Below are 57,671 nucleotides of genomic sequence, written 5' to 3'. Positions count from 1 at the left end.
ACATCCGCACACTGCTGCAGATGGCTGTCGTCCTGACCTACGGTGCGTCGACCCCGGTCGTCAAGGTCGCGCGTATTGCCGGGCAGTACGCCAAGCCGCGCTCGTCCGACACCGACGCCCTCGGGTTGCCGTCGTACCGCGGCGACATGGTGAACTCCATCGTCGCCGACGCGGCTGTCCGCGGGCACGACCCATCCCGTTTGGTCCGGGCGTACGCCAACGCAAGCGCCGCGATGAACCTGGTGCGTGCAGTCACCTCCGGTGGCGAAGCAGACCTGCATCGCGTCCACGACTGGAATCGCGAATTCGTCGCGTCGTCGCCGGCCGGAGCCCGCTATGAGGCACTGGCCTCGGAGATCGATCGTGGCCTGCGATTCATGGACGCCTGCGGGGTCATCGACCCGAACCTGCGCGCCGCGACCATCTACGCGAGTCATGAAGCGCTCGTGCTCGACTACGAGCGCGCGATGCTGCGCCTCGACACCACCGGAGACGAGCCCCGCCTGTACGACCTGTCGGCCCACTTCCTGTGGATCGGCGACCGGACCAGGCAGCTCGACGGTGCCCACATCGCTTTTGCGGAGCTGCTTTCCAACCCGATCGGTCTGAAGGTCGGTCCCAGCACCACGCCCGAGATGGCCGTGGAGTACGTCGAACGCCTCGACCCCCACAACAAGCCCGGTCGGCTCACCCTGATCTCGCGGATGGGGCACTCGAAGGTCCGCGACCTGCTGCCCGGCATCATCGAGGCCGTCGAGGCCACCGGTCACAAGGTCATCTGGCAGTGCGACCCGATGCACGGCAACACCCACGAGTCGTCGACCGGGTACAAGACCCGCCATTTCGACCGGATCGTCGACGAGGTCCAAGGTTTCTTCGAAGTGCACCGTGCCCTCGGCAGTCACCCGGGCGGGATCCACATCGAGCTGACCGGCGAAGACGTCACCGAATGCCTGGGCGGAGCACAGGACATCTCCGACGTCGACCTGCACGGGCGGTACGAGACCGCGTGTGATCCGCGACTGAACACACAGCAGTCCATCGAGTTGGCGTTCCTCGTCGCCGAGATGCTGCGCGGTTGAGCCGACGGGCGAGCCCGGCCGGTCCATCCGGCCGGCCAACCGAGGACCGTGGAGCAGAACGGATCAGGGCACGGCGGTCAGCACGACCGTAGTGCCCGGTTCGGTTCTGCTCCCGGCAGCGGGACTCTGCCCGATCACCACGGATCGGTCCGAGTCGGCGAGCTGTCGCACTTCCACATCCAGTCCCAACCGCTCCAGTTCTTCTCGTGAAGACCCGACCGAACGCCCCATCATGGACGGCACCTTCACCGCGTTCGACACGAGCAGTGTCACTGTGCCGCCCGCTCCGACCCGGTCACCCTCGGATGGATCGGTTCCGGAGACCCGGCCCGCGTCGACATCGGGATCGAACACCTCTCGTTCGTCCTGGACTGTCAGGCCGGCCTTCTCGAGTGCCGCGCGCGCGGCGTCGACCGTTCGGCCCTCCAGATCGGGAAGTTCCACTGGTGCAGCACCCTTGCTGATGATCACCTCGACCTTCGCGCCGACCGGGAGCACGGTGCCCGGGGCGGGATCGAGCGCCGCCACCGACCCCTCCGGGACCGATGTGCTGAACGCCGTCCCGCCGTCGACCGGTTCGAACGTGCGCCGCCGCAGTTCGTCCTCGACCGTGTTCCGGTCGCCCCCGCCAGGGACCCCCGGCACCGTCGGTCGCCCCAACGATACGAGCAGCGCGACGGTGTCGCCGCGCGGAACCTGCGAGCCCGCCGCCGGATCGGTACCGAGCACCGTGTCGATCGGAACCGCGTCCGAATACTCACCGCGGGTCTCCACCACCGCACCGGCCGTCTCGACGGCTGCGGCAGCCGCGGCAGCATCCATGCCCTGTACCGCAGGAATGTCGATCATCCGCCCCGACCCGAGCCACCATCCGGCCAGGCCCATGAACAGTGCGAGTACGACGATCCCGACGATCCAGCCGGTGGTGGTGCGTCGGGAGGCACGTCGGTTCGCGCGGTAATCGACCTGCGTGCTGTCGCCGGCTCCGGGACCATCGTTGTGACGTCCCTGGATTTCGTCTCGGGCGTGCTCTCGCGTGACGACCTTGGTGTGCTGCGGTTGGGCGTGGCCCTGCGGGGTCGGCGAAGCCGCCGCCCGATGGACCACGGTCGGGGCCGCATCCGCGGTAGCCGCAGCCTGCGGCCTGATCGCGGTGGTCTCGGGAACTGCGCTCCCCGTGAGCGACGGCGGTGTGGGGGCCGAGGCAGTCTTCGCCGTGATCGCGGATTTCCGGGGCGCCGGGACCCGGTAGCGAGGAAGATCGAGTGCGTCGCTGAGGTCGGTGAGGGCATCGGCCATCGCACCCGCATCGGCGTATCGTTCGGCCGGCTCACGTTCTGTCGCACGACGTACCAGTGTGTCGAACTCTTCCGGAACACCGTCTATCCAGGTTCCGGGATCGGGTACGTCATTCTCGACGCGCTGATACGCAACCGACAGCGACGTATCGCCAGTGAAAGGGGTGCGTCCGGTCAGCATCTCGAAGATCAGTACGCCGGTCGAGTACACGTCGCTGCGCGCGTCGGCATTACCGGTTGTGACCTGCTCCGGCGAGAGGTAGGCGGCCGTACCCAAGATCACACTGCGCGAGGTCGTATTCGCGGCCGCCACTGCGCGGACAAGCCCGAAATCGGCGATCTTCACCTCGCCGTTCCGAGAGATGAGGATGTTCTCGGGTTTGACGTCGCGGTGCACGAGGCCGGCCCGATGGGCTACCGCGAGCGCACCGAGCACGGGCGCTGCCACAGCAGCGGCGGCGTGCGGAGGCATGGGTCCGCGCTCGCGAAGTAGCTCGCGAAGTGTGCCTCCTTCGACGAGTTCCATGACGAGGAATACGTCGTCACCATCTTGTCCTTGGTCGTATACCGCGACGAGACCCGGATGGTTGAGTCGCGCCACCGACCGGGCCTCGAACTCGAACCGCGCGAGGAACTGGGGGTCGGCAGCGAACTGGTGGTCCATGACCTTCACCGCGACCGGGCGATCGAGACGTTGGTCGGTAGCGCGGTACACGGTCGACATGCCACCGCGGGCAATCCGTGCTTCGATCAGATAGCGCCGGTCGAGGAGCTTGCCGACCACGTGGTCGCCTCCAGCGGTCACCCGGTGTACCCCCGTTGTCTCTGTGTCCCGATTTCGTCCCTGTCGATCGTAGTCATGGCGCCGACAGGTGGTCGCGTACGTGCCCTCCATTCATCGGCGATACGGTGGAACTGTGAGCACTATTCCGTACTGCGACGATGTCCTCGACCGGACCGTTCCCGTTTTGCAGCTCGTCGACGTGGCCAAGCAACTCGATCTCGCCATCACTCGCGTTCATCAGTTGTTGCGCGACCGCCAGCTGATCGCGTTCAAACGAGACCGCGTTCCCGTCGTTCCCGAGGTGTTCTTCGATGACACCGGAGCTATCGCCAAGGGCCTTCCGGGACTCATCGCGGTGCTCCACGACGGTGGATTCGCCGACACCGAGATTCTGGAATGGATGTTCCGGGAGGACGACAGTCTCCCCGGCGGAAATGCCATCAACGCGTTGCACACCGATTCGATGCGGGAAGTGGTCAGGCGGGCGCAGTCGTCGGCATTCTAGGACGCTCGGCCATCGCCGGGTGAGGTCTTGCGGGGTCGTCCCGCTATCGCGCCCGAGGCTGCCTGCATCGCCGCGACGGACATCCGTGTGCGGCGCGGGACCACCACACGTCGATCCAGGACCCGGTAACCGCTGTGCTCGACCTCGTCGAGGATTCGGCTGTACAGCACGAACGCGGTGCGGATTCCCGGCCGGACGCGGCCGGGAAGCAGGTCCAGTCCGGGTTCGGCTTCGCGGTAGCGGTTCCTGGTCAACGCAACGGCGTGTGCGAGGGCGCGTCGTACCCGAGGATCGGGGCGACGGTGGCTCCTGCTCGCGCGGAGCAGGTCGTCGTCGACACCGAATGCCGTCCACAGATCGTTCGGCAGGTACACGCGGTCACGTTCGAGGTCCTCACCGACATCACGTATGAAATTGGTGAGCTGGAACGCTTCGCCGAGGGCACTCGCATACGGCCCTGCCCTGTCGATGTCATCGACGCCGAACACCGTGAGCAGCTGCAGGCCGATCACAGCGGCCGATCCGTACATGTACTCGCGCAGCTCTGCCATGTCGCGATATCGGACACGGTGTTCGGTGGTGCCGGGGATGTCCATGCGCATCGACCGGAGGAAGGCCTCGAAATACTCCACAGGGATGTCGTAGCGAGCGATGGTCGCGGCGAGCGCCCGGACCACCAGGCCGGTCGGATCAGGTATCCCAGGATTGCCCTTCAGGGCTTGATGTAGACGTGCGTCCGCGTCATCGACCCCGCGCGCAGCCGCAGCCGGATCATCGACAGCGGTGACGTCGACTATGTCGTCGACGATGCGCGCGAAGCCGTAGAGGGCGTGCACCGCTCGCCGCCGCTCTTTCGGCAGCAACCGAGCGGCGAGATCGTAGGTGCGACCGTGTGTGGCGGTCAGCGACGCACAGTACGCGAACGCGTCGTCGAGGTGGCCGGGTGCCACCGGACCACGAGCGTTCTGCACGCGTGGTGCAGGCACAGTCGTGCTCACCGTGTGGTTGTGCGCAGGTGCAGTGGGTCGGGACTGCGCAACGACAGCGCGGCGACGACTGCAGCGAACACAGCGAGTGCAACATGTGCGATGTTGTACATCCCGATCGAGCCGTCCGGATTGAAGATCAGCATCAACCACGTCGACAACGCAACGAGGATCATCAGGGTGCGTGTCGACATCATGAACGCCGCCGCAACGACTAGCGGCCACGAGTAGTACCAGGGCAACGCAGCCGGCGACAGAAGCGTCACGGCCGTGAGTGCGATGACGATGCCGAGGACGGCGTCGCGTTCGGTGCGGCGGAAACGCCACCATGCGTAGACCAGGATGATGGCGAGAGCGATCATGCAGAGCATCCGGGTCACGTCGAGTACGGAACCCAGACGCCACGGTGTGAACCAGGTGATCGCATGGCCCATCATCGTCGGAAGCGAAAGCCAGTTGATGATCTTCGACGATCCGGACAGTGCTGTCAGCCACCCGATGCCGACTCCGGCGATCAACGAGGTACCACCGAACACGAAGACGAACACCGCGACCCCGATGCCGGCTGTCTTGACGAACGATTTGATGGGGGACAGGGGTTCGCGACCTTCGGCGAGTGCGCGGTCGCGTTCATGGATCATCCACACCCACACCAGGAAGGGCAGCGCGAGTCCGGCAGTGGCCTTGATCGCGGCACCCAGCGATACCAGCGCGAAGCCACTGAGATGGCGTCCTTCGAGCACGAGCACGATCCCGGCGAGCATCAGCCCGACCATCAGCAACTCGTTGTGCACACCCCCGACGAGGTGTACGAGGACGAGGGGGTTGAGGACCGCCAGCCACAACGCCACCGTGGGATTGCCGCCCATCCGGCGTGCGAGCCGGGGCACGCCCCAGGCCATGAGTACCAGACCGGGCAGCATGAGTAGACGCCACAGCCACGTGCCCGTCACGACGTTGTCGCCGGTGACCGATGTGATGCCGGCTCCGAGCAGTAGATGGACCGGACCGTAGGGGGTGGTCGTCGTTGTCCAGACGTTACTCACGTTGTCGAGCAACAGGCCCGGGTTGACGACGGGGCCTTCCGAGTACGGATCGAAACCCTCGCGCAACATGGCGCCCTGAGCAAGATACGAGTAGGCGTCCCGGCTGAACATCGGGGTGGCGACCAGCAGTGGAACGGTCCATGTGGGCAGGACCTTCCAGAGGTCGCGGACCGATGCTCGGTCGGCGAGCACCGCACGCCCCAGCCGGACCCATGCACCGATCATCAGCAGGACACCGATCCAGATGATGATCGTGGAGATCAGATGACCGTGTCCGAATCGCAGCCACGAGAGGTACATGTCTTCGAGCAGCGGGTCGACTCGGCGCACACTGCCTGCGCCGAAGCTGCCGAAGGTTACGAAGGCTGCTCCGCAGGCTCCGAGAATCGCCGCATTGCCGGCAGGGCCACGAAGGAAATCGGCCGCACTACGGCGACGTCCGGGCGGTTCCGGGGACGGAATTTCCGTTGCCGGTTCGATGGCCGACCGATCACCGGGATCGGCTTCGGAAGCGGCAGGGGACGACATGGGTACGATTCCTCCCCCGGAAGTCGCGTTGGTGCTGGGCGCAGCTGACAAGAACGATGACACAGTTTAGTGGAGCCGGAAAAGGCGGCGCGTCCGCCTCGGCGACGGCGTGGCGCGGACCTCAGTGCTACTGCCGGCCGACACCGAGGCGCTCGGCAGCGAGCCGACCCGACAACAGCACCGTAGGGACCCCCACACCCGGCACGGTTCCGGACCCCGCGAGAACGACATTGGGATGCCGCGGGTCCAAATTGCGACGACGGAACGGGCCGGTCTGCCGGAACACGTGGGCACTTCCGAAGGGACTCCCCGCCGACATACCCTGGGCTGCCCACGTCGCGGGTGTGTCGATGTGATCGACGTCGAATCCCGAGGTGATTCCCGCGTATCCGCGGGCGTCCAGAGTGGCGAGCAGTTCCTTGGAGTAAGGACCTGCGAGCGCATCCCACGCCAACGGCGCGCTGTCGAGGTTGGGGCAGGGCGCGAGTACGGACAGTGGTTCGTGCTCGGCCCCGTTGCGGCGGAGCAACAAGTCCGGATCCGATAGTGCAGGCCGCGTGACGAGCAGCGATGGATCGGTCATCAGCCGTCCCCGCCCACGGGGGGCGGTGATCTCGCGGAAGGTGCCGTCCCACCGCGCACCGAACTCGATGACGTGATGGTGCTTTGCCTGCCACGCACTGCTGACTGCGGTAGGTACGGTGCCGTGCAGGACGACCGCCGACGGGGACGCGAGTGTCCTCCGGAACCGTGGGGAAGGCATGAGCGCATCGACTACGGGCAGGTCGGGAGTCAGGACCGTGGCGTCACACGGGTAACAGGTTCCGTCCGCGGTATGAACGCTGCAGACGCGATCACCTGCGAACCGCAGTTCGGTGACCTCGGCTCCGAGCTGCAATCTGCCCCCCGCACGAACGAAGGCATCGGCCATCGCGCGGGCAACGGTGCGCATCCCCCCGTCCACGGCGTAGACACCGAGTGAGGTGTCCATGTGCGGGATCGCGCCGTACACCGCGAGGGCGCGTGCAGGGGTCACTCCCGCATACAGTGCCTGGAAGGTGAACACCTTCCGCAACCGAGGATCGTGTATCCGGCGGTTCACCTGTTTACCGAGCCTGCCGAACCCGCCGAGCCGGACGAGTTTCACCAGGTCGTGCAGGGCCGCCGGTGAGGAAACCAGGTCGAGCGGCGAATCGAAGTTCGCGTTCATGAACCGGTCGAACTCGGTGTCGAAGATGTCCGCGAGCCATCGCCGCAATGTCAGGTATCGGCGCGCCTCCTCAGCGCCGCACACCCGGGTGATCTCGGCGACCATCGAGTCCGGGTCCGAGTGCACGTCGAGCGTGCTGCCATCGGCGAACCGGGCGTGATAGGCGGGGGAGAGCCGAGTGGTGTGCAGCGGCGGGTGCAGGGTGCTGGCGTCGGCGCCGACGGCGGCGAGCGCGTCGTCGATCAGTTCGGGCATCGTCAGGACGGTCGCCCCGTTATCGATCTCGTAGCCGGGACCGGTGTGGACACCGACGCGGCCGCCCACCGCATCGCCACGTTCGAGCACGGTCACATCTCGTCCGGCGCCACGCAGGTGCAGGGCAGCGGACAGCCCCGCCAGGCCAGCGCCCACCACAACCACTCGCTGTGCGTCGGGAACGGTACGGACGGCCATCACGCCGCGCGCCGCGTCGCGGCCAAAGCCGCCTCACGCAGGAGTGCCGCGCCCTCCTCGGTTGCCCCCGAGGACCCAAGGGTGGCGAACGCCCGCTCGGTGAGCCCGGTGATCTGCTGCTCTACCTTGTCGACAGCGCCGACCTCGACGAGCACGTTGCGTATGTGCTCGACCTGCTCATCGCTCAGATCGGTGCCGATCGACTCCCTCAGGGTCGCTGCGGCAACCGGATCGTCGGCATCTGCTGCTTCCAGCGCCAGCGCGTACAGCACCGTCCGTTTGCCCGAGCGCAGATCGTCGCCGGACGGTTTACCGGTGACCGCCGGATCGCCGAAAACGCCGAGAAGGTCGTCGCGCAGTTGGAACGCAAGGCCGATATCGGTGCCGAAACGGCGGTACGCGTCGATCAACGACTCGTCGGCACCAGCCAGAACTGCGCCGAGATGCAGAGGGCGTTCGATCGTGTACGCGGCGGTCTTGAATCGGTTGACGCGGGCTGCGGCCTCGACCGACTCGTCTGCTGTGGCCTCTCCCGCGATATCGAGATACTGGCCGCCGAGGACCTCGGTGCGCATGGCCGACCAGACCGGGCCGAGCCGCGCTGCAGCCCCGCTGGGGAGTCCGGCCTCGCGGACCATGTCGTCCGCCCACACCAACGCGAGATCGCCGAGCAGGATCGCGACGGCCTGACCGAACTCTGCCGGCGCCCCGCGCCACCCGTTGTTGCGGTGCAGCCCGGCGAAGTCGACGTGCACGGTGGGAAAGCCGCGACGCGTGGTGGACGCATCGATGATGTCGTCGTGGACCAGCGCACCCGCCTGCACCAGCTCGAGTGCCGAGCACGCCCGTAGCACCGCGCCGGCGTGCGGCCCGGCCGGGTCTCCGCCGGCACCGAGCCAGCCGGACCACGCGAACGACGGACGGATCCGCTTACCCCCGCGGAGAACGAACGACTCCAGCGCGGCGACCGCCTCTGGGTAACCTCCACCGACGGTCTCCACGATGGGGGCCTTGGAAGCGAAGAACTCCCGCAGCGCGCCATCGACGAGTTCGGGGAGCGGGACGGGGGGCACGGGTGCGGGTCCGGTGGACAGGGGATTCCTCCTGGTCGAATGCGGCGAGCGTCGCGCGACGGGTCGCGCGGCACCTGCACCGAGCCTATCCGGCGCCTCTCGCCGTCGCCGGTGACCGGTGGCCGGTCGGCGCACCCTATGCTGGACGCGTGGTAGTCGATTTCAGGGGGACCAGTGGGGGCGCGGTGACCGGCGGCGCCGAGCGCGTCGAGCAAGACGGTGACTCGCGCACGCCATCGATCGTGCATCGCCTCGGTGATTCGCGTGGCGGGCGGATCCCGTTCTCTGTCGAATTCTCTCCGCCGCGCGACGCGGACGCCGAGGCACGCCTGTGGCGCGCCGTCCGGGTATTCGAGCGTCTCGGTCCCGCGTTCGTCTCGATGACGTACGGCGCGGGGGGGTCTACGCGCGACCGAACGGTCCGCGTGACCGGCGAACTCGCGGAAGCGACGACGCTGCTGCCGGTGGCGCACCTGACCGCTGTCGGACACAGTGTCGACGAACTTCGGGCGATGGTCGGTGCGTACGCGGATCGAGGTATCACGAATATTCTGGCGTTGCGCGGCGACCCGCCCGGCAACCCGCTCGGCGAGTGGGAGCAGCATCCCGAGGGGCTCGCACACGCCGACGAACTGGTGCGACTCGTACGAGACCTCGGTGACTTCCATGTCGGGGTGGCCTCGTTCCCCGAGGGGCATCATCGTTCACCCGACCTCGATCACGACACCCGGTTTCTGGTGCACAAGCTCCGCGCGGGTGCCGAATACTCCATTACCCAGATGTTCTTCGACGTGGAGCACTACCTGAGGTTGCGCGACCGCGTCGCTGCGTGCGACGCAGAGCAGGCCGCCAAGCCGATCATCCCCGAGATCATGCCGATCACGTCGCTGCGATCGGCGCGCCGCAGCTTGGAGTTGTCCGGATCGAAGCTCCCCGCGGCGCTGGAAGAACGTCTCGTGCGGGCAGCTGGTGACGGGCCGGACGAGAACCGGGCAGCTGTGCGCGAGGTCGGCATCGATGTGGCCACCGAGATGTGCGAACGCCTCATCTCCGAGGGCGCTCCCTGTCTGCACTTCATCACGCTGAACTTCGCGCGGGCCACCAGTGAGGTGCTCACGCGCCTCGGCATCGAAATGCCGGCAACTGCGGCGCAACCGGCCTGACCGCCGTATCGCCTGGCGGTTGCGCTGGTCAGGACCGGCTCCGACCGTTCGATGACGGTCGTGCGGCAGAGGGATTGCGAGTGAACCAGGCCAATGCGCCGATCAGGAGCGTGACGGCCGTGGCGCCGCCCGCCACGATCCCGGCCCATCCCGCAAATCCGCGGGTGTTGGGGTCGGAGTAACGCACTTCTGCGCGCAGCGTGCTCACTTCACCTGCGGGGAGTTTCCACGAGACGATCGAATCGGACTCGCGGTCGCCGTTGGTGGTGGCCACGCGCGCGGGGAAGGCGATGGTGAACTGGACGTCGGTGCCGCGTTCAGGAGCCGCTTCGAGATCGACGCGCCCGGTGAGCGACACGAGGTCGCCTGCACGCTGCAGGGAGAGCTGGAAGGATCCGGCGCTCTGATCGGACATGGTCGCGAGTTGCTGCACCTCGCCGAAGGTCAGGTCGCTGAAGAAGACCTGGCTGCCGACGTATCCGTCCTGTGCGTACTCCTGAATGCGTACTTTTCCGGCCAGGGCCGAGGGAACGGTGAGTTCGGGGCCCTTGTCGTTCTCGTCGATCGGGATCGTCGCCGCGACGACCTGGCCGGAGACCCGATCATCGGATGAGATCCCCATCGACGTCTGGACACGAAGACAACCGGTGAGAGCAGGAACCATCAGGATCAGAAGTCCGAGGGCGGCGATGACCCGGCGGGCGGCGGTCTGGCGAGGGGCGGCCTGGCGGGGGGTGGCTGCGGGGCGAACGGATGTGGAGGACGGCGGCACAGGGATATGGTGCCAGGCCGACGTCGTGCGGTCTGACCATCGGGTCGGATCCGGCGCGTCGTCGGGCTCTCGCGTGAACCTCCGGATCACCGTGAGAGCCGGCCGAGTGTTCTGCGCAGCAGGCCGCCACCACTGTCGGCGAGTGCGACGCGTGCGGCGCTGCGGCCGCTCGATCCCGACACGCCGCCTCCGGGATGCATCGATGCACCTGTGAGATACAACCCGGACGCACCCGGCACGCGGTAGCCCGACAGTTCGGGGACAGGACGCCAGAAGAACATCTGATCGAGTGTCATCTCCACGTGCATGACATTGCCGCCGATCAGTCCCATTTCACGTTCGATGTCTTCGGGCGTTTGCGTGTGTACGTGGCGGATACCCGCGGTGAAGCCGGGGGCCCGGTTCTCCATTTCGGCAATGATCCGGTCGGTCTCGGCGGCGGCTTCCGACTGCCAGCTACGTCCATTGCCGAGCCGGTAGGCGTACCACTGGGACCACAGAGTGATCTGGTGTTCTCCAGGCGGTGCGATCGACGGGTCGAGCGCGGAGAAGCTCATCGCCAGGACAGCGGGCGTCGGCGGCAACTCTCCCGCAAGCGCCGCGCCGTGCGCGAGACGAAGCTGAGCGCGGTCGTCGACGAGCAGTTGCAGACCGGTGGTGTCACCACCGTCGTCGGGTGCGCCGCGATAACGGGGAAGCGAATCGGTTCCGAGTCGGAGCACCATGCCTATGCCAGGACCGACGCGAATCCGTCGTCTCCACGCGCCGATTCGCGAGGCGTCGAATCCGCCCTGTTCGAGCATGTCGAGTGTGGTGAGAATGTGGCATCCGGCGATGACGGTTCGGGCCTCGATGATTCGCCCGGACTCTGTGCGGACCGTCCAGAGATCGCCGGACCGACGGATCTCTACTGCGGCGTCGCCGCACGTCACGGTGCCTCCGTCGGAGGCGAGCCTGGACGTCAGGGCGCGTGTGAGGGCACCACTGCCACCAACGGCTCGTCCGGGCGGCAATGTGTGCATCAGTGCGGCGAATCCGACCATCGGTGCGGTGCCCGGCTCGGACATCGGTGGCCCGGACTGTGCTCCGAACCAGGCAAGTGCGGCCTTGAGGGGTTCGTCGTCGAAATACTCGTCGAGGAGGGAATCACCGGAGGTGAGGAATCGCCGTGACAGGTCGAGCGCGCCCCCGCCGAGGTCGAGCCCACGGAACGACGGGACGAGATGACGGGCGGTTGGTGGCGCTGCGAACGATCGCATCACCGCAGCTGTGCGCGGACCCCACTCGCGCACGAAGCGGAGATATGCCTCGGCGTCGCGTCCTCCGCAGGCCGCCTCGATCGACGCGCAGGTGTGATCGAGGTCGCGGCGGAAGACGATGCCGGGTCGGCCGCTCCCTGTCGGAGGCGGGGCGAATGCCCACGGATCGCAATCGATGTAGCGCAGACCGTGCGAAGCAAGATCGAGTTCCTCGAGAATGCCGGAGTGCCGGATCATGATGTGAGCCGACGACCCGCGGTCGACGGCGTATCCGGGGAATCGTTCCACGGTCGAGACTGCGCCGCCGATCACGGTGTCGCGCTCGACGACCTCGATCGACCAGCCTTCGCGTGCCAGGTAGCAGGCCGAGACGAGTGCATTGTGCCCGGAACCGATGACGACGGCGTCGAGCACCGAACTACCTGCGGGGGTCATCCCGGTGCCTCCGAGGGGTCTGCCTCCATCGGGAGCGCGCGACCGAGAACAGCGAAGGGGCGGGCGTCCCCGGTGAATACGAATCGTCGGACCACATCGCGGAAGCCGAAACGCCGGTAGAGACGCCACGCGCGGTTGTCTTCTTCTGCGATCTCGGGTGTCGACAGCATGACGGCCTCCTCTGGGCGATCCCGGAGCAGTCGTCGCAGGAGTGCCTCGCCGATGCGATGGCCCTGAGCGTCGGGCCGAACGTGCAGTTCGGTCAGTTCGAAGTAATCGCGGAGCAGTGCGTCGATCGAGCCCGGGGACATTCCCGAGTGCCGCATTCCTGCGCGTACCTGCTGGTGCCACCACTGATGGGGGTGCCCGTGGTAGCCGTAGGCGATCCCGACGAAAGTGCTGGGGTTGCCCGGCATCATTGCGGCGACGGCGCGCCATCCGTCGCGATCGGCGTGCTCCGACCACATCGGCGCGCGGTGGTGCTCGGTGCCTCGGGGGTATCGCATGGCGGTGACGTAGACGGACAGGAGATCGGGCAGGTGGGTCCGGAACTCCGCGGGGGTGAGGTCGACGAGTACCGGCTTCGGGTCGTGCCGATTCGGGTCAGTGCTCATATGGGGACGGAGACCGCCTTCCCTTGACGACGTGTCGGTGGGTCCAGCTATATTGAATACGTCGAACCTATGTTCGATGCCGGTGATCCGGGGATGTTCGAGGGAAGCGAACATCCCCGGATCGTCCGGGCCGGAGCCGCACTGCGGCAGGGCAGGAAGGTGCACGAGCCATGGCAGCCCCGCACACCTCGAGATCAAGATCACATAGGTTCGCCGGGGAGGCTGTGCACGCGGGTTGTGTGGGGCCGTCCAAGTCGGCCCGTGCTGCGTCGCAGTTGCGCAAGGCAGACGAACTCCTGTCCGGGGCTGCAGGTGCAGACGCGCCCGGCGAACGGTTCCGCTTGTCCTATCTCGCCGCATTGCGCGGCGCAGGCGCGGTGATTGCAGCCGCCGAACTGAGGGCGCCGCAACGACCCAAACGGAGGCCTGCGACCCGAAATGCCTGGGTGATGATGATGCGCGCCGATGAATCGTTCGCCGGCTGGGCAGATTTCTTCGCTGACCGATCGGCTGCACGCGCCGCGGTCGAGGCCGGGGTGCAGCGGGTTGTCGATGCCGAAGACGCATCGGCCTTCTTCGACGAGGTCGGACGTTTCCTGCACGACGTCGAGAGCTACTTGTCCGCTGAGAGCGGAACTGCGTCTCGCATGTGACCTCGGCCCCTGGCCGAACAGTGCTTTTCGACCCGGGAGAGCGAACCAACTTTCGTAGTTGGTGGTCCCGGAGGAAATGTGCTCGTATCATTGACTCAGGCGGCCGTGATGTCGGCGCCCCGCCGGATTCGTCCCACCGGGTCCGGCGGCCACCGTTTAGTGCCGGGGGAGGTACCGTGCCACTCTCCGAGCACGAGCAGCGCATGCTCGATCAGATCGAGAGCGCGCTCTATGCTGAGGATCCCAAGTTCGCCTCGACCGTTCGCGGAAAGCGACTGGGTATGGCGTCCAACAGGCGACGGCTGCAGGCCGGCGCGCTGTTCGTTTTGGGTTTGACGTTGCTTATTGCGGGAGTTGCCCTACCGGTCAAACCGGGTGGGTTCCCGATCATCAGCCTGCTCGGATTTCTCGTGATGTTCGCTGCGGGAGTTCTCGTGCTGGTCGACGGACGGCATCGGTCCGCATCGGGTGCAGCATCCGGCGGAGCGGATTCCGGAAAGCGCGGTAAGACTTCTTCCACTCGTGGTCGGAAGAAGTCTTCGGAGGGCTTCACCCACCGGATGGAGGAGCGGTTCCGGCGTCGCTTCGAACAAGAGTGATCTGACGCGCACAACGCCGCACCTACAGCAAGGGCGCGACCCCCATGGGGGTCGCGCCCTTGCTGTAGGTGGGGGTGTTGCCGCACCGGTGGGCATACGGCCCGACCTGCCTCATCGCCCCACTGCGCCCCACAGCAACTCGTCCTGTGTGTTTCGATGCCGCCCTCCACCATGCGGACCTGCGATTTCCTGCGATTCGCTGTCCTCGGGTGCGCATCACAGGCGGGTGCGAGCGCGGTAACCGTCACAGGCGCGCACGGTGCCCCACCGCCACCACGTCCGCTGACCAGGAATTTCAAGAACAACACGCCCATCGGACGCCGGTTAATCGGATATTCGTGGGGTGAAGTGGGGTACTGTGGGGCGCGGCGGGGAGCGAGAGTGTCTCCGTCGCACGACGCAGAGTCCGTCCGGCAAGGCGGGAGGTACCGGGTGTTTCTCGGCACCTACACGCCGAAGTTGGATGACAAGGGCAGGCTCACCCTGCCTGCGAAGTATCGAGACGAACTGGCGGGAGGGTTGATGATCACCAAAGGGCAGGATCACAGCCTGACCGTGTATCCACGCGATGAGTTCACCTCGCTCGCGGAACGGGCGGCGGCGGCGTCTCGCAGCAACCCCAACATGCGTGCCTATCTGCGAAACCTCGCGGCAAGCACGGATGAACAGCGTCCCGATTCGCAAGGCCGCATCACTTTGTCCATGTCGCATCGGACATACGCGGGGCTCACCAAGGACTGCGTTGTGATCGGTTCTGTCAACTATCTCGAGATCTGGAACGCCGAGTCGTGGGAGGCATACCTGGCCGAGCACGAGGAGGGTTTCTCCGAAGCAAGGGACGAGGTACTTCGCGACATATTGTGACGGATCTTCGGCTCTGCGCGGCGAGTGCCGTGAGGCCTCTGCCCGGGACCGACCCTGACGCACTTCCCCGGCGCCAGGTACGGAACGGAAGCCCTGACACACTTCCCCAGTGTCAGGTCTCCGGGATCGGACAGAGACCTCCTGGCATTCGCCGCCGCCGTATCCAGACCATCCGACCGACCACCAAGATCGAATGGCCCGCGTGGCCCGCATCGAACGAGCAGGATTTCGGAGGACCACATGGTGGACGGCGAGGATGACGCCGAAACGACCGACACTGATGGCTTCGGCCATGTTCCGGTACTGCTCGATCGCGCCGTAGAGCTGCTGGGGCCGGCGATCGAGGCAGCAGGGCCCGGCGGGGCAGGGGCGGTATACGTCGATGCAACTCTCGGTCTGGGTGGTCACTCCGCGCATTTCTTGCGCACCTTTCCCGGGCTGAGGCTGGTAGGGCTCGACCGGGATCCCGACGCCCTGGCTATTGCGCGCGGACGCTTGGCCGAGTTCTCCGGTCGCACCGACTTCGTCCACACCCGCTACGACGGTATTGCCGACGCGCTCGAAAGGGTGGGGCTCGACCGTGTCGGGTCGGTGCACGCAATCCTGTTCGATCTCGGCGTGTCGTCGATGCAGCTCGATGAGGCCGACCGCGGATTTGCCTATTCGAAGGATGCGCCGCTGGACATGCGGATGGATCCCACCACCGGGATCACGGCCGCCGACGTGCTCAATACCTATGGCCACGGTGATCTCGCCCGCATCCTCAGTACCTACGGCGAGGAGCGATTCGCCGGGAAGATCGCGTCCGAGATCCTGCGAGCGCGCGAGAAGTCGCCCTTCCGGAACAGTGGCGAGCTCGTCGAGTTGCTGTACCGGACGATTCCGGCCGCATCGCGCCGCACCGGCGGGCACCCCGCCAAGCGCACCTTCCAGGCCCTTCGGGTGGAGGTCAACGGCGAGCTCGACTCGTTGCGCAGCGCGATTCCGGCGGCACTCGATTCCCTCGCGATCGGGGGGCGAGTGGTGTTCATGTCCTACCAGTCCCTCGAAGACCGTGTCGTCAAGCAGGAGCTCGCACCGCGCTCGAAATCCCGCAGTCCTGAGGGTCTTCCGGTGGAGCTGCCCGGAATGGGTCCGGAACTTCGCATCCTCACACGGGGCGCCGAACGCGCGTCCGACGACGAGATCGACAAGAATCCACGCTCGGCGCCCGTCCGGCTGCGTGCCGCGGAACGAATCGCCAGGAGGTAGAAGATGACCCTGCAGGTGCCATCCCCGCCCCGACCTCGGCAGGCTCGATCGACGGCAGCGCAGCGTGCCTACCAGCGCCGCAATCAGCGGTCTGCACAGCTGGTCTCGCCGGCCGAAACTCGCGGGCGCACCACAGGTGCGCGCCGTGTCGCGACACGCATTCCGTTCGTCGCGAGCATCATCGCGCTGCTCGCGGTCGGGATGATGGTGACCCTGTTTCTGACGACACGGGCTGCAGAGGACTCCTACGAGCTCGGTGCTGCCCGCGCACACAACGAGAGTCTCCTTCAACAGCGAGCAGTGCTGCAGCGTGACGTGGAAGCGGGTCTGACAGCTCCGGTGCTCGCGCAGCATGCCGCCGAACTCGGCATGATCCCCTCTGGACAGGCAGCGAGGCTCGTTGTGGGTGAGGACGGCTCGGTGCGAGTCGTCGGTGAACCGGTGGCCGCGCAGGGTGCACCGCCGGTGCCGTTGAATGCTCCGGAGTCGCGGGGCGATGTGCAACCTCCGCTTGCAGGCAGCGCCGGGCGTGAGAATCCCCGTCCGTTGTCGCCGTCGGGCGAGCAGCATGCACCTCGGGACGCTGTGGAATCGCCTGAAGCAGTGGACCCGGAAAGCCGCGCCGCGGCGGCAGCAGAGGCGCCGCGCGCCTCCGAGCCGGCAGCGCAAACCCCTGTCGGAGAGCCCGCACCGGGCGCTCCCGCCGGTCCTGAGCCCGAGGCCACCGCGGGCGCGGGAAGCCGGGAGGGTGGCGCCGCGCCGCAGCCCGCGAATGTCACGGTTCTTCCCGACGAAGCGGAACAATCGATGCCTGTGAGTGAACTGCCGCAACCCGAGGCTTCCCGGACGGGTGAGCCGTCAGTATCGGAGGCCGGACAACGGTGAGGAACGGCGCCACCCCTCGCCGTGCGGCTCGGCCGCGCGGTAGTGCTCCCCGGCCTCGGCCCGCATCGAGAGGGGCGGGATGGCGACCGAGTCGCCGTCGCACCGACACCACGGCGTTCCAGTTCCGAAACAAGCTCGGTCTCTGGGCGATTTTTGCAATCCTCGGTCTCGCGGGTGCCCAACTGTTGTCGATCCAACTGTTCCAGGCGCCGACATTGTCTGCAGAGGCGGCAAGTCAGCGCACGACCCGACTCGTCGAACCCGCAACTCGCGGAACGATCAGCGACCGCAACGGTAATCCGCTCGCCTACACGATGGAAGCCAAAGCGATCACGTTCCAGCCTGTACGCGTCCGAAAGGAACTTAGCGAGGCCCGGGCCAAGGATCAGACCCAACCAGAGGTCGCCGAGTATCTCGAGGGAGTGGCCGACGCATTGCATGATGCTCTCGGCGCCGCAGCACCCAAGAAAGAGGTGCTCGAGAAACTCGAGAGCGACGAGACGTTCGTCTATCTCGCTCGCGGGGTGGATCCCGGTGTAGCGGCAGCCATCGTCGACGAATACAGCATGGTGGGGCTGGAGCGGCAAGACATCCGGCTGTATCCCGGCGGGTCGCTCGCGGCGAACATCGTGGGTGCTACCGGGTGGGACGGGTACGGACTGATCGGCCTCGAGGCCTCCATGGACTCGGTCCTCGCCGGTACCGACGGATCGTCCACCTACGACCGTGGTTCGGATGGTGTGGTTATTCCGGGAAGTTGGCGCGACCAGCACCCCGCTGTGGACGGTTCGTCCGTCGAACTCACGATCGACAACGACATCCAGTACCACGTGCAGCAGCAGGTGCAACGAGCGAAGGATCTGTCCGGTGCCGACAACGCGTCAGCGGTGGTGCTCGATGCGCACACCGGCGAGGTGCTCGCGATGTCCAACGACAGCACGTTCGACCCCTCCATCGGTGTCGCCAACAATCCGCCTTCGGCAGAGCAAGGCAATCCGGCGGTTGCCTCACCTTTCGAACCCGGATCAGTGAACAAGATCATCACCGCTGCCGCCGCGATCGAGGACGGACTCACGACACCCGACGAGGTCCTGCAGGTCCCAGGCAGCATCGATATGTCGGGTGTCACGGTCAAGGACGCTTGGGACCACGGCGTCGTCCCGTACACCACCACGGGAATCTTCGGGAAGTCCTCCAATGTGGGCACACTCATGCTCGCAGAACGCATCGGTGAAGACAGGTTCGCCGAGATGCTCGACCTGTTCGGCCTCGGTCAGCGCACCGAGGTGGGCCTCCCCGGTGAGTCCGCCGGATTGGTGCCCAGTCGAGAACAGTGGTCGGGTGGTACGTTCGCGAACCTTCCGATCGGGCAGGGTCTGTCGATGACACTGCTGCAGATGACCGGGATCTATCAGGCGATCGCCAACGACGGTGAGCGCATCCCGCCCCGCATCGTCGACGCGACGATCGGGCCCGACGGCACCCGCACCGAAACGGAATCGCCCGATCCGATCCGGGTGGTGAGTCCACAGACAGCAGCTACGGTGCGCGATATGTTCCGGTCGGTCGTCCAATCCGATACGGGAAATCAGCAGGGTACGGGGGCGCAGGCAGCGATCGAGGGATACCAGATCGCAGGTAAGACCGGTACCGCCCAGCAGATCGACCCCAACTGTGGGTGCTACTCGAATTCGGACTACTGGATCACCTTCGCGGGTATCGCGCCGTCGGACGATCCGAAGTACGTGATCGGGATCATGCTCGATGCGCCCACGCGCAGCTCGGACGGTACCGGCGGTCAGTCTGCCGCTCCGCTGTTCCGAGACATCGCCTCGTGGCTGCTGCAGCGCGCCGCAGTGCCATTGTCGCCGGAACCGGGTGGCAAGCTGATTCTCCAGGTCGATTGAATCCTGATGTTCATATCGTCGCCGGGAGCTCGGACGGGTGTCGGTGCAGCTTTGCGGTCTGGGTAACCTGACACGTCGGTAACGTGACACTGCGGTGTAGTCAGGCACCGATCGAGAGCAGCAGCGGGATGCCGCAAGAGAGGAACTTGTACCTGTGCCATCGAGTCCGGATCCGTCTCCCCTCGCGGAGGGCCGCCGACCCGAGAATCCGCCGATGACGTCCCTTCGGGATCTGGCCGCCACCATCGGCGCCGACCTCCTCGCGGTTGGATCCGATGCCGCCTCCGACGGTGCCGCTCAGACAGGCGCGGTCGTGACCGGGATCGACCTGAATGCGCAACGGATCCGACCGGGCGACCTCTTTGCCGCTCTGCCGGGTGCTCGTGCGCACGGGGCGGCCTTCGTCGGCGCCGCACTCGATCGCGGTGCCGTAGCCGTACTCACCGACGCGGCAGGGGTAGAGGCGATCGCGACGGCAGCCCGAGAGGCCGGCCCGGTGCAGGTGCTCGTGCATCCCGAGCCTCGCTCCGTGCTCGGCCTCGCATCGGCCACGGTCTACGGACACCCGTCCGAGCGGATGCAGGTCATCGGGATCACCGGAACGTCGGGCAAGACCACGACGGCGTACCTCGTCGAAGCGGGCCTCGGTGCCGCGGGGCGGGTCACCGGTCTCGTCGGCACCGTCGAAACGCGCATTGCAGGCCAGCGAGTACCGAGCGCACTGACCACCCCCGAAGCCCCGCAGCTTCACGCGTTGTTCGCAACCATGCTCGAACACGGTGTCGACACGGTAGTGATGGAAGTATCGAGCCACGCGCTTGCACTCGGTCGCGTTGCCGCTACCGATTTCGCGGTCGGTGGGTTCACGAACCTGTCGCAGGATCACCTCGACTTCCACAAGGACCTCGACGATTACTTTGCTGCAAAGGCACGCCTGTTCGCGCCCGAGTCGCCTGTTCGAGCACACCGCGCCGTCGTATGCGTCGATGACGACTGGGGCATGCGCATGGCCGAGATCGCGCGCTCTGCAAACAACGGTGATCCCGTCGGCGTACGGACGGTGTCGACCAGCGAGACCCGGGGTGCGGTTGCGGACTGGTCGGTGACCGACGCCGAATCAGATCCTGCAGGCACCCAGGAATTCGGATTGACCGATCCCGAGGGGCGGACCCATCGAGTGAGCGTGCGGTTGCCCGGGCGGTACAACGTCGCCAACGCGGCGCTCGCAGTTGCCCTCTGCTCTGCGGTCGGAGTCGATCCCGACGTGGCCGCTCGTGGAATCGCAAGCGTCGACGTCCCGGGCCGCGTCGAGCGAGTGGATTGCGGACAGAATTTTCTCGCGGTCGTCGATTACGCGCACAAACCGGCGGCGCTCGAAGCTGTCATCTCCACACTGCGGCGCAGTACGACGGGACGTATCGCCGTCGTTGTCGGCGCGGGTGGTGATCGTGACCGAGGAAAACGTCCGCTGATGGGTGCGGTAGCGGCCTCGGCCGAGCTGCTCGTCGTCACTGACGACAACCCCCGCACCGAGGATCCCGCATCGATTCGGGCCGCGGTCCTCGAGGGCGCCCGAGCACTCGAGCACGGGTCTCGCGGTGAGATCCGGGAGATCGGCGACCGGGCCGCCGCGATCGACGCAGCGGTCGCGTGGGCGCGTCCCGGCGACGTCGTGCTCGTCGCAGGCAAGGGCCACGAGCGGGGCCAGGAAATCGACGGAGTCAAGCATCCGTTCGACGATCGCGAGGTACTCGCGGAAGCGATCGAACGGCATCAGCGCAGCGGAGGCACGGAATGATCCCGATGACACTGGCTCGGATCGCGGAGGCAGTCGGGGGCACCCTGCACGACGTCGACGACCCGGCTGTCGAAGTCACCGGCACAGTCGAGTTCGATTCGCGACGGATTGCCGAGGGCGGCCTGTTCCTTGCGCTGCCCGGTGCCAAGACCGACGGCCACGATCATGCAGCGGCCGCGATCGACGCGGGCGCGGTCGCCGTCCTCGCGGCGCGCCCGGTCGGTGTGCCCGCCATCGTCGTCCCATTCATGCCCGCGGCCGAGACCAACGCCCTGGCCCTCGAGCACGACCCGGACGGATCCGGTGCTGCTGTCCTCACCGGCCTTGCGAAACTCGCCAGGACAGTCGTCGACGAACTCGTCGACGACGGACTGACCGTGATCGGAGTGACCGGGTCGTCCGGGAAGACCTCCACGAAAGATCTCATCGCAGCGGTACTCGCACCGCTCGGGCCCGTCGTGGCACCACCGGGTTCCTTCAACAACGAACTCGGTCACCCCTGGACTGCGCTGCGCGCCACCCGCGACACCCGCTTTCTCGTACTCGAGATGTCGGCGCGTGGACCAGGACACATCGCAGCCCTCGCGCAGATCGCCCCGCCGAGAATCGGTGCAGTCCTCAACGTCGGCACAGCCCACCTCGGTGAGTTCGGTTCGCGGGAGGTGATCGCGCAGACCAAGGGGGAACTCGTCGAAGCGCTCCCGGACGAAGCCGACGGTGGCGTCGCCATCCTCAACGCCGACGACACCCTCGTAGCACGTATGGCCGCGCGGACCCACGCGCGGGTGGTCACTGTCGGAAGCTCCGGTAGCGCCCAGGTCGCGGCCACCGACATCACCCTCGACGGCGACGCTCGACCCACCTTCACCCTCGCGATCACCGACCGCGTGACCGGAACCGAGCAGCGCCTGCCCGTCACACTTGCGGTACACGGGGAGCACCAGGTAGGAAACGCACTTACCGCGATCGCAATCGCGCTCGAATGTGGTGCCACACCGGAACAGGCCGGCGCCGCCCTTGCCGGAGCGGCCCCGGTCTCTGCCCATCGGATGGCCGTCACCACCCGCGCCGACGGCGTCACCGTCATCGACGACGCATACAACGCGAACCCGGACTCGATGCGAGCCGCGCTGAAGGCACTCGCAACAGTGGCCCGCAGCGGACCTGCCAGACGACGCACCTTCGCCGTCCTCGGCGAAATGGGAGAACTGGGCGACGAATCCGTCGTCGAACACGACGCGATCGGCCGGTTCGCGGTGCGCCTCGATATCTCCCGCATCATCGCGGTCGGTGCGACGAGACCGGTCCGGGGTCTGTTCCAGGGTGCCGTGATGGAAGGATCCTGGGGCGAGGAAGCAAGCCACGTGCTCGATGCCGACGCAGCAATCGAGCTGCTACGCGACGAGATCGGCCCAGGCGACATCGTATTGGTGAAAGCGTCGCAGTCGGTCGGCCTGTGGTCGATAGCTGAGGCCCTGCTCGGAGATGACAACGCTGTTCTGGAGACGGAGGCTGCACGGTGAGACAGATCCTATTCGCCGCGGGTATCGCACTCGCGGTGTCGATTCTGCTCACGCCGGTGTTGATCAAGGCGTTCTCCCGGCAAGGCTTCGGTCAGGAGATCCGGGTCGAGGGGCCGCAGAGTCATCAGGCGAAGCGCGGCACTCCCACCATGGGTGGTGTGGCAATCCTCGCGGGTCTGTGGGCAGGGTACTGGGGCTCGCACCTGATCGGCCTGGCATACGACGCAGAAGGGCCGTCGGCCTCAGGACTACTGGTACTCGGACTGACCACCGCACTGGGCGGTGTCGGGTTCCTCGACGACTTCATCAAGATCCGCAAACAGCGCAATCTGGGCCTGAACAAGACAGCAAAACTGGTCGGTCAGCTGATCGTCGCGGTGGCGTTCGGTATCCTGGCACTCCAGTTCCGTAATTCCGATGGCCTGTCCCCGGCGAGCACCGATCTGTCGTACGTGCGCGACATCGCGACGGTGTCGATGGGATCGATCGTCTTCATCCTGTTCGTCTACCTACTCGTGAGCGCCTGGTCGAACGCGGTGAACCTCACGGACGGCCTCGATGGCCTCGCCGCGGGGTCGATGGCACTCGTCCTCGGTTCATACGTGATCATCACCTTCTGGCAGTACCGGAACGCATGTGCGGTCGAACCGACGGCCGGCTGCTACGACGTGCGCGACCCGCTCGACCTGGCACTGCTGTGCGCAGCAGGTGGCGCCGCCTGCCTCGGGTTCCTGTGGTGGAACGCAGCTCCCGCGAAGATCTTCATGGGCGACACCGGTTCGCTCGCCCTCGGCGGCATGCTCGCGGGCCTGTCTGTGACCACCCGCACCGAACTCCTCATGGTCGTCATCGGCGCACTGTTCGTCGCCGAGGCAGCCTCGGTGGTCATCCAGGTGGCAGTGTTCAGATCCAGCAGACGCCGCGTCTTCCGGATGGCACCGTTCCATCACCATTTCGAACTCGGCGGATGGGCCGAAACCACGGTGATCATCAGATTCTGGTTGCTTGCCGGAATCGCCTCGGCCATGGGCCTCGCCCTGTTCTACAGCGAGTACCTCGCGGCGATCGGAGACTGACCTCGTGACGGATGAACTGCAGCGACTGCGAGGTGCGCGCGTTCTCGTCGCAGGCGCCGGAATCTCGGGCCGCGCCACCATCAGGCCACTGCTCGACCTCGGGGCTCGCGTGACCGTCACCGACCGCAATCCCGAGGCACTGGCACGCTCGGCCGAGCTCGGTGCAGAGACAGTCGAACTCGACACCCTGCTCGGCGCCGCCGCGCTCGACGATGCTGCGTCCATGCGCGACTACGCCCTCGTCGTGACCAGTCCCGGATTCCCGCCCGACGCGCCACTGCTTTCACGTGCGGCGGGCGCCGCTGTTCCGATCTGGGGCGACATCGAACTCTCGTGGCGGATCGACCAGGCCGAGCTCTACGGCCCCGCCCGGCGATGGCTCGTCGTAACCGGGACGAACGGCAAGACCACCACGACGATGATGCTGCACGCGATCCTCGAATCGGCAGGCATCTCCTCCGCGGCATGCGGCAACATCGGCCTGCCCGTACTGGACGCGCTGCGCCGCGACGACCGGCGGGCCGACGTCCTTGCTGTCGAACTGTCGTCGTTCCAACTCCACTGGGCCCCGTCTGTGCGACCAGCGGCCGGAGTCATCCTCAACATCGCCGAAGACCACCTCGACTGGCACGGCGGCATCGAGAACTACATCGACGCCAAGCTCGGCGCACTCACCGGCGCGGTGGGGATCCTCGGACTCGACGACCCGATCGCCGGTGGACTCCGCGAGCGGTCGCGGTCCGTCCTCACTGTCGGGTTCACCCTCGGATACCCGGACGCAGGCCAACTCGGCATCAGCGGAGACGTGCTCGTCGACCGAGCCTTCGCCGACTCCGCGGTCCTCGCGTCGGTGACCGACGTGACTCCGGCAGGCCCGGCCGGTCTGTCCGACGCGCTGGCGGCTGCAGCATTGGCGCGCGCGATCGACGTACCGGAAGCAGCTGTACACGACGGGCTACGCAGGCACCAGGTCGGTCCTCACCGTGCCGCACCGGTGGGCACCGTCGACGGCGTCGATTACATCGACGACTCGAAGGCCACCAATCCGCACGCGGCCCGAAGCTCCCTTCTCGCGCGCGACGCGGTTGTGTGGATAGCAGGCGGACTCCTCAAGGGCGCGCGCGTCGACGACCTGGTCGCCGACGTTGCCCCGCGGCTGACCGGGGCAGTTCTGCTCGGGCGGGACGCGGGCTCGATCGCAGATGCGCTGGCACGACACGCCCCCGGCATCCCCGTGGTCCTGGTCGACACGCGCGACGATGGGGAAATGAGCAGTCAGGACAGCGGGCTCGAGCCCGGCAGCGAACTCGGACAGGATGGTGGGGCCACACCGGAACCCCGTCGGGTGAGCGCACGCGGCGTCGACGGACCCGAAGCGATGCGCATCGCGGTTCGTGAGGCTGCCGCCCTCGCAGCACCGGGGGACGCCGTCCTGCTGGCGCCCGCGGCCGCGTCACTCGACATGTTCGTCGATTATGCCCAGCGTGGCCGCAGTTTCGCGGCAGCGGTCGACGAAATGCGCGGGGGCGGGACAGTCCGGTGACCTCGCCGAAGGGCAGCGCACCGTCACCGACCGCGCGCGGCCGGATCGGGCAGTGGATGGCGCGACCCCTCGCGTCGTTCCACCTCATCGTCACCATCGCCGTCCTGCTCATGGTGCTGGGGCTGGTGATGGTGCTGTCGTCGTCGAGTGTGGAAGCGGTAGCGGCCGAGGACTCGCCGTACCGAATGTTCACGTCGCAGATCGTGTTCGCCCTTGTCGGCTTCGTCGCGTTCTACGTCGCCTTGCAGATCCCTGTGCGCATGATGCGCCGGTTCGCCTTCCCTGCCTTCGCAATGTCGGTGGTGCTGCTCGTACTCGTACTGATACCCGGTATCGGAACCGAATCGCAGGGCACCCGGGGATGGTTCGTCGTCGGCGGCATATCCCTGCAACCGTCGGAGATCGCGAAGATCACGATCGCCTTGTGGGGCGCCCATTTGCTGGCTGCGAGGCGCGGAGAGAACTCCACCCTCAAAGAGATGATCGTGCCGCTCGTTCCCGCGGCACTGTTGGTGACCATCCTCATCGTCCTGCAGCCCGACCTCGGGACGACCGTCTCCCTCGTCATCGTTGTACTCGCCCTGCTGTGGTTCGCGGGGCTGCCCTTGAAGATCTTCGTCGGAATCGTCGGCACCGCCATCGCCAGTGCCGCCGTCCTTGCATTGACCGCCGGATACCGCTCCGCGCGCGTCCGAGCGTTCTTCAACCCCGGCGACGACCCCCAAGGCGCCGGGTACCAAGCGCGGCAGGCGCGCTTTTCGCTCGCCGACGGAGGAATCTGGGGTCGCGGCCTCGGTCAGAGCCGCGCCAAATGGAGCTACCTCCCGAACGCTCACAACGACTTCATCTTCGCGATCATCGGCGAAGAACTGGGCTTCATCGGCGGTCTCGCGGTCATCGGCCTGTTCGCGCTCTTCGCCTATGTGGGACTGCGTATCGCCATGCGTTCGGTCGATCCGTTCCTCCGCCTGTTCACCGCAACCGCCACCGTGTGGATCATCGGCCAGGCATTCATCAACATCGGCTACGTCGTGGGATTGCTGCCCGTGACCGGTCTGCAGCTTCCGCTCGTCTCGGCAGGTGGCACCTCCACCGCTACCACCCTGCTCATGTTCGGCCTGATCGCCAACGCCGCCAGACACGAACCGGAAGCGATCGCAGCCCTACACGCAGGCCAGGACGGACGACTGGCACGAATCATGAAGATCCGCAAACCTGAGGCCTACCGACCCGGACGTGGTGATGTACATGGTGGATCGCTCCGCGGAGCGAAGCCGCCGCGCCGCCGAGGCAACCCTCGCCCCGGCGGAACCGCGGTTGCGACGCGGGCGCGTCGCGCACCCGCCGCAGCGACGACCGGACGACGCTCGGCCGACAGCGCCCGCGCGCGTGACACCGGAGGCGCTCGCGCGCGTGGCGCCGAACGACAACGAACGAAGAACAGCCGCGCGACTTCGCAGCAACCACGAAAACGCAACGGCAATGGCAGGACCGGAGAGCGAGGAAATCGTCGGTGAGTGGGGACAAGCCAGGACTGTCCGTCGTGGTGGCAGGAGGCGGCACGGCAGGACATATCGAACCGGCGCTCGCGGTAGCGGACGCGATACGTGACCTGATGCCGGATGCCGTGGTGACCGCGCTCGGAACTTCACGTGGCCTGGAGACCACGCTGGTGCCGCGCCGCGGATATCCGCTCGAATTGATCCCGCCGGTACCGCTGCCGCGCAAGCCGACCCGCGACCTCTTCGCGCTCCCCGCGCGGGTGGTTTCATCCGTTCGCCGGACCCGCGAGGTACTCGACCGTGTCGAAGCGGACGTCGTCGTCGGATTCGGCGGTTACGTCGCACTGCCCGCGTATCTCGCGGCAAGCGGGGGAGCGTTGCGCCGCCGACGTCGTATTCCCGTTGTCGTGCACGAAGCCAACGCCAGCGCCGGAATCGCCAACAAGATCGGTGCTCTGCGCGCCTCCCGGGTACTCGCCGCCGTTCCGGGATCGGGTGTCAAGAGGAACAGCGAGGCCGACATCGTGGGGATCCCAGTACGATCCTCGATCACCGAACTCGACCGCGCGTCGCTGCGGGCCGATGCACGTCGCCACTTCGGTCTCCCTGACGACGTGCCGGTTTTGCTGGTGTTCGGCGGATCGCAGGGTGCTCGGTCCCTCAACGAGGCGGTGGTCGGTGCCGCGGCAAGCCTCGCCGAGGCCGGAGTCGCTGTTCTGCACGCGCACGGTCCGAAGAACACCGTCGACGTTCCGGCCCATCCGGGTCATGCAAAGGCCCCGTACGTGGCTGTCCCGTATCTGGAACGAATGGACCTTGCCTACTCGGCGGCGGACGCGGTGGTCTGCCGCTCCGGAGCAATGACCGTGGCGGAAGTCTCCGCTGTCGGACTACCGGCCGTGTACGTTCCCTTACCGCACGGTAACGGCGAACAAGAGCTCAACGCTCGGCCGGTCGTGGCAGTAGGTGGTGGAATGATCGTGGCAGACGCCGAGCTCACGTCGGCGTTCATGGCCGATACGGTCACGCCGTTGCTGGGTGACCCCGGCCGGCTCGCCGAGATGGGACGAAACGCGGCGGCTGCGGGACATCGCAGTGCCGCAGCCGAAGTGGCCCGTATCGTGCTCGAAGTCGCCGACGTGGAACCGAACAGGAGTCGAGAATGAGCGCGCAGCTGCCCGCGGAGCTTCAGCGGGTGCACATGGTGGGGATCGGCGGTGCGGGCATGTCGGGCATTGCCCGAATCCTGCTCGCTCGTGGTGGGGAGGTGTCGGGATCGGATGCCAAGGAGAGCCGGGGAGTCCTCGCACTGCGCGCGCGAGGAGCGCAGGTACGGATCGGTCATCATGCGGACGCACTCGACCTGATCGACGGCGGGCCGACCGCGGTCGTCACGACGCACGCCGCGATTCCGAAGGACAATCCCGAACTTGTGGCCGCCCGCGAGCGCGGCATACCCGTTCTTCTTCGCCCCGCGGTGCTCGCTGCCCTGATGCACGAGTACCGCACATACTTGGTCTCCGGCACGCACGGCAAGACCTCCACCACCTCGATGCTGGTGGTGACTCTCCAACATTGCGGGTTCGACCCGTCCTTCGCAGTCGGCGGTGAACTCAACGAATCCGGGACCAATGCGCACCATGGCAGTGGCGACGTATTCGTCGCAGAAGCCGACGAGAGTGACGGCTCACTGCTCCGATACGATCCGAACGTCGTCATCGTGACGAACGTCGAACCGGATCACCTCGACTTCTTCGGCACCCCTGAGGCGTACACCGAGGTGTTCGACGATTTCGTTGCCAGGATTGCCCCGGGTGGCCTGCTCATCGTCTGTCTCGACGATGCAGGATCCGCGGCACTCGCTGAGCGCGTGGTCGCACTCGGTCGTACCGATCTCCGGATCTCCGGATACGGCACGGCCGAGGTCATCGGGACTTCCGCGGCCGTCCGAGGTGTCCCGGTCGGGGTGCGATTGCTCGCGTGGGAGCCGAAGGACATCGGCGGTGTCGCCGAGTTCCATCTCGCCGACGAAGACACTCCGCGCACGGTCCGTCTGTCGGTACCGGGCAGGCACATGGCCCTCAACGCGCTTGCGGCCCTTCTCGCAGCACTCGAGGCAGGCGCGTCCGTGGACGAGGCGATCGAAGGACTCGCAGGCTTCGGCGGTGTCCACCGGAGGTTCCAGTTCAGCGGGCGTGAACAAGGTGTGCGGGTCTTCGACGACTATGCGCACCATCCCACGGAGGTGCGCGCCGTGCTCGCAGCAGCTGCGGAACTCGTGGCGGGCGAGCCGTTGCGCTACACGGAGTCGGGAACCGAGCGTCCTCGAGTGATCGTCGTGTTCCAGCCGCACCTGTATTCACGCACCGAAACCTTCGCGACGGAGTTCGGCGCTGCTCTCGACCTGGCCGACGAAGTGGTGGTTCTCGACGTCTACGGAGCGCGCGAAGAACCGATTCCCGGGGTGAGCGGGGCGCTGGTCGCCCAAGCGGTGTCGAAACCGGTGCACTACCAACCGGACCTGTCTCTCGTACCGCGCCAGGTGGCTCGGTTGAGCCGCCCCGGCGACATCGTCATCACCATGGGTGCGGGAGACGTCACGATGCTCGGACGCCAGATCCTCGACGCCCTGCACAGTAAACCGGGACGTTTCCGGTCGGCGGGCCTCGGAACGGAGTCGAGCGGTTCGTGACACCCGATTCCACGAAGACCACCGAACGTAGAGCGCCGCGGAGCAAGCGTGCCGGTCGCCGTGCCAGGATGTCCACGCGGGACGAGGCCCTCGGAGCGAACAACTCGGCACGGCGTCCCTCTGGCCGTTCCGTGCGTCTGCGCACGGTGCTCATCGGCGGAGTCGTGGTGGTCGCCCTGCTCGCAGCGATTGTGGTGGCGTGGACCTCGCCGTTGCTGTCGGTGCGCTCGGTGGAAGTGACCGGCAACGACATCATCACCCGCGAAGAAGTGCTTGCGAGCCTCGATGTCGCCGACGGCACGCCGCTGCTGCAGGTCGATACCGCTGAAGCCGCGCAACGTGTCGCCTCGGCGCTTCCCCGCGCCGCGTCGGTCAGGGTGCAGCGGTCGTACCCGTCGACGGTGCGGGTGACCATCGTCGAGCGTGTCGCCGTGGTCTACTTCGACGGACCGGACGGCACACACTCCGTCGATGCGGAAGGCGTGGACTTTGCGGTCGAGCCGCCTCCGCTGATGACCCCCCGGCTCGTCACAGCATCTCCGGGTACCGGTGACCCCGCGACAGCTGCGGCGGTAGAGATCATCGGACTACTGCCGCCGGAACTCGCCGTGCAGGTAAAGGAGGTCGCGGCAGGTTCGGACTCGGATATATCCCTCATCCTGGCGGACGGTCGAGTGGTCGTGTGGGGCGGGGTGGAGCGTTCGGATCGCAAGGCCGCCGTGATCCTGCCCCTGCTGACCCAGCCAGGGCAGCAGTTCGATGTTGCCAGTCCGGACCTTCCGACGGTCCGGTGAGGAGGTCGGTGTGAAATTGGTGGCGTGTCGTCGGCGAGTCTGCTGGCGGATTCGGGCTGCTGTGCCATAGCGTTTCGCAGCAGTCGGGTACTTGACATAACCTTCAAGCTATGGTTGAGGGTTTGACAGGTACCTAGGAAGATCGATCGAAGTGTGAACCCGAAATCCCAGGAAGGCGAGAGCCCATGACGCCCCCGCACAACTACCTCGCCGTAATAAAGGTCGTCGGTATCGGCGGTGGCGGCGTGAACGCGGTCAACCGCATGATCGAGCAGGGACTTAAGGGAGTCGAGTTCATCGCGGTCAACACCGATGCACAAGCACTCCTGATGTCCGACGCCGACGTCAAGCTCGACGTCGGACGTGAGTTGACTCGCGGCCTGGGCGCAGGCGCAGACCCCGAAGTGGGTCGTAAGGCTGCCGAAGACCACAAGGACGAGATCGAAGAGGTGCTCAAGGGCGCCGATATGGTCTTCGTCACCGCCGGCGAGGGCGGTGGCACCGGCACCGGTGGCGCGCCCGTTGTGGCGAGCATCGCGCGCAAACTCGGCGCACTGACGGTCGGTGTCGTCACCCGCCCCTTCTCCTTCGAAGGCAAGCGGCGTGGCGGTCAGGCAGACACAGGCATTCAGACGCTGCGCGAATCGTGCGACACCCTCATCGTGATCCCCAACGACCGGTTGCTCCAGCTCGGCGACGCAGCGGTCAGCCTCATGGACGCTTTCCGGTCCGCCGACGAGGTCCTCCTCAACGGTGTTCAGGGCATCACCGACCTCATCACCACCCCGGGCCTGATCAACGTCGACTTCGCCGATGTCAAGGGCGTGATGTCCGGAGCGGGCAGTGCACTCATGGGCATCGGTTCGTCGCGGGGCGAAGGGCGTGCGATCAAGGCCGCGGAAGCTGCGATCAACTCGCCGCTCCTCGAAGCCTCGATGGAGGGTGCGCGAGGCGTGCTGCTGTCGATCGCAGGCGGCTCCGACCTCGGATTGTTCGAGATCAACGAGGCAGCCTCGCTGGTGCAGGAAGCTGCGCACATCGACGCGAACATCATCTTCGGCACCGTCATCGACGACTCACTCGGCGACGAGGTGCGTGTCACGGTGATCGCGGCGGGCTTCGACGGCGGCACTCCGACTCGACGTCCCGTCGAGGCAGGCCCCGGCCAGCAGCAGGGACAGCAGTCGCAGCAGAACCCGCAGCAGAATGCGCGACCGGGCGCCATCGGCGCCGGTCGAGCAGGCGAGCTGGGCCGTCCCGATCGTGACGGTACCGACGAAGCGCCGGCCCGTGAGCCTGTGCCGGCGTCGAGTGGCCTTCCCCCAGCCGGTAGCAGCAGCGCTGCGCGGGCGGTCGAAGTCGACGACGACGGCGATGACGACGTGGACGTGCCTATTTTCATGCGGCGTTGACAGCGCCTCACTCGGGAGTGCGTGCCCGCCGGGTCGTGACCACACGGACCGGCGGGGTCTCGGCTCCCCCCTACGACTCCTTCAACCTCGGTGACCACGTGGGGGACGATCCCGCAGCTGTCGCAGCCAACCGGCAGCGCCTGGCCGAAGTCATCGGATTGCCACCCGAACGATTCGTGTGGATGGAGCAGATTCACAGCCGCAACGTCACCGTGGTGGACGGCCCTGTCACTGAGCGCGTAGCCGCGACAGACGCTCTCGTCACCACCGCGACCGGGCTCGCACTTGTTGCCCTCAGCGCCGATTGTGTGTCGGTGTTGCTGTCCGATGAGGAAGCCGGTGTCGTGGCCGCGGCACACGCGGGGCGTGTCGGCGCACGTATCGGCATCATCCCGCGGGTCCTCGAAGCGATGGTCGAACTCGGTGCACGCGCGGACCGGATCGGGGCATTTCTCGGTCCTGCCGCGAGTGGACGCCGGTACGAAGTACCTCCTGCGATGCGTGATGATGTGGAGGCGCATCTACCCGGTAGTGCAACACGCACAGTCGCCGGCACGGCCGGGCTGGATCTCCGCGCGGGCCTGCGCAGGCAACTGATCGAACACGGCGTTGCGGCCGTAGCCGAAGATCCGCGGTGCACAATCGAGGACCCGACCCTGTTCAGCCACCGCCGAGGTGCGCCGACCGGCAGGTTGGCCTCCATCATCTGGCTCGAGGACACTTCGCAATGAGTGATACAGCGCGGCAGGGCCGGCGTGACGAACTCGCCCGCGGGCTCGACTCGGTTCGACGTCGGTTGGACGACGCGGCCCGTGCCAGCGGACGCGACCCCTCCGAGGTCGGCTTGTTGACCGTCACCAAGTACTTTCCGGCGTCGGACGTGGTTCTGTTGCACGAGTTGGGATGCCGCACTTTCGGGGAGTCCCGTGAGCAGGAGGCGCACGCCAAGATCCAGCAGTTCCGGGAAGAGGTACCTGACCCGGCGGTGCAATGGCACATGATCGGCCGGCTGCAGCGGAACAAAGCCCGTGCTGTTGCGCGCTGGGCGCACACGGTGCATTCGGTCGACAGCATTCGACTGGCGGGGGCTCTCGCGGCGGGGGTCGCGGCAGCCCTGGACGCCGGTGAACGATCCGCGCCGTTGCGCGTGCTGCTGCAGGTGAGTCTGGACAGTGACCCGCAACGTGGTGGTGTCCCCGCCGACGGCCTCGATGCTCTCGCCGATGCGGTGGTTGCTGCCGACGGCCTCGAGTTGGCGGGGCTGATGGGAGTGCCTCCGCTCGGCGCTGATGCCGACGCTTCGTTCGAGGCACTCGCGCAGCTGGGGGTGAGGTTGCGGCAGCGATACCCCGAAGCGCGTGAACTGTCTGCGGGGATGTCGGGTGATCTCGAACACGCCGTACGCCACGGTTCGACATGCGTGCGTGTCGGAACGGGAGTGTTGGGTGCGAGACCGTTAGCCTGAATCTCAACCGCCGCGCGAGGGAAAGGCGATCGATGAGCACGCTCCACAAGTTCAAGGCCTACTTCGGAATGGTCCCGCTCGAGGATTACGAGGACGACTACCTCGACGAGCCGGCGAGCCCACGTCGTGAGCGCGACTACGGTGAACAGCCGTACGGCGCGTACGCGGCGCCGCGCCGCGACGAATACCCCGCTCCGCGTCGCGACGAGGTCGAGCGTGATTTTCCCCAAGACGACTTCGATCGGTACGACCCCCCGCCGCGCAGTGCCCGCGTCGAGCCGATCACTGCCCGCGCCCCGCGTCCGGCGGCGGCACCGGTGCGCTCTCCGGCACGGTCTACGATGGCCGCGGAGTCGCGACTCGAGCGGACCGAGGCACGGCGCGGCGCGCTGTTCGATGAAGGAGGTCCGTTGTCGAAGATCACGACGCTGCGTCCACGCGATTACGGCGAGGCGCGCACGATCGGTGAGCGGTTCCGTGATGGAACCCCGGTGATCATGGATCTCGTCGAAATGAGCAACGCCGACGCGAAACGGTTGGTCGACTTCGCGGCCGGGCTGGCGTTTGCGTTGCGCGGCTCCTTCGACAAAGTTGCGACGAAGGTCTTTCTACTTTCGCCCGCCGATATCGACGTGTCGGCGGAAGAGCGCCGCCGAATCGCCGAGACCGGCTTTTACAGTCAGCAGTAACCCACGCGGTGCCGGTTCTCGGCACCGCACGCGTCTCCCTCGAACGCATATCGAAACGCCCGGCGTGATGCAGATAACTGCAGGCCGGGCGTTTCGGTTTGGAAGGGTTCGGGTTCGTCGGGCAGAGTGGGCGGGTGGCCGTATTCGATGTGCTGTACTTCCTGCTGTTCATCTTCTGGCTTCTGCTGATCGGACGAATCATTGTCGAGTTCATCAGAACCTTCGCGCGGGATTGGAAGCCGGCGGGATTCGTCGTGGTGATCCTGGAAGCGATATTCACGGTCACCGACCCGCCGGTGAAGCTGCTCAGGCGTCTTATACCCCCGCTCAATCTGGGCGGGATCCGGCTCGATCTATCCATCATGGTCTTGCTGTTCATCGTGTACTTCCTGATGGCGTTCATCCCTCGGAGCGGGGGAATCTGATGCGCCGTCGTGGTGCCGTCGCAGGGCGTTCGCGCGCTCCGATGTGCCAGAATGAAAGGCAATATACAGTGGGTTCTGATACGCGTGACGCACTGTTTGAACTACGGAACGCCTGCTTGACCGCTTATTTGACGCGTGAAGGGATCCTTCCATGCCGCTGACACCAGCTGATGTGCACAATGTCGCGTTCAGCAAGCCTCCGATCGGGAAGCGCGGATACAACGAGGACGAGGTCGATGCTTTTCTCGATCTCGTCGAGCAGGAGTTGACGGCCCTGATCGAGGAGAACGCAGACCTGCGCCAGCGCGTCGCGGAGCTCGATCAGGAGCTTGCCGAGGCGAAGAAGGCACCGCGCTCTGCCGCACCGGCCGTTTCGCAGGCAAAGGCGGAACCGGCGCGTGTGGTCGAGGCCCCCAAGCCGGATCCCACCCCGCCACCTGCACCGGCGCCCACGCCCGCTCCGGTCGCAGCGGCTGCGCCGGCCAGCGGCGATGCGAGCATGCAGGCCGCGAAGGTGCTCGGGCTCGCGCAAGAGATGGCAGATCGTCTCACCGGCGACGCGAAGTCGGAGGCCGAGGAGCTGGTGCGCAATGCTCGCACGAACTCCGAGCAGCTCGTCTCGGATGCGCGTACGCGCAGCGAGGCGATGATTGCCGATGCTCGCCAGAAGTCCGACGCGATGCTCTCCGACGCGCGCACGCGATCCGAAACGCAGCTCCGTCAGGCCAAGGAGAAGGCCGATGGTCTTCAGGCCGATGCAGAGAAGAAGCACACCGAGATCATGGCGACGATCAACCAGCAGCGTTCCGTTCTCGAGGACCGGATCGAACGTCTCAAGACGTTCGAGCGTGAGTACCGCGTGCGCCTGAAGTCGTACCTCGAATCGCAGCTCGAAGAGCTCGAGCAGCGCGGTTCCGCGGTGCCGGTAGACAGCGGTGCGGATGCGTTCAACCAGGCCAACTCGTCGTCGTTCGGTTCGTCGTCCTTCGCCAAGGGCAACAGCTGAGCGAGGGCCCCGGGCCTGTTCCCCACCTCGGTTGAGGAGGTGTCGTGCTCGTCGTGACGTTGGTTCTCGCCGCGATCGGATTCGGTCTTCTCGTCATCGCCTTGATGACCGGATCCATCGCGTGGGCCTGGGGCTGCATCGCGGTGTGTGTCGTGGGCGGGGTGCTCTTGCTCGGTAGTTCCCTCACATCGCGGGAAACCCCGACTCGGGGAGAGACCGCCGGGCGGCGTGCCACACCGAGTGCGCGCCGCGCTCGAGGCGATGACCAGCAGGATTCACGAGAATGACGGGCACTGCCTACAATGGCTCCACAGGTACTGTGCGGTAGAGGTCAGTACCCGTGTTGCTGGTTCCCGCGGGTGCGGGATGGTGTCGATCCGGCTATCACCGGGGAGCCTTCGGAAGAACGGCACCGCGCGAATGCACATGTATTCGCGAGGCGCTCAGTAGAACCGAACGGGTAGGGCCCGTGACAGCCCAATGAAGTGGCACATCGCGGATACTTCCGCGATGTGCAAGCGGGGTGGTACCGCGGTGACCGCGCAGAATGCGCCGTGATCGTCCCCGTGCCGAGAATGTGAGGCACGGAGGAGTTACGCGGTGACCGAGAACGTCAATTCCACTGCACCGACCGGCGGGTATCCGAAGGTCGACTACGGCGTCGCCAGGGACACCGGCGTCGACTTCCCCGACCTCGAGGAACGGGTCCTCGCGCGCTGGGCCGAGGACGACACCTTCAAGGCATCCATCGCCAATCGCGACGGTGCCGAGGAATTCGTCTTCTACGACGGCCCGCCTTTCGCGAATGGACTCCCGCACTACGGACATCTGCTCACGGGTTACGTCAAGGACGTCGTTCCGCGCTTCCAGACGATGCTCGGCAAGAAGGTCGACCGGCGATTCGGATGGGACACCCACGGGTTGCCGGCCGAGCTGGAGGCCGAGAAGCAACTCGGTATCAAGGACAAGTCCGAGATCGACACGATGGGCCTGGCCGAGTTCAACGCGTACTGCAAGCAGTCGGTGCTGCGTTACACGGGCGAGTGGCGCGACTATGTCACCAGGCAGGCCCGCTGGGTGGACTTCGACAACGACTACAAGACGCTCGACCTGGACTTCATGGAGTCGGTCATGTGGGCGTTCAAATCGTTGTACGACAAGGGGCTGATCTACCAGGGTTTCCGTGTGCTGCCGTACAGCTGGTACGAGCAGACACCGCTGTCGAACCAGGAGACCCGGCTCGACGATGCGTACAAGATGAGGCAGGATCCGGCGGTCACCGTCGACATGGTGCTGCGCGCACCGGGCACCGAGCTGGACGGTGCCAATGCCCTGATCTGGACCACGACGCCGTGGACATTGCCGTCGAACCTGGCGGTCGCGGTTCACCCCGAGATCACCTACGTCTCGGTTCGTGCGGGCGAGGGCGTCGATGCGAAGACATACCTGCTGGCGAAGGATCGACTGGGCCACTACGCGCGCGAGCTGGGCGACGAACCCGAGGTGCTGGCCGAATACGCCGGAAGTGACCTCGTGGGCCTCGCGTACGAGCCTCCGTTCGACTTCTTCGTCGGCCGGGAGAACGCCCACCAGGTGATCGCCGCGGATTATGTGACCACCGAGTCCGGCACCGGAATCGTCCATCTCGCACCGGCGTTCGGTGAGGAGGACATGGAGTACTGCCAGCGCAACGGTATCGAACTGGTACAGCCGCTCGACCCGGGTGGCAAGTTCACCTCGATGGTGCCGCCCTACGAGGGCCTGCAGGTCTTCGACGCGAACCCGGTCATCATCAAGGATCTCAAGGCCGCCGGAAAACTGTTGCGGCACGAGACGATCGAGCACTCCTACCCGCACTCGTGGCGCTCGGGTCAACCGTTGATCTACATGGCCGTGCCGTCGTGGTTCGTGGCCGTCACCCGCTTCCGCGATCGCATGGTCGAGCTGAATCAGGAGATCACGTGGGTCCCCGAACACATCCGCGACGGTCAGTTCGGTAAATGGCTCGAAGGTGCCCGCGACTGGAACATCAGCCGCAACCGCTACTGGGGTAGCCCCATCCCCGCGTGGGTCTCCGACGATCCCGAGTACCCCCGGATCGACGTCTACGGTTCGCTCGACGAGCTCGAGCGCGACTTCGGTGTGCGCCCGGACGATCTGCACCGCCCGATGATCGACCAGCTCACGCGACCCAACCCGGACGATCCGAGCGGGAAGTCGACGATGCGTCGCGTGCCGGAAGTTCTCGACTGCTGGTTCGAGTCGGGTTCGATGCCGTTCGCGCAGGTGCACTACCCGTTCGAGAACCAGGACTGGTTCGACTCGCATTACCCCGGCGATTTCATCGTCGAGTACAACGGGCAGACCCGCGGCTGGTTCTACACGCTGCATGTCCTCGCGACCGCGTTGTTCGATCGTCCGGCGTTCAAATGTGTTGCTGCACACGGCATCGTCCTCGGAGAGGACGGGCTCAAGATGAGCAAGTCGAAGGGCAACTATCCGGACGTCAACGAGGTGTTCGCGCGCGACGGCTCGGACGCCATGCGCTGGTTCCTCATGTCGTCGCCGATCCTGCGCGGCGGCAACCTCGTCGTCACCGAACAGGGGATCCGCGAGGGGGTGCGGCAGGCACTGCTGCCGCTGTGGAACGCGTGGAGCTTCCTGCAGTTGTACGCACCGAAGTCCGGCACGTGGCGCACCGACTCCACCCATGTGCTCGATCGGTACATCCTGGCGAAACTCGCCGAGACCCGCGAGGCCGTGACCGAGGCACTCGAGGTGATCGACATCGCGGGCGCGTGCGACGAGGTGCGGACCTTCTGCGACGCACTGACCAACTGGTACGTGCGGCGGTCGCGGTCACGGTTCTGGGACGAGGACGCCGATGCGATCGACACACTGCATACGGTGCTCGAAGTGGTCACCAGGCTCGCGGCGCCGCTGTTGCCGCTGGCGACCGAGGTGATCTGGCGTGGCCTGACCGGTGGACGCTCCGTACATCTGGCCGACTGGCCTGCTGTGGATGAGCTCCCAGCCGATCCCGAGCTCGTATCGGCGATGGACGACGTGCGAGCGGTGTGCTCGACGGTGCTGTCGCTGCGCAAGGCCCAGCAGCTTCGGGTGCGGCTGCCGCTGCCGCAGGTCACCGTCGCCAGTGCCGTTGCGGCAGCGTTGGAGCCGTTCGTCGATCTGATCAAGGACGAGGTCAACGTCAAGGACGTCGTCCTCACCGACGACGTCGAATCGCATGGCAGGTTCGAGGTCGTCGTCAACGCCCGCGCGGCAGGTCCGAGACTCGGCAAGGACGTCCAGCGAGTGATCAAGGCCGTCAAATCCGGAGACTGGAGCGAGAACGCCGACGGCACTGTCACCGCAGCGGGCATCACGCTGCTGCCGGAGGAGTTCACCACACGGCTCGTGGCCGCCGAACCCGAGTCGACCGCAGCATTGCCCGGCGGTGCCGGACTTGTGGTGCTCGACGCCGCGGTCACCGAGGAACTCGAGGCCGAGGGGTGGGCGAAGGACCGCATCCGCGAACTGCAGGATGCGCGACGCAACCTCGGACTGGACATCTCGGATCGTATCTCCGTGCAGTTCGAGGTCCCTGCGGACCGCGCCGAGTGGGCGGCCCGCCACCGTGATCTGATCGCCGGTGAGATCCTCGCAACGACGTTCGAGCTGGTCGCAGCAGAGACCGATCCGATCGAACTCGGAGAAGGTGTGCGCGTGTCCATCGTCAAGGCGTAGCAGCGCGCGCTTTCGCTCGCCGGTGCGGCGACCGTGCCTCAGCATCCCGCTCGCGCGTTCGAACGCCCGGCAACGAGCGTGTTGGCGTAGCCCTCTAACCTGGGGAGATGACCACCGCCGCGAACCGGCGCTGGGTCCTCCACGTGGACCTCGACGCCTTCTTCGCGTCCGCCGAGCAGCTCACCCGGCCGACTCTTCGGGGTCGGCCGGTACTGGTCGGTGGTCTCGGGGCGCGCGGGGTGGTAGCGGGCGCGAGTTACGAAGCGCGCCAATTCGGTGCGCGTTCGGCGATGCCGATGAGTCGCGCACGCAGGCTCGTCGGGGCGGGCGTAGTGGTGCTGCCGCCCCGGGGGGTCGTGTATCGGGAGCTGAGCGCCGCGGTGTTCGACACGCTCCGTTCCCGAGTGCCTGTGCTCGAGACGCTCTCGCTCGACGAGGCGTTCGCCGAACCCGCGGAATTGGCCGGTGCCTCCGCCGAGGAAGCCGACCGCTTCTGTACGGAACTGCGGGCAGAGGTGCTGCAGAAGACCGGTCTCGTCGCGTCCATCGGTGCGGGGTCGGGGAAACAGATCGCGAAGATCGGGTCCGGGCTCGCCAAACCGGACGGACTGCTCGTTGTGCGCCCGGAGAAAGAACTCGCGTTGCTGCACGGCCTTCCTGTGCGCAGTCTGTGGGGTATCGGGCCGGTCGCAGAGGAACGGCTACGCAAGCTGGGGATCGACACCATCGGCCACCTTGCGGCACTTCCTGTCACCGAGGTCGCGTCCATTCTCGGTACAACGATCGGCCCTGGCCTGCACAGGCTGGCAAACGGTCTCGACGACCGGCCCGTGGTCGAACGCGCCGAGGCGAAACAGGTCAGTGCCGAAACCACCTATGCGACAGACATCGTCGCGTTGCCGTACGTGCGGCGCGCGGTGACCACCAGTGCGACCGCTGCGCACGAGCGGCTACGCAAGGACGGGCGCGCCGCGCGGACCGTCGTCCTCAAACTGCGTAAGTCCGACATGTCGATTCTCACCAGGTCGACGACGTTGCCCTATCCCACGGAAGACGTGCAGGTACTCACAGCCGCGGCGCAACGTCTCGCTCTCGACCCACTCGAGATCGGGCCGATCAGGCTTGTCGGCGTCGGGTTCGCCGGGCTGTCTGCAATTGCGCAGGATTCACTCTTTCCGGAACTCGATGCGCTCGAATCGGAACCGTCGCGAGCCGACCCGGTCGGCGACGGTGTGTCCGAGCAGGCGCAGGCGCCGGACCGGCGATGGAGGCCCGGAGCCGACGTCCGGCATCCGGACTTCGGACACGGCTGGGTACAAGGGTCGGGCCACGGTGTCGTCACGATTCGGTTCGAGACGAGGTCCACCGGCCCGGGACCTGCACGGACGTTGGACGAGGCAGATCCGTTGCTGGACCACGCCGATCCACTCTCGAGCCTGCAGTGATACGTGTTCCAGCTGCCCTCATGGATCTCTCGATACCGCCGGGTACTCTTGCGGACGACCCGCCTGTCGCGGTGGACGCATCCGTCGCTGGATGACCGAGCACGAAGGTCGTGTTCGTTCGAGAACGAGAAGGACGAGAATTTTGAAGCTTCGCAAGATCACCGTCGCTACGGTGGCGCTCGCCGCCGCCCTCACGATGACTGCCTGCAGCTCGGATGACGGAGGCTCGACCGAGACGACCGCGGCAAACTCGACAGTAGAGACCACGACGTCGGAGGCCGCTGCGTCGGACTACCCGCCGGTGCCCACCGTCGAGGAACTGCAGACCATGCTCGACCAGGCCTTCGACGGCAGTATTCCGGCCGAGGAGAAGCAGAACCTCGTGCAGGGTGCAGAGCTCGATCCGACCCTGATCGACCAGGTCGCGGCGGCCGCGCAGCAGGCCGGTGCGAAGGTCACCATCATCGATATCAACGACAACGAGGACGGCACCGCGACCGCGGGTATCGAGACCGCCATCGGCGATCAGGTCTCCACCGGCACGGTCATGTTCGTTGCCGAGGACGGCTACTGGAAGCTGTCGCAGGACAACGCGTGCGCGATCGTGTCGCTGGCGGCCCTGCAGACGCCTGCGTGCCCGTAATTCCTGAGCGCGACCTCACTTCGTGAGATGACGGCGGTGGCCGACGCGGAGATCCGCGTCGGCCACCGCCGTCTCGTCGGCTAGTTGTTCGTGCCGGCTCAGGATTCGGGAGTATGCCAGCCGACCCGGTCCACCTGGGACTGCGACAACCGAGTTTCGCCATTCGGGTCGAGATAGGTCTGATCGCCGCTCACCGTGAAGTCGCCCTGAACGGGCAGTGGCTTATTCGGGTCGATCGTCATCGTTCCGCTGCCCGCCATCGTGTACTCCTCGACGGACAGCTGCCCTTGCCCGTTGGGCAACATCCAGGTCGACTCCTGCGGAATCTGTTCGACGCGGACATCGACGCGAATCCGGTCGTCGTCGCGAGAGACGAGAGTGGCCGTGCCGACCTGATCGATCGTGATTCCCGCGCTCATCACCTGTTGGTGGCTCTCCCACACCGCGCCTACACCGATCGCCTCGTCGGGGAACGCCACCATCCGGTAGACCGCTTGGTAGAAGGCCTGTTCGAGTGCTGAGCGCGCCACGTTGGGTACCGCGGTCCCCGGTTCGAGTCGCAGCGCACTGACCGCACCGTTGGGGCCCATCGTCAGCCCGGCTCCGGAGCCCTGCACCTCGGTGAGGGATGTCTCGAGGTGGGGGTCGGGAGTACTGACATTTCCGAGTATCAGGTCGACCACGGTGCCGGGTGCTCCCTCGGTCACCGACTCGGTGACTGTCGCGGACAGCGGTGTCGTCAGTTCAGGGGTGGAGAAGTCCTGTGCCGCTTGATCGCCGATCTGCTGGTGCACCTCGGAGCGTGTGGTCAGAATCACACTCTGTTCGGTGCCGGTTGCGGGCGTCAACCGCACAATCTCGCGGGGCTCGGCTCCCGCATCGAGCACTGTCGCGGTCACAGCGGACACGGGCACCGTCACCTCGGTCGCGGACGCGGCGGTCACGGCGGGAGTGCCATCAGGCGAATCCCCGCATCCCGTGACGAGCGCGGTGAGCGACAGGACGGCAGCGAAGGCGCACGGCCTCGTATAGGCGAATCTCGACAGCACAGGCACGTCACCAGGGTAGCCACGACGGGCGCGGTGGCCGCTCCCTCGGCTGGGTAGGGGATGATGGCGGAGTGAGTGACGAAGCTTCCCGGCCCGATCCTGCGTCCGATACGCCGGAACCGCCCGCACCGGATCCCCCGGCGAAAGCGCAGGCGGGACCGAGGCGGCTGCGCAATCTGCTCGTCCTGGCAGCGGTGATCTACGTGGCCGATCTGATCACGAAGATCGCCGCGGTCCACTACATCGACCCGTCCGATCCCATCTCCGTCATCGGCGACACCGTGACATTGACGCTGATCCGCAACCCCGGTGCCGCGTTCTCGATGGCGACCGGCATGACATGGGTGCTCACGCTGGTGGCGATCGGTGTCGTCATCGGTGTGATCAAGATCGGCCGGACGCTGCGCTCGCGGTGGTGGGCACTGGGGTTGGGGTTGGTGCTCGGCGGTGCGCTCGGAAATCTCACCGATCGGCTGTTCCGCTCTCCCGGGCCGCTGCAGGGGCATGTCGTCGACTTCGTGTCGGTCGGATGGTGGCCCGTGTTCAACGTCGCCGATTCGGCGATCGTGTGCGGCGCGATCCTGCTCGTCGCGTTGACGGTGTTCGGCGTCGAGCCCGACGGAACACGTGCGAACTCCGGGGAAACAGCGACACCGGCAGACGCCGCCGTACCGGACAGCACAGGGGACAGCGAATCGGAATCCACCGGAAAGGAAGAACGTCAGTGAGGGAAACCCGGGCCATGCCCGTACCGGACGGACTCGACGCGATGCGGGTCGATGCCGGACTGGCCCGCCTGCTCGGCTTGTCCCGCACGGCGGTCGCTGCGCTCACCGAAGAAGGCTCCGTGATCATGGACGGTGCGCCGATGGGCAAATCGGATCGACTCTCGGCGGGATCGTGGCTCGAGGTCGTCCTGCCCGAGCCGCCACGGCCGTTGACCATCGACGCGAAGCCCGTCGAGGGTATGGAGATCCTCTACTCCGACGACGACATCGTCGCGGTCGACAAGCCGGTCGGTGTGGCCGCGCATGCGAGTGTCGGCTGGACGGGTCCGACGGTCATCGGTGGTCTGGCCGCCGCTGGCTTCCGCATCTCGACCTCGGGTGCACACGAACGGCAGGGCATCGTGCACCGGCTCGACGTCGGCACCTCGGGCGTCATGGTCGTCGCGACCTCCGAGCGGGCGTACACCGTGCTCAAGCGAGCTTTCAAGCAGCGCACCATCGACAAGCGGTATCACGCACTCGTGCAGGGCCACCCTGATCCGAGCAGCGGCACCATCGATGCCCCGATCGGGCGGCACCGCGGCAGCGACTGGAAGTTCACGGTCACGGCGGACGGCAAGCCCAGCATCACGCACTACGACACCGTCGAAGCGTTCCAAGCGGCGAGCCTGCTCGACATCCACCTCGAGACCGGCCGCACCCACCAGATCCGTGTGCACTTCTCCGCTCTACGGCACCCGTGTTGCGGAGACCTCACCTACGGTGCCGATCCGCGTCTCGCGGCTCGTCTCGGGTTGGAACGCCAGTGGCTGCACGCACGCTCCCTCGGATTCGCACATCCGACCCGCGGGAACTGGGTCGAGATCACCAGCAAATACCCGGCCGACCTCGAGAACGCACTCGACGTATTGCGCAACGCCTGAGCCATGGCCCGGATCGTGTCATGGTCGGCGACGGCCGCATTGGTGCTCGCGGTGCTCCTCGCCGGTGTGCTCAATCCGGTCCGTCCGGCGTCGGTGCGCACCGACGCGCTCGGCCCCGACAGCGGCGAGCCGGTCGCGGACTACCTGCGCCGCGCCGAGTCGACTCTGGCCGAACTCGGACAGGACCCGAGCTGGGCACTCGTGTCGTTCGTCGAACCGCTGGATGTCGCCGCAGTTGCCGAGCTGCCCGGCAATGTGCGTGTGGGCCAGGTTCTGTTCCGGGTGCCGATCGACCGGGTGCAGACCCCGCTCGTCACCGTGGCGGTGTCGGCGCACCCGGAGGCGCTGCGACGGGCTCCGGGTGTGGCGGCAGGTCGCTTGCGCGGCCCCGCCGAGGGGACGGGCCGTGCCGCCCGGGTCGCCGAGGTGTCCGCGGAGCGGCTCGCGAGCGGGTGCGCCTGTGTGGTGGGACTCGTCGTCCGGGGCACAGGCGAGCAACTGCGGGAGGTTGCGGACGATCCGGCGGTGCGGGCTGTGGACGCGTTGCCGTCGGACGCGGTGGCAGGCAGGTTCTCGGTGAGACCGCTGCTGCCCGAACACGTGGAGGTCGTGGCGCCGGGCCCGGACGACGGGGAACCCTGACACCTGTCGTGGCACGCACCGAGTACCGCCACACCACCGCGTCGCTGCAGCGTGGATTCGGCGGCTTCTTCGATCCGCTGTGATTGCCCTTTTAGTACGCATTTCGTAGGGTGGGGGCCTACGGAATGCGTACTGAAGGGGTGAGATGGAGCAGACGCGTGGAACGCCACTGCCGGCCGCGCTGGCACGGACTGCCCTGCGCACCATCCGCCCACGGGACGCCACCGAGGTGTACGCCCACCCCCGCCCTGAACTGGCCCGGCTCGCCGACCGAGGCGTCCTGCATCGCGTCGCCCACGGCTACTACATCGTCGTCCCACAGGATCAGGTCGGAAGGGCATGGCTGCCGGGTCTCGAAGCGGTTGCTGCGGGGATCGCATCGACGATCTACGGGGCCGACAATGTGGTGGCGATGGGGGTCAGCGCCGCCCGGCTACACGGCGCCATCCCGCGAGCACTCGCCACCGCGATCGTCGCCGTCCCGTACCGGCACCGGCCGATCGACCTGGCCGACCGCCCCGCCACGCTTCGCTTCGTTCAACGCGACACGGACGGGCTCGACGCGGAACGCCTCGACACCGCGCTCGGGCCCGTTCTGGTCACCACACCCGAACAGACCGTGCTCGACCTTTCGCGACGGCCACTCCTCGGCAATTCGGAAACAGAGATCCCCGCCGCTATTGCGACGCTCTACCGTCGCAGTGATCGCGACCGACTCGAAGAACTGGCACAGCGGCAGCGGATGGGGGCCAGCCTACGGCGTGTCGAGATGTGGGCGGAGACGCCGTGAACCTGGACGAACGCGACGCTGTCGCAGTCAGGTTCGGTGTGTCACCGGAGCAGGTGGCACGTGACCACCTGGTCTCACACCTGCTCGCCGCGCTCTCCGCGCCTTTCGCGGATCGACTCCACTTCATCGGCGGCACCGCGCTCGCCCGCACCCACCTGGTGAACGGTCGCCTCAGCGAGGACATCGACCTGGTCGCTCTCGGCAATCGCACCACACTGGCGACGGACATCGACTCGGTGCTTCCGCGGGCTGTTTCGCGAACCCACGGGCGATTGAGTTGGGAGCCCGCGCTGAGCGAGGTGCGAGACACAGAACCTGCGTTCCTCCGAACCGACGGCGGCCTGTCGGTGAAGGTGCAACTGCTGTCGTCGAAGGACCGGACAGTCTGGCCTGCTGAACTGCGCAGCATCGAACAACGCTACGGCGACGCTGCTCACGCGCAGCTGTGGGTGCCGACACTCCCGGCTTTCGTCGCGTCGAAGACCACGACCTGGCACCACCGACGCGCATCCCGGGACCTCTGGGACCTGTGGTCGCTGGCAGCACTCGGCGCAATCGACGGCGACGCCGCCGTGCTGTACGCGCGACACGGGCCGACGAACAGGCTTCCCACCCGCGAACTGTTCGCGACTCCGCCAGACGAGGCCGACTGGACAGCTCAACTGGCGGGCCAGACCCGACTGGACGTGACCGCCCGAGCGGCCACGGCGATTGTTCGCGAATCCTGGGCGCGCGTGACCCAGCTCGACACCATGCAGGAAGATGGAGAACGGTGACCGATACCGCCTACGACCCCGCAGCCGAGCAGCCCCGCCTCACCGCGCTCGACACCAAGGCCGACACGCAGTTCCCCGGCCTCGTCGTCCGGAAGGATCTCGTCGGTTGCGTCCGGGGCAACGCTGTCGTCCCCGGGTATGTCCTCGAGTTTCTCCTCGCCCAGTACTGCGCCACCGACGACGAAGCGACGATCGACGCCGGCATCGAGAGCGTGCGCAACATCCTGTTCCAGCACTGAGTGCATCGCGGCGAAGCCGAACTGGTGAAGTCGACGATCCGTGATCGTGGCCGTCACCGCGTAATCGACAAGGTTTCCGTCGTCCTCAACGACAAGAAGGACATCCACACCGCGGCCTTCTCCAACCTCGGCCTCAAAGCGGTGCCCATCGACGACCGCACCGGGGCCAAACCGGCAGAGGAGACCGTCGTCGTGCACGTCTGTCCCGCTCAGGAGACCGAGCGGGACGACCGGAAGAAGGCACAGCTCATCGGCCTGTCCGACATCAGGAGTCGCCGTCAGGATCGTCGCCGGACCAAGGCATGCACACTCACCTACCTGAAGGAGGAACCCCGGAGATGACGTTGACCTGGGATGGCCTGGCCCAGCCGGCCGAAGCCCTGTTGCCCCCTGACGTGCTTCGCACGCGACATGCGCTCGCCGACGCTGCGAAACGATGCGACTGGAGTGCTGTCATGGAGTTGTTGGACGAATCTCCGCAACTGGTGAACACCTCGAGGCCAGGTGGAGCGTCGCTCTTCGCGCCCCTTCACCAGGCTGCGTACAGTAACGCGCCGACCGAGGTGATCAAGGACCTCGTAACCCGAGGCGCCTGGCGCACCCTGGAGAACGCTCGTGGCGAGCGGGCAGTCGACGTCGCAGTCGGACGCGGCCACGACAAGGCGGCGGCAGCGCTCGCGCCGCGGCTCGTACGCATCGTTCCGCACGGTGTGCTGATGAAGATCCAACAGCACCTGCACGCGATGATTCGCAGTCAGGAGGCGGCGCTGATCGAGCGGTACCCGCTGCGGCTACCCGAGCTTCAGCCGTTGCTGGAGGTGGGCCGAGACGACATCTTCTTCCAGGTGCCGGGCATGTACGGCGGCTTCTTCTACCGTCTGGAGGAGGACGGCGTGGCGGCGAACCTCGTGGCGATCGCCTCCTCTCGCATGGGCGGATCGAGGTACTACGAAATCACGTCGGCGGGAAGTGAACTGGTGAGTGAAGGGCCCTGATCTGGAGGGCCTTGCTGCAGCGGACGTATCGTCGCCGACGGGCGGTTGTCAGGGCCAGTCATCGAGAGGTGCTGACGGAGAACGCCTTCCTTCCCTCCGGGGGATGGAGGAATACCCGGAGGTCCGAGCGGTCCTTCTGCTGCCCACGCCGTACGGTTGGTCGGTGTCAGCGTTCGCACGTCCTCTGCCGGCGACCGGAGTTCTGTGCGGAATCGGCGCCTACCTGAGTTGGGGCCTGTTCCCCGCCTTCTTTGGGTTGCTCGCGCCCGCGGGGGCGGTGGAGATCCTCGCCCATCGCGTGGTGTGGACGCTCGTCCTGATGCTGATTCTGCTCGCGATTCTCGGTCGTCTGTCCGGCCTGCGTCATCTCGGAGCGCGGACCTGGGCGCTCGTTGCGGCAGCCTCGACGGCGATCGCCGTCAACTGGGGTGTCTATATCTACGCGGTGGTCTCCGGTCAGGTCATCCAAGCCGCACTCGGATACTTCATCAACCCGCTCGTGAGTGTCGTGTTCGGTGTGTTGTTCTTCCGCGAGCGGCTCCGGCCCGCGCAGATCGTGGCACTGATCGCCGCTGCCGTCGCAGTGGTCGTGATCACCGTCGATTACGGGCGCCCCCCGTTCCTCGCGCTGATCCTGGCGTTCTCGTTCGCGTCCTACGGCGTGATCAAGAAGATCGTGCCTCTCGACCCGCGGACGTCTCTGGCAGGCGAAGGCGTCGTAGCGATGCCCTTCGCAGTGGCCTATCTCGTCTTTCTCGGCGTCACCGGTTCCGGAACCTTTGTCGGGTACGGCATCGGGCATTCGCTGTTGCTGATGTCGGCGGGTCTGGTGACTGCGGTGCCGTTGTTGCTGTTCGGGGCTGCGGCGCATCGGGTGCCACTCGCGACGATGGGCATGCTGCAGTACCTCACACCCAGTCTGCAGATGGCATGGGGTGTCCTCGTCCTGCACGAGGACATGCCGGCGTCACGGTGGATCGGATTCGCATTGATATGGGCGGCGCTGGTGGTGTTCAGCACCGACGCGCTGATCCGGGTGCGGCGTGAGCGAGGCCTTCGGATGGCAGCCACGAGCGACGAATAGCGCGCCTCACCGGTGTGCCGTCGGACACCGGTGTGCCTGTCCGGTGGCGTCGTGCCGAGCGCCTAGACTCGTCGTTGCCCACAGACTTACCGGGAGAGGCACGCGTGGCTGACTCGTTCGTTCATCTGCACAATCACACCGAGTACTCGATGCTCGACGGCGCGGCCAAGCTCGGGCCGTTGTTCGCCGAGGCCCAACGGCTCGAGATGACGGCGGTCGGCATGACCGACCACGGCAACATGTACGGCGCGAGTGAGTTCTACAACTCCGCGACGAAGGCGGGCATCAAACCGATCATCGGGATCGAGGCCTATGTCGCACCCGAGTCGCGGTTCTCCACCAAACGCGTGAAGTGGGGCGACCCCAGCCAGAAGTCCGACGACGTATCGGGCTCGGGCGCTTACACGCACATGACGATGGTCGCAGAGAACGCGACCGGCCTGCGCAACCTGTTCAAGCTCTCTTCGCTCGCGTCGATCGAGGGGCAGCTCGGCAAGTGGGCCCGCATGGACGAAGAGCTCATCGCGCAGCACCACGAGGGGATCATCGCGACCACCGGCTGCCCGTCCGGTGAGATCCAGACGCGCCTGCGTCTCGGGCACGATCGCGAAGCCCTCGAAGCCGCCGCGAAATGGCAGGAGATCTGGGGCAAGGACAACTTCTTCCTCGAATTGATGGACCACGGCCTGTCGATCGAGCGCCGTGTCCGGGAAGGGCTTCTCGAGATCAGCAACAAGCTCGGGATCCCGCCGTTGGCGACCAACGACTGCCACTACGTGACGAAGGACGCTGCGGAGAACCACGAAGCTCTGCTGTGCATCCAGACCGGTAAGACCCTCTCGGATCCCACCCGCTTCAAGTTCGACGGTGACGGGTACTACCTCAAGTCCGCGCAGGAGATGCGCGAACTCTGGGACAGCCAGGTTCCCGGTGCATGCGACAACACCGTGCTGATCGGCGAGAGGGTGCAGTCCTACAAGGAGGTGTGGGAGCACCGCGATCGGATGCCGATCTTCCCGGTTCCGGAGGGAGAGACGCAGGCCAGCTGGCTGCACAAGGAAGTCATGCGCGGCCTCGACCGCCGGTTCCCGCACGGGCCTGTCCCCGAGGAGTACCTGCGGCGCGCCGAATACGAGATCAGTGTCATCAACGAGATGGGGTTCCCCGCCTACTTCCTCGTCGTCGGTGACCTGATCAACCACGCCAAGGAAGTCGGGATCCGAGTCGGCCCCGGTCGAGGCTCAGCGGCAGGATCGCTCGTCGCGTACGCCATGGGTATCACCAATATCGACCCCATTCCGCACGGTCTGCTGTTCGAGCGATTCCTCAATCCTGAGCGCGTGTCGATGCCCGATATCGATATCGACTTCGATGATCGTCGTCGCGGCGAGATGGTGCGCTACGCCACCGAGAAGTGGGGCAGCGACAAGGTCGCGCAGGTCATCACCTTCGGCACCATCAAGACCAAGGCCGCGATCAAGGACGCAGCACGCGTCCAGTTCGGCCAGCCGGGCTTTGCCATCGCCGACCAGATCACCAAGGCGCTTCCTCCGCCGATCATGGCCAAGGACATCTCGGTCTCCGGCATCACCGACCCGTCGCACGAGCGGTACAAGGAAGCCGTCGAAGTCCGATCGCTCATCGACTCGAACCCGGACATCGCGAAGATCTATCAGACCGCCAAGGGACTCGAAGGTCTGATCCGCAACGCGGGTGTGCACGCGTGCGCGGTGATCATGTCGTCCGAGCCGCTGATGGATGCGATCCCACTGTGGAAGCGCGCGCAGGACGGTGCGATCATCACCGGCTGGGATTACCCCTCGTGCGAAGCCATCGGCCTGCTCAAGATGGACTTTCTGGGGCTGCGCAACCTCACCGTCATCGGTGATGCGATCGACAACATTCGGGACAACCGCGGGATCGAACTCGATCTCGACACGTTGCCGCTCGAAGATCCTGCGACCTACGAACTGCTTGCGCGCGGCGACACCCTCGGGGTGTTCCAGCTCGACGGTAGCGCCATGCGCGACCTCCTGCGGCGCATGCAACCGACGGGTTTCGAAGACATCGTGGCAGTGCTCGCGTTGTATCGCCCGGGTCCGATGGGTATGAACGCGCACAACGACTATGCGGACCGCAAGAACGGACGGCAGGAAGTCAAGCCGATCCACCCGGAGCTCGAAGAGCCCCTGAAGGAGATCCTCGCGGACACCTACGGTCTGATCGTCTACCAGGAGCAGATCATGCAGATCGCTCAGAAGGTTGCCGGTTACTCTCTCGGACGCGCAGACATTCTGCGTCGCGCCATGGGTAAGAAGAAGGCCGAAGTGCTCGCCGCGGAGTTCGACGGTTTCGAAGCGGGCATGCTCGCCAACGGATACGGCAAAGACGCGATCAAGGCGCTGTGGGACACTATCCTCCCGTTCGCCGGCTACGCGTTCAACAAGTCCCATGCGGCCGGTTACGGCCTCGTATCCTTCTGGACGGCGTACCTTAAGGCGAACTACCCCGGTGAGTACATGGCGGGACTCCTGACGTCTGTGGGTGACGACAAGGACAAAGCTGCTGTGTATCTGTCCGACTGCCGCAAGATGGGCATCACGGTGCTGCCGCCGGACGTCAACGAGTCGCACACCAACTTCACCTCGGTCGGTGAGGACATCCGGTTCGGGCTCGGCGCGGTCCGCAACGTCGGTACGAATGTCGTGGCGTCCATCGTCAGGGGGCGCGAGGAGAAGGGTCGGTACGTCGACTTCTCCGACTACCTGGGCAAGATCGACACGGTCGCGTGCACCAAGAAGGTCACCGAATCGCTCATCAAGGCGGGCGGATTCGACTCGCTGAAACATCCCCGCAAGGGCCTCATGCTCGTGCATGCCGACGCCATCGATGCCGTGATGAGCACCAAGAAGGCCGAGGCCATCGGACAGTTCGATCTGTTCGGTGGTGCGGACGCCGACGAATCGGTTGCGTCGGTGTTCAACGTCCGGATCCCCGACGAGGAGTGGGACAGCAAGCACCTTCTCGCGCTCGAGCGGGAGATGCTCGGGCTCTACGTGTCCGGCCACCCGCTCAACGGTGTCGAGCACGTGCTCGCCTCTCAGGCCGACACACAGATCCCGGCGATCCTCGAGGGCGGTCTCAAGGACGGCACTCAGGTCACGGTGGGCGGAATTCTCGCCTCCGTGAACCGCCGTATCAACAAGAACGGTCTTGCGTGGGCGTCCGCACAGCTCGAGGATCTCACCGGTGGGATCGAGGTCCTCTTCTTCCCCCAGTCGTACGCGGTGTACGGCATGGATGTCGTCGAGGACTCGGTCGTGCTCGTCAAAGCACGCGTGTCGATCCGTGACGACCGCATTTCGTTGATCGCCAATGATCTCGCGGTGCCGGATCTTTCCCAGGTGGGTGTGGCCAAACCGGTGTCGGTGGCGATGCCGACCCGGTTGTGCACTCCCGACAAGGTCGGAGCGCTCAGGAATGTACTGACCAGGCACCCCGGCACCGCGGACGTCCACGTCCGGCTGATCACAGGCAGCAAGGTGACTCTGCTCAAGCTCGACGAGAGTCTGCGCGTGGAACCGTCGTCGGCATTGATGGGCGACCTCAAGGCACTGCTCGGACCGGGATGTCTCGCGACCTGAGGTCGCGGGCGGTGGCCGCTAGTGGGAAGTGCGCCGGTAGTACGCCAGGCGCACCCACCACGTGATGGTGGTGGCCGCCGCGGCGGTGAGCACAGCGATCTGTGCGGTACCTGTGATGACGAACAGGGCAATGAGCAGCAGGGCGCCGACAGCAAGAGCCTCGAGTTTGTAGAGCGGCCATTCGGTGCCGGCGATGTCGACACCGGCCACGCGAGCGGTCCTGCGGGGCTGCAGGTCGAGGGTCGTCATGGAGTGGCACCTCCGGTCGAGGAAAGTCTTCCTTCAGGGTAGACGCATAGAAGAATTCGGGTCAACGAACTTCTGGTCCTGGGTGTGTCGGATCACCCCGCGGTGTTCACTGGTATGTATGCCTCTCACCGGAGAATACGAACCCAGCCCGTCGAAATGGGCCGCCGACCAGGTCGAAGCCTACGAGTCTTCCGGCGGTACCGCCGGTACCACCCTCAATGGCAAGCCCGTCGTCGTCCTCACCACGCGCGGCGCCAAGACCGGAAAAGTACGCAAGACTCCGTTGATGCGAGTCGAACACGACGGGGAGTACGCGGTTGTGGCCTCGCTCGGCGGGGCACCGAAACATCCCGTCTGGTACCACAACGTCGTTGCGAACCCTCAGGTGGAACTGCGAGACGGTACCGAAGTGTATGACATGGTGGCGCGCGAACTGCACGGCGACGAGAAGACGCTGTGGTGGGACCGAGCGGTGGCTGCATTCCCCGACTACGCCGACTACCAGGCCAAGACCGATCGCCAGATCCCCGTTTTCGTCCTCGAACGGAAGTAGGCCGGGCATGGCTGCGCGGACCGTCGCGGATCAGCTGGTCGGTCAACTTGTCGATGCGGGTGTGCGCCGCATCTACGGGATCGTCGGTGACAGTCTGAACCCGGTCGTGGATGCCGTGCGTCGCACCGGCGGCACCGCGTCGGGCGGTATCGACTGGATCCACGTGCGTCATGAGGAGGCTGCGGCATTCGCTGCTGCGGCGGATGCACAGCTCACCGGGGAGCTGGCGGTGTGTGCGGGATCTTGTGGGCCGGGCAACTTGCATCTGATCAACGGGCTCTACGACGCGCACAGATCCGGAGCGCCGGTGCTGGCCATCGCCTCACACATTCCGTCCACCCAGATCGGCTCCGGATACTTTCAGGAAACCCATCCCGACCGTCTGTTCGTCGAATGCTCCACCTACACCGAGCTGATCAGCGCTGCAGCGCAAGCTCCTCGGGTGCTGCAGAGCGCGATGTCGCACGCACTCGCCGGACCGGGTGTCGCCGTCGTCACCCTGCCCGGTGACATCGCGGCACTGCCCTCGGAAGGGCCGGCGCCGCGACTGGTCCGTACAAGTGCCCCGACCGTCGTGCCCGCAGAATCGGACGTACGAGCGCTGGCCGAGGCGATCGATGCCGCCGACAAGATCGCGATCTTCGCTGGCGCGGGTGTTCGCGGTGCACGCGAAGAGGTCTTGGACCTCGCGGAGACAGTGGCAGCGCCGATCGGGCACAGCCTGCGCGGCAAGGAATGGATCCAGTACGACAACCCGTTCGATGTAGGAATGACCGGCCTACTCGGCTACGGCGCCGCACACGACGGCATGCACGGTGCCGACCTGCTGTTGCTCATCGGCACCGACTTCCCCTACGAGCAGTTCCTCCCGGACGTGCGCACGGCGCAGATCGACATCGATGCGAGCAGGCTCGGCCGTCGCACCGAGTTGGATCTCGCAGTGCACGGCGACACCGCCTCGACCTTGCAGGCGTTGAAACCGCTGATTCGGCGCAAGACCGACCGGAAGTTCCTCGAGCGCACACTCGAGCGTCACCGCGATCTGATGGACAAGGTGGTCGGCGCGTACACGACACCTGTCAAGCAGCGGAAGCCGATTCACCCCGAGTACGTCGCGTCGATTCTCGACGACCTCGCCTCCGACGACGCGGTGTTCACTGCCGATACCGGTATGTGCAACGTGTGGTCTGCCCGGTATCTCACCCCGAACGGTCGCCGACGTTTTCTGTCGTCCGCACTGCACGGGTCGATGGCCAATGCGCTGCCGCACGCGATCGGTGCCCAGTTCGCGGCACCCGACCGGCAGGTGATCTCCGTCAGCGGAGACGGTGGTCTGTCGATGTTGCTCGGGGAACTGATCACCGTGGTCATGCATCGGTTACCGGTCAAGATCGTCCTGTTCGACAACGCGACCCTCGGCATGGTGAAACTCGAGATGCTCGTCGACGGCCTCGCAGACTTCGGCGTGGATGTGCCGGCAGTCGACTATGCGCGGGTGGCCGAAGCGCTCGGGTTCTACGCGCGCCGAGTAGCGGACCCAGGGGAGGTGGAGCAGACACTGCGCGGCGCATTCGCTCATCCCGGACCGGCGCTGATCGACGTCGTGACCGATCCGCTGGCGCTGTCGCTCCCCCCGACGATCACCGGTGAGCAGGTGAAGGGCTTCGCTCTCGCCATGTCGAGGCTGGTGATGAACGAAGGGGTGGGTGAAGCGGTGAAGATGGCGAAATCGAATATCCGCAACCTGCCGAGACCGTCCCAGTTCCGATCCTGACCGACCGCGAAGGGGGTCGCGTGGGCAGTCCGAGCGGCAAGTGGCAGCATTGAACAGTGACCTCCACCTCGCGAACCGCTGAACCAACGCACATGACTGCCGTCCCGACTGCGGCCGATATCGACATTGCGGCGGAGCGAATTGCGGAGGCAGTGTCACCCACCCCTATCGAACTGAGCCCTCGGCTGTCGGCTCTCACCGGTGCGCACGTCTACCTCAAGCGCGAGGATCTGACGCGTGTGCGCTCGTTCAAACTGCGTGGCGCCTACAACGCGATGGCCCAGCTGGACGATAGGGAACGTGCTGCCGGCGTTGTGACGGCCAGCGCGGGTAATCATGCGCAAGGTGTCGCGTACGCGTGCCGGACGATGAGAGTCGCAGGCCGCATCTACGTGCCCGCTCGGACCCCGAAGCAGAAGCGTGACCGCATCCAGGTGCACGGTGGTGAGTTCGTCGAACTGATCGCCGTGGGCGATACTTTCGACGCGGCCGCTGCTGCAGCGGCCGACGACGCGGAACGCACCGGAGCGACCATGATCCCGCCGTTCGACGACGTCCGTACTGCAGCGGGGCAGGGGACCATTGCGCGCGAGATCATCGACCAGCTCCCGGGCGACCTGGATGTCCTCGTGGTACCGGTCGGCGGTGGGGGACTGATCGCGGGTATCGCGGCCTACCTGCGCGAGCGATCCCCCCGTACCGCGATCGTCGGCGTCGAACCCCGGGGTGCGGCATCCATGACCGCTGCACTGGTCGCCGGTGGCCCCGTGACCCTCCCCGAGGTGGAACCGTTCGTCGACGGCGCCGCTGTCAAGCGGATCGGCGACGTCCCGTACGCGGTGGTGTCGCAACTCGGCGCCGAGGTGGTGTCGCACTCGAGTCTGCCGCTCGTCGCGAGCCTGCGTGCGGAAGGTCTGGGGCACGCCCCATTCGGCATGACCCAGGTCGACGAGGGTGCGGTGTGCACGTCGATGCTCGACCTCTACCAGAACGAGGGCATCATCGCCGAACCCGCGGGCGCACTCGCGGTCGCGGCGCTCGAGGATCTGTCGATCGAACCGGGTGCAACGGTCGTGTGTCTGGTCTCCGGAGGCAACAACGACGTGTCCCGGTACGGAGAGATCGTCGAACGATCACTCGTTCACCGGGGTCTCAAGCACTATTTCCTCGTGAACTTCCCTCAGGAGCCGGGAGCGCTGCGGCGGTTCCTCGACGAAGTGCTCGGCCCCGATGACGACATCACCCTGTTCGAGTACGTCAAACGCAACAACCGCGAGACCGGTGCGGCGTTGGTCGGTATCGAACTCGGTGCAGCGGAAGACCTTTCGGCGCTCTTGTATCGAATGGACACCTCGCCGCTCGAGGCAGGCCGACTCGAGCCGGGTTCACCCGCCTACCGCTACCTCACGTAGGATTCGTTGCCCGAACTCACCAGGGCATGCATACGAGCCAGGGGCCGAACCAGAAGCAATTCGGACGCCAGAAGTTCCCGCGATTCCAATCGTTGTGTCCGCGATCCCAATCGCGGTGGTTGCGGTCCTTGTTCCAATTGTTGTCGTGGTGCCCTCCTCGGTCGTGACCCCAGCCGCGGTCGTTGTGTCTGACATCGACTACGCCCGGAGCCGAGTCCGTTGCCGGGGCTGCGGTGGCCACGGCCATCGGTGTGAAGACAAGAGCGGTCGTGAGAAAGGCGCTCGCCAGTACTTTCTTGGGTTCCATCACGATTCACCTCGAAAAATTTCGGCGCTATTCCTGACGGTACGCGTGGTCTCGAGGCTCGATCAAGAGGGTCCCTGTGGGCAGATGTTCGGCAGATGTTGACTGTTCGGTCAACCGACAGTTCAGGATTCGAGTATGACGAACGAATGTCCCGGCACCAGTACTGCCGATTTCGTCCGGTTCATGACGGGGTCGTCCCACCAGAGCAGTGGTCGGCCACCGACAGGAACGGTCACAGGGTCGCCACCGAGATTGCATACCACGCGAATCGCACCGCGATGCACCACGATCCAGCGTTCGTCCTCGTCGTACGTCAACTGCAGGTGCTCGAGCCAGGGGTCGGTGAGTTCGGCGCGGAAGCGACGCAACTCGAGCAGTTGCCGGTAGCAGTCGAGCAAGCGCGCATGCTCGGGATCGGTGCGCTCGTCCCAGCGAAGGATCGACCGGCGGAAGGTCTCCGGGTCCTGAGGATCCGGCACATCGTCGATGTCCCATCCGTGTTCACCGAACTCGCGTCGGCGTCCCTCGACGACGGCCCTGGCGAGTTCGGGTTCGGGGTGCGAGGTGAAGTACTGGAACGGGGTGCTTGCCCCCCATTCCTCGCCCATGAACAACATCGGGGTGTACGGCGAGGTGAGAACGAGTGCGGCCTTCACCGCGAGTTGCCCCCGATCGAGATAGCCGCCCGGCCGGTCGCCGCGGGCTCGGTTGCCGACCTGATCGTGGGTGCACGTGTACGCGAGCAGCGAACTGGCAGGTACCCGCCGCACGTCGAGTGGGCGTCCGTGCACGCGGCCACGGAACGACGAGAACGTGCCCGCGTGGAAGAAGCCGTGCCCGAGGGTACGGGCCAGACATTCGAGGGAGCCGAAATCACCGTAGTAGCCTTGGCTCTCGCCGGAGACTGCGGTGTGAATCGCATGGTGGATGTCGTCGTCCCACTGTGCGTGCATGCCGTATCCGCCTGCGGACCGTGGTGTGATCGTTCGGGGATCGTTGAGGTCGCTCTCGGCGATCAGGCTCAGGGGACGACGGAGATGGGCGGATAGACGCAGAGTTTCGACCGACAGCTCCTCGAGCACATGCACCGCGGTCTGATCGATCAGCGCGTGGGTGGCGTCGAGTCGGAGCGCGTCGATGTGGAACTCGCTGAACCAGCGCAGGGCGTTGTCGATGATGTAGCGACGCACCTCACCGGATCCGGGACCGTCGAGATTGATGCTCTCGCCCCAGGTTCCCGGTTTCTCCGACACATAGGGACCGAATCGGCCCAGGTAGTTCCCCGAGGGGCCGAGATGGTTGTAGACCACGTCGAGCGCCACACCGATACCGTGGGCGTGGGCGGCATCGACGAACCGTTGCAGTGCGTCGGGGCCGCC

Annotated in this window: 50 protein-coding genes and 1 pseudogene (2 of these 51 running past the window's edge); 39 read left to right on the top strand and 12 right to left on the bottom strand. The window is 66.1% G+C overall.

Features of this window, described 5'->3' with window-relative positions; all coding sequences use genetic code 11:
* Positions 1 to 1,082: the 3' portion of a class II 3-deoxy-7-phosphoheptulonate synthase gene (locus tag MWU77_RS19270; protein ID WP_169686393.1), read on the top strand. It extends 304 nt beyond the left edge of the window; the window shows 1,082 of its 1,386 coding nt (coding positions 305-1,386); its start codon lies off the left edge, out of view; the stop codon is at positions 1,080 to 1,082.
* 63 nt (positions 1,083 to 1,145) lie between these two features.
* Here MWU77_RS19270 and pknB read toward each other — a convergent pair whose 3' ends face one another.
* Positions 1,146 to 3,185, bottom strand: a complete 2,040-nt coding sequence (gene pknB / locus MWU77_RS19265) for a Stk1 family PASTA domain-containing Ser/Thr kinase (RefSeq protein WP_247274509.1) — start codon at positions 3,183 to 3,185, stop codon at positions 1,146 to 1,148.
* Positions 3,186 to 3,297: 112 nt separating this feature from the next.
* Here pknB and MWU77_RS19260 point away from each other — a divergent pair, with 112 nt between their 5' ends.
* On the top strand, positions 3,298 to 3,669 hold the full coding sequence (locus MWU77_RS19260) for an Rv2175c family DNA-binding protein (protein ID WP_247274508.1): 372 nt from the start codon (positions 3,298 to 3,300) through the stop codon (positions 3,667 to 3,669).
* Here MWU77_RS19260 and MWU77_RS19255 read toward each other — a convergent pair.
* The 4 genes from MWU77_RS19255 to MWU77_RS19240 form a co-directional block, all read right to left on the bottom strand.
* Positions 3,666 to 4,619 (bottom strand): phytoene/squalene synthase family protein, encoded by a 954-nt coding sequence (locus tag MWU77_RS19255; RefSeq protein ID WP_247274537.1) that lies wholly within the window; start codon positions 4,617 to 4,619, stop codon positions 3,666 to 3,668. The genes MWU77_RS19260 and MWU77_RS19255 overlap by 4 nt on opposite strands.
* Positions 4,620 to 4,663: 44 nt before the next feature.
* A complete protein-coding gene (locus MWU77_RS19250) occupies positions 4,664 to 6,229 on the bottom strand; it encodes an alpha-(1->6)-mannopyranosyltransferase A (RefSeq protein WP_247274507.1) in 1,566 nt (521 codons plus the stop codon).
* Between the two features lie 127 nt (positions 6,230 to 6,356).
* On the bottom strand, positions 6,357 to 7,892 hold the full coding sequence (crtI, locus tag MWU77_RS19245; RefSeq protein ID WP_247274506.1) for a phytoene desaturase family protein: 1,536 nt from the start codon (positions 7,890 to 7,892) through the stop codon (positions 6,357 to 6,359).
* Entirely contained in the window at positions 7,892 to 8,965 is a 1,074-nt protein-coding gene (locus tag MWU77_RS19240; protein ID WP_308198825.1) for a polyprenyl synthetase family protein, read from the bottom strand. The genes crtI and MWU77_RS19240 overlap by 1 nt, the downstream gene beginning before the upstream one ends.
* A 242-nt stretch (positions 8,966 to 9,207) precedes the next feature.
* Between MWU77_RS19240 and metF the strand changes: the two genes are divergently transcribed.
* Positions 9,208 to 10,128: a methylenetetrahydrofolate reductase [NAD(P)H] gene (gene metF / locus MWU77_RS19235; RefSeq protein ID WP_247274535.1), complete on the top strand. Its 921-nt coding sequence runs from the start codon at positions 9,208 to 9,210 to the stop codon at positions 10,126 to 10,128.
* A 28-nt stretch (positions 10,129 to 10,156) separates the two neighbouring features.
* On the opposite strand, the gene MWU77_RS19230 is transcribed toward metF, so the two are convergent.
* From MWU77_RS19230 to MWU77_RS19220, 3 genes are all read right to left on the bottom strand, one after another.
* Entirely contained in the window at positions 10,157 to 10,792 is a 636-nt protein-coding gene (locus MWU77_RS19230; RefSeq protein WP_206039607.1) for a DUF3153 domain-containing protein, read from the bottom strand.
* Positions 10,793 to 10,986: 194 nt separating this feature from the next.
* Complete coding sequence (locus MWU77_RS19225; RefSeq protein WP_169686406.1) at positions 10,987 to 12,594, bottom strand: NAD(P)/FAD-dependent oxidoreductase; 1,608 nt, start codon at positions 12,592 to 12,594, stop codon at positions 10,987 to 10,989.
* Complete coding sequence (locus MWU77_RS19220; protein ID WP_169686408.1) at positions 12,591 to 13,208, bottom strand: GNAT family N-acetyltransferase; 618 nt, start codon at positions 13,206 to 13,208, stop codon at positions 12,591 to 12,593. The genes MWU77_RS19225 and MWU77_RS19220 overlap by 4 nt, the downstream gene beginning before the upstream one ends.
* 239 nt (positions 13,209 to 13,447) lie before the next feature.
* Between MWU77_RS19220 and MWU77_RS19215 the strand changes: the two genes are divergently transcribed.
* The 24 genes from MWU77_RS19215 to MWU77_RS19100 all read left to right on the top strand — a co-directional run bounded on the left by MWU77_RS19215 (position 13,448) and on the right by MWU77_RS19100 (position 41,127).
* Complete coding sequence (locus MWU77_RS19215; protein ID WP_247274505.1) at positions 13,448 to 13,861, top strand: SAV_6107 family HEPN domain-containing protein; 414 nt, start codon at positions 13,448 to 13,450, stop codon at positions 13,859 to 13,861.
* Positions 13,862 to 14,037: 176 nt separating this feature from the next.
* Positions 14,038 to 14,460, top strand: a complete 423-nt coding sequence (locus tag MWU77_RS19210) for a DUF3040 domain-containing protein (protein WP_169686410.1) — start codon at positions 14,038 to 14,040, stop codon at positions 14,458 to 14,460.
* 432 nt (positions 14,461 to 14,892) lie between these two features.
* Complete coding sequence (gene mraZ / locus MWU77_RS19205; RefSeq protein WP_169686855.1) at positions 14,893 to 15,324, top strand: division/cell wall cluster transcriptional repressor MraZ; 432 nt, start codon at positions 14,893 to 14,895, stop codon at positions 15,322 to 15,324.
* A gap of 240 nt (positions 15,325 to 15,564) precedes the next feature.
* Positions 15,565 to 16,575 carry a 16S rRNA (cytosine(1402)-N(4))-methyltransferase RsmH gene (gene rsmH / locus MWU77_RS19200; RefSeq protein WP_169686411.1) on the top strand — a complete coding sequence of 337 codons (1,011 nt, stop codon included), beginning with the start codon at positions 15,565 to 15,567 and terminating at the stop codon, positions 16,573 to 16,575.
* Positions 16,576 to 16,578: 3 nt separating this feature from the next.
* Positions 16,579 to 17,460, top strand: a complete 882-nt coding sequence (locus MWU77_RS19195) for a hypothetical protein (protein ID WP_169686412.1) — start codon at positions 16,579 to 16,581, stop codon at positions 17,458 to 17,460.
* Positions 17,457 to 19,367 (top strand): penicillin-binding protein 2, encoded by a 1,911-nt coding sequence (locus MWU77_RS19190; RefSeq protein ID WP_169686413.1) that lies wholly within the window; start codon positions 17,457 to 17,459, stop codon positions 19,365 to 19,367. Before MWU77_RS19195 ends, MWU77_RS19190 begins: the two co-directional genes overlap by 4 nt.
* Positions 19,368 to 19,581: 214 nt before the next feature.
* A complete protein-coding gene (locus MWU77_RS19185) occupies positions 19,582 to 21,165 on the top strand; it encodes a UDP-N-acetylmuramoyl-L-alanyl-D-glutamate--2,6-diaminopimelate ligase (protein ID WP_169686414.1) in 1,584 nt (527 codons plus the stop codon).
* A complete protein-coding gene (gene murF, locus MWU77_RS19180; protein WP_169686415.1) occupies positions 21,162 to 22,688 on the top strand; it encodes a UDP-N-acetylmuramoyl-tripeptide--D-alanyl-D-alanine ligase in 1,527 nt (508 codons plus the stop codon). The genes MWU77_RS19185 and murF overlap by 4 nt, the downstream gene beginning before the upstream one ends.
* Positions 22,685 to 23,764, top strand: coding sequence for a phospho-N-acetylmuramoyl-pentapeptide-transferase (mraY, locus tag MWU77_RS19175; protein WP_169686417.1), 1,080 nt, complete (start codon positions 22,685 to 22,687; stop codon positions 23,762 to 23,764). The genes murF and mraY overlap by 4 nt, the downstream gene beginning before the upstream one ends.
* A 4-nt stretch (positions 23,765 to 23,768) precedes the next feature.
* Positions 23,769 to 25,307: a UDP-N-acetylmuramoyl-L-alanine--D-glutamate ligase gene (gene murD, locus MWU77_RS19170; RefSeq protein ID WP_169686419.1), complete on the top strand. Its 1,539-nt coding sequence runs from the start codon at positions 23,769 to 23,771 to the stop codon at positions 25,305 to 25,307.
* Positions 25,308 to 25,363: 56 nt separating this feature from the next.
* Positions 25,364 to 26,824 carry a putative lipid II flippase FtsW gene (ftsW, locus tag MWU77_RS19165; RefSeq protein WP_169686856.1) on the top strand — a complete coding sequence of 487 codons (1,461 nt, stop codon included), beginning with the start codon at positions 25,364 to 25,366 and terminating at the stop codon, positions 26,822 to 26,824.
* Entirely contained in the window at positions 26,821 to 27,975 is a 1,155-nt protein-coding gene (gene murG / locus MWU77_RS19160; protein ID WP_169686421.1) for an undecaprenyldiphospho-muramoylpentapeptide beta-N-acetylglucosaminyltransferase, read from the top strand. Before ftsW ends, murG begins: the two co-directional genes overlap by 4 nt.
* The gene (gene murC, locus MWU77_RS19155) at positions 27,972 to 29,501 is read left to right on the top strand and encodes a UDP-N-acetylmuramate--L-alanine ligase (protein ID WP_247274504.1); all 1,530 of its coding nucleotides are present in this window, start codon (positions 27,972 to 27,974) and stop codon (positions 29,499 to 29,501) included. Before murG ends, murC begins: the two co-directional genes overlap by 4 nt.
* Before the next feature lie 131 nt (positions 29,502 to 29,632).
* A complete protein-coding gene (locus MWU77_RS19150) occupies positions 29,633 to 30,295 on the top strand; it encodes an FtsQ-type POTRA domain-containing protein (protein ID WP_247274534.1) in 663 nt (220 codons plus the stop codon).
* Positions 30,296 to 30,480: 185 nt separating this feature from the next.
* Entirely contained in the window at positions 30,481 to 31,707 is a 1,227-nt protein-coding gene (ftsZ, locus tag MWU77_RS19145; RefSeq protein ID WP_169686425.1) for a cell division protein FtsZ, read from the top strand.
* Between the two features lie 17 nt (positions 31,708 to 31,724).
* Positions 31,725 to 32,438, top strand: a complete 714-nt coding sequence (gene pgeF / locus MWU77_RS19140) for a peptidoglycan editing factor PgeF (protein WP_247274533.1) — start codon at positions 31,725 to 31,727, stop codon at positions 32,436 to 32,438.
* Positions 32,435 to 33,172: a YggS family pyridoxal phosphate-dependent enzyme gene (locus tag MWU77_RS19135; RefSeq protein WP_169686430.1), complete on the top strand. Its 738-nt coding sequence runs from the start codon at positions 32,435 to 32,437 to the stop codon at positions 33,170 to 33,172. Before pgeF ends, MWU77_RS19135 begins: the two co-directional genes overlap by 4 nt.
* Before the next feature lie 32 nt (positions 33,173 to 33,204).
* Entirely contained in the window at positions 33,205 to 33,861 is a 657-nt protein-coding gene (locus tag MWU77_RS19130; protein WP_169686433.1) for a cell division protein SepF, read from the top strand.
* A 134-nt stretch (positions 33,862 to 33,995) separates the two neighbouring features.
* A complete protein-coding gene (locus MWU77_RS19125) occupies positions 33,996 to 34,286 on the top strand; it encodes a YggT family protein (protein ID WP_169686435.1) in 291 nt (96 codons plus the stop codon).
* Between the two features lie 151 nt (positions 34,287 to 34,437).
* A complete protein-coding gene (locus MWU77_RS19120) occupies positions 34,438 to 35,292 on the top strand; it encodes a DivIVA domain-containing protein (protein WP_169686437.1) in 855 nt (284 codons plus the stop codon).
* 44 nt (positions 35,293 to 35,336) lie between these two features.
* Positions 35,337 to 35,579: a hypothetical protein gene (locus MWU77_RS19115; protein WP_247274503.1), complete on the top strand. Its 243-nt coding sequence runs from the start codon at positions 35,337 to 35,339 to the stop codon at positions 35,577 to 35,579.
* Positions 35,580 to 35,892: 313 nt separating this feature from the next.
* Entirely contained in the window at positions 35,893 to 39,039 is a 3,147-nt protein-coding gene (gene ileS, locus MWU77_RS19110; protein WP_247274502.1) for an isoleucine--tRNA ligase, read from the top strand.
* A 107-nt stretch (positions 39,040 to 39,146) separates the two neighbouring features.
* Positions 39,147 to 40,484 carry a DNA polymerase IV gene (locus tag MWU77_RS19105; protein WP_247274501.1) on the top strand — a complete coding sequence of 446 codons (1,338 nt, stop codon included), beginning with the start codon at positions 39,147 to 39,149 and terminating at the stop codon, positions 40,482 to 40,484.
* A gap of 142 nt (positions 40,485 to 40,626) precedes the next feature.
* Positions 40,627 to 41,127: a hypothetical protein gene (locus tag MWU77_RS19100; protein ID WP_169686444.1), complete on the top strand. Its 501-nt coding sequence runs from the start codon at positions 40,627 to 40,629 to the stop codon at positions 41,125 to 41,127.
* Positions 41,128 to 41,225: 98 nt separating this feature from the next.
* On the opposite strand, the gene MWU77_RS19095 is transcribed toward MWU77_RS19100, so the two are convergent.
* A complete protein-coding gene (locus MWU77_RS19095) occupies positions 41,226 to 42,182 on the bottom strand; it encodes a hypothetical protein (RefSeq protein ID WP_247274500.1) in 957 nt (318 codons plus the stop codon).
* 65 nt (positions 42,183 to 42,247) lie between these two features.
* Here MWU77_RS19095 and lspA point away from each other — a divergent pair, with 65 nt between their 5' ends.
* The 9 genes and pseudogenes from lspA (at position 42,248) to dnaE (ending at position 51,997) form a co-directional block, all read left to right on the top strand.
* Positions 42,248 to 42,904, top strand: a complete 657-nt coding sequence (lspA, locus tag MWU77_RS19090; RefSeq protein WP_169686446.1) for a signal peptidase II — start codon at positions 42,248 to 42,250, stop codon at positions 42,902 to 42,904.
* 14 nt (positions 42,905 to 42,918) lie between these two features.
* Positions 42,919 to 43,827: an RluA family pseudouridine synthase gene (locus MWU77_RS19085; RefSeq protein ID WP_206039500.1), complete on the top strand. Its 909-nt coding sequence runs from the start codon at positions 42,919 to 42,921 to the stop codon at positions 43,825 to 43,827.
* Between the two features lie 3 nt (positions 43,828 to 43,830).
* Positions 43,831 to 44,469 (top strand): hypothetical protein, encoded by a 639-nt coding sequence (locus MWU77_RS19080; protein WP_169686450.1) that lies wholly within the window; start codon positions 43,831 to 43,833, stop codon positions 44,467 to 44,469.
* Between the two features lie 145 nt (positions 44,470 to 44,614).
* Positions 44,615 to 45,259, top strand: coding sequence for a type IV toxin-antitoxin system AbiEi family antitoxin (locus MWU77_RS19075; RefSeq protein ID WP_247274499.1), 645 nt, complete (start codon positions 44,615 to 44,617; stop codon positions 45,257 to 45,259).
* Positions 45,256 to 46,035, top strand: a complete 780-nt coding sequence (locus MWU77_RS19070) for a nucleotidyl transferase AbiEii/AbiGii toxin family protein (protein ID WP_169686454.1) — start codon at positions 45,256 to 45,258, stop codon at positions 46,033 to 46,035. Before MWU77_RS19075 ends, MWU77_RS19070 begins: the two co-directional genes overlap by 4 nt.
* Positions 46,032 to 46,616, top strand: a pseudogene (locus tag MWU77_RS19065) (anti-phage BREX system Lon protease BrxL). Before MWU77_RS19070 ends, MWU77_RS19065 begins: the two are co-directional and overlap by 4 nt.
* On the top strand, positions 46,613 to 47,269 hold the full coding sequence (locus tag MWU77_RS19060; RefSeq protein ID WP_247274498.1) for a hypothetical protein: 657 nt from the start codon (positions 46,613 to 46,615) through the stop codon (positions 47,267 to 47,269). The pseudogene MWU77_RS19065 and the gene MWU77_RS19060 overlap by 4 nt, the downstream one beginning before the upstream one ends.
* A gap of 163 nt (positions 47,270 to 47,432) precedes the next feature.
* Positions 47,433 to 48,353 carry an EamA family transporter RarD gene (gene rarD, locus MWU77_RS19055; protein ID WP_247274497.1) on the top strand — a complete coding sequence of 307 codons (921 nt, stop codon included), beginning with the start codon at positions 47,433 to 47,435 and terminating at the stop codon, positions 48,351 to 48,353.
* Between the two features lie 104 nt (positions 48,354 to 48,457).
* Positions 48,458 to 51,997, top strand: a complete 3,540-nt coding sequence (gene dnaE / locus MWU77_RS19050; protein WP_169686460.1) for a DNA polymerase III subunit alpha — start codon at positions 48,458 to 48,460, stop codon at positions 51,995 to 51,997.
* 18 nt (positions 51,998 to 52,015) lie between these two features.
* On the opposite strand, the gene MWU77_RS19045 is transcribed toward dnaE, so the two are convergent.
* Positions 52,016 to 52,246: a hypothetical protein gene (locus tag MWU77_RS19045; RefSeq protein ID WP_169686462.1), complete on the bottom strand. Its 231-nt coding sequence runs from the start codon at positions 52,244 to 52,246 to the stop codon at positions 52,016 to 52,018.
* 118 nt (positions 52,247 to 52,364) lie between these two features.
* Between MWU77_RS19045 and MWU77_RS19040 the strand changes: the two genes are divergently transcribed.
* The 3 genes from MWU77_RS19040 (at position 52,365) to ilvA (ending at position 55,985) form a co-directional block, all read left to right on the top strand.
* A complete protein-coding gene (locus tag MWU77_RS19040; RefSeq protein WP_247274496.1) occupies positions 52,365 to 52,799 on the top strand; it encodes a nitroreductase family deazaflavin-dependent oxidoreductase in 435 nt (144 codons plus the stop codon).
* 7 nt (positions 52,800 to 52,806) lie between these two features.
* Positions 52,807 to 54,573: a pyruvate dehydrogenase gene (locus tag MWU77_RS19035; RefSeq protein ID WP_169686466.1), complete on the top strand. Its 1,767-nt coding sequence runs from the start codon at positions 52,807 to 52,809 to the stop codon at positions 54,571 to 54,573.
* A gap of 92 nt (positions 54,574 to 54,665) precedes the next feature.
* Positions 54,666 to 55,985: a threonine ammonia-lyase IlvA gene (ilvA, locus tag MWU77_RS19030; RefSeq protein ID WP_247274495.1), complete on the top strand. Its 1,320-nt coding sequence runs from the start codon at positions 54,666 to 54,668 to the stop codon at positions 55,983 to 55,985.
* Between the two features lie 16 nt (positions 55,986 to 56,001).
* On the opposite strand, the gene MWU77_RS19025 is transcribed toward ilvA, so the two are convergent.
* A complete protein-coding gene (locus MWU77_RS19025; protein ID WP_169686470.1) occupies positions 56,002 to 56,292 on the bottom strand; it encodes a hypothetical protein in 291 nt (96 codons plus the stop codon).
* A 122-nt stretch (positions 56,293 to 56,414) separates the two neighbouring features.
* Positions 56,415 to 57,671, bottom strand: the 3' portion of a protein-coding gene (gene treZ / locus MWU77_RS19020) for a malto-oligosyltrehalose trehalohydrolase (RefSeq protein WP_169686471.1). Its footprint extends 471 nt past the window's final position; only the last 1,257 of its 1,728 coding nucleotides appear in the window; the start codon falls outside the window, past its right edge; its stop codon occupies positions 56,415 to 56,417.

The organism is Rhodococcus sp. F64268 (genome assembly GCF_023015605.1).
In the GTDB taxonomy this organism is placed as follows: domain Bacteria; phylum Actinomycetota; class Actinomycetes; order Mycobacteriales; family Mycobacteriaceae; genus Rhodococcus.
The sequence above is the reverse complement of the archived record's forward strand: the minus strand, read 5'-3'. Positions and strand labels throughout refer to the sequence as shown.

What these genes read in the sequence shown, in the direction of transcription:
- MWU77_RS19195 (WP_169686412.1), top strand. Translation starts at nt 16,579, where the DNA reads ATGACCCTGCAGGTGCCATCCCCGCCCCGACCTCGGCAGGCTCGATCG.
- MWU77_RS19080 (WP_169686450.1), top strand. Translation starts at nt 43,831, where the DNA reads ATGGCCCGGATCGTGTCATGGTCGGCGACGGCCGCATTGGTGCTCGCG.
- MWU77_RS19025 (WP_169686470.1), bottom strand. Translation starts at nt 56,292, where the DNA reads ATGGAACCCAAGAAAGTACTGGCGAGCGCCTTTCTCACGACCGCTCTT.
- MWU77_RS19250 (WP_247274507.1), bottom strand. Translation starts at nt 6,229, where the DNA reads ATGTCGTCCCCTGCCGCTTCCGAAGCCGATCCCGGTGATCGGTCGGCC.
- ftsZ (WP_169686425.1), top strand. Translation starts at nt 30,481, where the DNA reads ATGACGCCCCCGCACAACTACCTCGCCGTAATAAAGGTCGTCGGTATC.
- MWU77_RS19085 (WP_206039500.1), top strand. Translation starts at nt 42,919, where the DNA reads ATGCCCGTACCGGACGGACTCGACGCGATGCGGGTCGATGCCGGACTG.
- rsmH (WP_169686411.1), top strand. Translation starts at nt 15,565, where the DNA reads ATGGTGGACGGCGAGGATGACGCCGAAACGACCGACACTGATGGCTTC.
- MWU77_RS19130 (WP_169686433.1), top strand. Translation starts at nt 33,205, where the DNA reads ATGAGCACGCTCCACAAGTTCAAGGCCTACTTCGGAATGGTCCCGCTC.
- MWU77_RS19035 (WP_169686466.1), top strand. Translation starts at nt 52,807, where the DNA reads ATGGCTGCGCGGACCGTCGCGGATCAGCTGGTCGGTCAACTTGTCGAT.
- MWU77_RS19040 (WP_247274496.1), top strand. Translation starts at nt 52,365, where the DNA reads ATGCCTCTCACCGGAGAATACGAACCCAGCCCGTCGAAATGGGCCGCC.
- ilvA (WP_247274495.1), top strand. Translation starts at nt 54,666, where the DNA reads ATGACTGCCGTCCCGACTGCGGCCGATATCGACATTGCGGCGGAGCGA.
- MWU77_RS19045 (WP_169686462.1), bottom strand. Translation starts at nt 52,246, where the DNA reads ATGACGACCCTCGACCTGCAGCCCCGCAGGACCGCTCGCGTGGCCGGT.
- MWU77_RS19225 (WP_169686406.1), bottom strand. Translation starts at nt 12,594, where the DNA reads ATGACCCCCGCAGGTAGTTCGGTGCTCGACGCCGTCGTCATCGGTTCC.
- MWU77_RS19075 (WP_247274499.1), top strand. Translation starts at nt 44,615, where the DNA reads ATGGAGCAGACGCGTGGAACGCCACTGCCGGCCGCGCTGGCACGGACT.
- MWU77_RS19105 (WP_247274501.1), top strand. Translation starts at nt 39,147, where the DNA reads ATGACCACCGCCGCGAACCGGCGCTGGGTCCTCCACGTGGACCTCGAC.
- MWU77_RS19060 (WP_247274498.1), top strand. Translation starts at nt 46,613, where the DNA reads ATGACGTTGACCTGGGATGGCCTGGCCCAGCCGGCCGAAGCCCTGTTG.
- MWU77_RS19135 (WP_169686430.1), top strand. Translation starts at nt 32,435, where the DNA reads ATGAGTGATACAGCGCGGCAGGGCCGGCGTGACGAACTCGCCCGCGGG.
- murC (WP_247274504.1), top strand. Translation starts at nt 27,972, where the DNA reads ATGAGCGCGCAGCTGCCCGCGGAGCTTCAGCGGGTGCACATGGTGGGG.
- ftsW (WP_169686856.1), top strand. Translation starts at nt 25,364, where the DNA reads ATGGCGCGACCCCTCGCGTCGTTCCACCTCATCGTCACCATCGCCGTC.
- MWU77_RS19220 (WP_169686408.1), bottom strand. Translation starts at nt 13,208, where the DNA reads ATGAGCACTGACCCGAATCGGCACGACCCGAAGCCGGTACTCGTCGAC.
- MWU77_RS19230 (WP_206039607.1), bottom strand. Translation starts at nt 10,792, where the DNA reads ATGGTTCCTGCTCTCACCGGTTGTCTTCGTGTCCAGACGTCGATGGGG.
- murF (WP_169686415.1), top strand. Translation starts at nt 21,162, where the DNA reads ATGATCCCGATGACACTGGCTCGGATCGCGGAGGCAGTCGGGGGCACC.
- crtI (WP_247274506.1), bottom strand. Translation starts at nt 7,892, where the DNA reads ATGGCCGTCCGTACCGTTCCCGACGCACAGCGAGTGGTTGTGGTGGGC.
- MWU77_RS19185 (WP_169686414.1), top strand. Translation starts at nt 19,582, where the DNA reads ATGACGTCCCTTCGGGATCTGGCCGCCACCATCGGCGCCGACCTCCTC.
- MWU77_RS19120 (WP_169686437.1), top strand. Translation starts at nt 34,438, where the DNA reads ATGCCGCTGACACCAGCTGATGTGCACAATGTCGCGTTCAGCAAGCCT.